This is a genomic window from Clostridium sp. YIM B02506 (genome assembly GCF_022324845.1).
In the GTDB taxonomy this organism is placed as follows: Bacteria; Bacillota; Clostridia; order Clostridiales; family Clostridiaceae; genus Clostridium_T; species Clostridium_T intestinale.
Genome location: NZ_JAKGTG010000002.1, coordinates 346,029 through 390,621, shown reverse-complemented (window position 1 = coordinate 390,621; position 44,593 = coordinate 346,029). Strand labels below are relative to the sequence as shown.

Here is a 44,593-nt window from a genome sequence, read left to right as displayed (position 1 = left end):
AAGAAAAGAAGTGCAGAGGGTATCTTATATTCCGGTAGATATCCTCTGCATAAATTATCAAATATGTTCAATGCCTAACTTAATGACATTGATATATTTCAGCAGTCTCTTTTTTTAGAAAAAAAGAATACTATTGTTAACTAAATACTTTACAAACATAAATACTTAGGTATACAATGTACTTAGGTAACCTAGGTATATAGATATCCTAAGTAAGGAAGTGATATATTGGCAGATTTCGAGAATCAACTTAAAAAAGGAGTTCTCTCTATGTTAGTTTTAAAATTACTCAAAGAGAAAGATATGTACGGATATGAAATAATTCAAAAACTTGAGGAATTAAGTGAAGGCTATCACAGTTTAAAGGAGGGAACACTTTACCCAATGTTATATAAATTTGAAGATAAGGGATGGGTGGAGAGTTATAAGGTTTCCTTTGATGAGGAGAGAAAAATTCCGAGAAAATATTATAAAATAACGGAACATGGAAAAATAGAAGCATTTAACCAAGATATGGCGTGGCATATTTTAAATGAAAGAACAAATAAGGTTTTAAAGTATATTGATAATAAGGGTGGTGGAAATTTATGAATAAAGAATTTGATAATTATATAAATAAAATAGTTAGCAACATTGGCTTAACTGGGAAAAAAGCTAGAAATATAAGAGAAGATTTATATTCATCACTAATAGAAAAACAGCAGATAACAGGAGAAACTAATCCATATATTTTATTGGGAGATCCTGAAGATGTTGCAGAAGAGTTTAGAGAGAATATAGGAATTGAAAGAAGATATTTTCATGATTATTATTGGTATGAATATAAATCCAAGGTTACTGTTTTAGGAATACCACTAGTTCATATAAACTGTAAGCCTATGGGAGTAGCAAAAGGAATAATATCAATAGGAAGTATTGCAATTGGAGTTTTAGCTTTTGGGGGAGTTTCTATTGGAGCTTTAAGTTTTGGAGCTATAGCAATGGGCATTTTAGCTGCAATAGGTGGAATTAGCTTAGCTGGATTACTTTCTATAGGTGGAATTGCAATGGCTTTTGGAGTAAGCGTAGGAGGTGTAGCAATTAGCAAACTTATGGCTTGTGGTGGGTATGCAAGTTCTAATATAGCAATAGGGGGAATATCAAAGGGCGTAATTTCTATATTTAAACAAAGCGGAGAAGGAACATATCTATTTGATAATTCTTCAAATCTAAAAGAAATTATAAATACAATAAAAGAAGTGTATCCCAACATTAGTGAAAAAATTATCAATTTTATGGAGAAGTTTATTAGCCTATTCTTAATGTCTTAAAGGTAAATACCATATATATTACATGAATGTATATGGTATTTTTAAATTTATTTGCAAAATGTAAATAGATTGTGATATAATTAGCAATATTTTAGACAGTTAGTAAATTAGATAAGAAATGCTAAAAATCAAAATCGTAAATTTAATGATATTTTTTTAACTAAGATTAAGTTCATATTTAATTTATTTTTAAAATAACATCTGTAAACGATTGAAGAATGATAAATGTTATAATTATGTATTAAATTCAGAATAGTCTAAATTTAGAGAAAGCTAGTGTTCTAAAAAATCTATGATAAAATTAATAACTGATTACAGGAAAGTAATATTTTATTTACTTGGAGGAGACTATGAATAAAGTAGTTATTAATGAAAAAATCGTAGAATTTAATGAAGCTACTACTATTTTAAAATTAGCAGGAGAAAATGGAATAGATATTTCAACTCTTTGCTTTTTAGATGATTGTAATGAAATCGGTAATTGTGGTGTATGTGTTGTAGAAATAGAAGGTAGAGATGAACTTGCAACATCTTGTACAACTTATGTGGAAGATGGAATGGTTATAAATACTAACAGTGAAAAAGTTCAAAATGCTGTTAAAGATAGAATATCAACATTATTAGATAAACATGAATTTAAATGTGGCCCATGTAAAAGAAAAGAAAATTGTGAGTTTTTAAAACTAGTTATTAAACATAAAGCAAGAGCTAGTAAGCCATTTGTAGTTGCAGACAAAACTCAATATATTGATGATAGAAGTAAGTCAATAGTTATTGATAGAACTAAATGTGTACTTTGTGGAAGATGTGAAGCAGCTTGTGAAAAGAAAACAGGAACTGGTTCTATAAAGTTAGTTGATAATGGAGATGGACTAAAGGTAACAACAACAGATAATAAATGTTTTGATGATACAAACTGTATACTTTGTGGACAATGTGTAGCAGCTTGCCCAGTTGATGCACTATCAGAAAAGTCACATATGGAGAGAGTTAAAGAAGCACTAGCAGATCCAGAAAAACATGTAATAGTAGCTATGGCGCCATCAGTAAGAACTGCTATGGGAGAACTTTTTAAAATGGGTTATGGGGTTGATGTTACTGGAAGACTATATACTTCTATGAGAAAGTTAGGTTTTGATAAAATCTTTGATATAAACTTTGGTGCAGATATGACAATAATGGAAGAGGCTACGGAACTTGCTCAAAGATTAGAGAATAATGGACCATTCCCTATGTTTACATCTTGTTGTCCTGCTTGGGTTAGACAGGTAGAAAATTATTATCCAGAGTTTTTAGATAATATTTCAACTGCAAAGTCCCCTCAACAAATTTTTGGGACGGCAAGTAAAACTTATTATCCGACTTTAGAAGGATTAGACCCTAAAAATGTGTTTACTGTAACTATAATGCCTTGTACAGCTAAGAAGTTTGAAGCTGATAGACCAGAAAATGAATATGAAGGATTAAGAAATATAGATGCAGTTATAACAACAAGAGAATTTGCAAAGATGATAAAAGATGCAAAAATAGATTTTGCTAATTTAGAAGATAGTACAGCTGACCCAGCTATGGGAGAATACTCAGGAGCAGGAGCTATATTCGGAGCTACTGGTGGAGTTATGGAAGCTGCTTTAAGAAGTGCTAAAGACTTCATAGAAAAGAAGGAACTTAAAGAAATTGAGTATGAAGTAGTAAGAGGACTTAATGGAATAAAAGAGGCCACTGTAAACATAGCAGGAAAAGATATAAATATTGCTGTTATAAATGGAGCTGTGAATGTTTTTGAATTTATAAAAGCGGGCAGGCTTGAAGGTAAAGAATATCATTTTATTGAAGTTATGGCTTGTTCAGGTGGATGTGTAAATGGGGGAGGACAACCTCATGTAAATTCTATAGATAGAGCAAAAATGGATATTAGAGCAGTTAGAGCATCTGTTCTTTACAATCAAGATAAAAATTTACCTAAGAGAAAATCTCATGAAAATAGTGCTATAATAAAAATGTACGAAAATTACATGGGAAAACCAGGACATGGTTTAGCTCATGAATTACTTCATATGAAATATAATAAGAAATAATATATTAAATCACTTCTATGAAAAACATGGAAGTGATTTTTTTATGCGAATATTATTGAAATAATAAAGAAAAATATACGCAAAAGTATTGCATTTTTATATTAATTGGTATAGACTCTCCTATTGGGGAGAACTTTATCCCAAGAATATTAAATAATATTCGTATAAAGAATTTTGCATACAGGGGAAGGATATATCTCATTAAACTATGCGAAATAAAGCGGAGGATAATACTATGTATGATGTGATTATTGTAGGAGCAGGTCCAGCTGGAATTTTTACGGCTTTAGAGCTTGTAAAACAAGAAAGTAAAAAGAAGATTTTGATTTTAGAGATGGGTAAAAGTATTGATAAAAGACATTGCCCTAAAGATAAGACTAAAGTATGTGTATCTTGTAAGCCATATTGTCATATAACTACTGGTTTTTCAGGAGCTGGTGCTTTTTCAGATGGTAAGCTATCTTTAAGTTATGAAGTTGGTGGAGAGTTACCAGATTTAGTAGGCAGTTCTAATGCACAAGAATATATTGATTATACAGATAAAATATACCTAGAATTTGGTGCAGACTCAAAAATTGAAGGAGTAGGCAACGAAAAAGAAGTTAAAGAAATAAGAAAAAAAGCAATTGAAGGTGGACTTAAATTAGTAGATTGTCCTATAAGACATTTAGGAACAGAAAAAGCCCAAGACATCTATCTAAAAATTCAAAATAAATTAATAGAGTTAGGTGTAGAAATAAGATTTGATACCTTAGTTAAGGATTTAATTATAGAAGATAATAAAATAAAAGGTGTACTAGCTACAGATTCTCTGAGAAAAGAAAAAAATGATATTATATATGGAGAAACCATAGTAGTGGCTGCAGGAAGAAAAGGGGCAGATTGGCTAAAGGATATGTGTGTAGATCACAATATTAGTCATAAAGCTGGTACTGTAGATGTTGGAGTTCGTGTTGAAATAAGAAATGAAGTTATGGATGAAGTTAATAGAGTTTTATATGAATCTAAACTTATTGGATACCCAAAACCTTTTAAAGATAAAGTAAGAACTTTCTGCCAAAATCCAGGTGGTTTTGTAAGTCAAGAAAACTATGATAATAACTTAGCTATAGTTAATGGGCATTCTTATAAGGATAAGAAGTCAGAAAACACTAACTTAGCTATACTTAGCTCTCATAACTTTAAAGAGCCTTTTGACAAACCGATAGAATATGGACAAAAGGTTGGAGAACTAGTTAACATGCTTGGTAATGGTAAGATATTAGTTCAAAGATATGGAGATATATTAGAAGGAAAAAGAACTTGGCAACATGAACTTGATAGAACTAATGTGAAGTATACACTTCCAGATGCTGTTGCAGGTGATTTAACTGCTGCTATACCTTATAGAACTATGACTAATATTTTAAATTTCATAGATGCTATGAACACTGTTGTACCTGGTTTTGCATCAAGTGAAACTCTTTTATATGGACCTGAGATAAAGTTCTACAGTAATAAAATAAATATAGATGAGAACTTTAAAAGTAATATAGAAGGATTATATTGTTTAGGCGATTCTAGCGGATGGACAAGAGGTCTTATGATGGCATCACTTATGGGTGTAATGATGGCTAGAGTCCTTGAAAAAGGAAGCTGGAAAAACTAAGATTTAAATTAAAAGCAATAGTTAAAAGTACTGATAATATACTTTTAACTATTGCTTTATTTTTAAAGTTCTCTTAAAGATTCCTCAACCTCATCCTTGTTTAGACCACCATTTTCAAGTTCATTATCATCTAATATTAAAAGAAATTCATAATATTCTTGAAGGTGATTTTGATAAGAAGAGTCTAACTCTATTAATTCATATAAACAATCTTCCCCTTTAGCATACTCACCCATGTATTTATAGTGATTAAAAATTTGATAATATAGAGTAGATGGAAGTTCAAAATCGCGTAAGCTTTCTAAAATCTTTAAGAATACAATTTTAAACGTACTTTCTTTTGTATCTAATCCTTTTTCTATAGAAGTATTAAATATATTGTAGGATTTCATCATTCTAAAATAATCCTCTAGTTTAATACCTTCTAAAAATATTAAGGTAGCAACAATAAGTAATCTAGTATAATCTTCTATTCTAGATGGTTTTAATAAATTAACTATCTCTTCATAAGGAAGGTTTTCTATAACTAAGTAATTATAACCTGTGTATTTCTTGTATAATTCAGTAATATCTTTATTGAAGCTTTCTATATCTAATTCTTCTAATTTAGGGATTATCATTAAAAATTCGGAAACTACATTATCATTAAAGTCATTTTTTATCATAACTTTTCCTCCTTGATAAAATTACTTAACTGTCCCTATTATATCATTTTAATTAATTGAGAAGAATATTTATAATATAATTTATTCTATAGATAATAATTATTAGCAGGAGGAAAAGATAGCGAATATTATTTCGTGTAATATTAAAGGTACTGAATTTTTAAATGGTGTTTTTGGTTTGGAGCATTGCTCTATAACTATTGAATTATAGGGCTGAAATATATGTTTCCTTAGATACCATTAAGTACCATAAGCATAAGGTTACTTAAAAACGAATATGTAAAATGAAGATGATTTCATTTTAATAGATTATTAAAAAATAAACTTAAAATAAATACAAATAATTATTTTGAAAAAAAATATTGATTTTTAATCTCTGAGAGTGTAACATACAAATATAAGATGTATTAATGCGAATGTTCGTATTAACAAAGAGGTTATTATTCATTTCGTATATGTTTGATGATATGGTTCAAACGTTTCTACCAGGATGCCGTAAACTGCCTGACTACGAATGTATAATGGTTATTGTCTGTGTTTTTTTGGCAATATTTATTATGCATTCCTGAGCAGTATAGTTGCTCAGGATTTTTTTGTTTTAAAGAAACCTTAAACAAAACAATAAAAATAATATTTTCGGGGGGAAAAATCATGAAAAAATTCCTTAAAGTAATGTTAAGCGCTACAATAGCAGCAGCACTAGTATTAACAGGATGTAGCAGCTCAGGTACAGAGGGTAAAAAGGATGACAAGAAAGATTTAACAGTAGGTTTTATTTATGTAGGACCAATAGGTGATGGTGGTTACAGTTATGCTCACAATGAAGGAAGACTTTATCTTGAAAAAGAAACTGGCGTAAAAACAATTTACAAAGAATCAGTTGCAGAAGATAAAGCTGAAGTAGAAAAAGTTGTAGATGATATGGTAGACCAAGGTGCTACTGTAATAGTAGGAACAAGTTTTGGTTTCCAAGATGGTTTATTAGCAGCAGCTAAAAAGTATCCAGATGTTAAGTTCTTACACTGTTCAGGATATGAATTAGCAGACAATATGGGACAATTCTTTGGTAAAATTCATGAAATGATGTACTTAAATGGTGTTGTAGCAGGAATGAAGACAAAATCAAATACATTAGGTTTTGTAGGAGCTTTCCCAATACCAGAAGTAATTAGAAATATAAATGCATTTACATTAGGCGCTCAATCAGTAAATCCAAACGTTAAAGTTAAAGTTAACTGGACTAATACTTGGTATGATCCAGCTAAAGAAAAAGATGCAGCTTTAGGATTAATTGATGCAGGTGCAGATGTTATAGCACAACATCAAGATACAGCAGGTCCACAACAAGCTGCTGAATCTAAAGGAGTATTTTCACTAGGATATAATACAGATATGAGCACTACTGCTCCAAAAGCTAACATGACATCAGCTGTTTGGAACTGGGGTCCATACTATGTAAGTCAAATAAAAGCTATTCAAGCTGGTACTTGGAAATCAGAAAAATATTGGGGCGGATACGCAGATAACATAGTTTCTCTTGCACCATTAACTTCAGTAGCACCAGAAGGAGCTAAAGCAGCAGTTGAAAAAGCAGAAGCTAAGATAAAAGAAGGAAACAACGTAATATTCCAAGGTCCAATAAAAGATCAAAGCGGTGCAGTTAAAGTTAAAGAAGGTCAAACATTAACAGACGATGAAGTTTGGAACATAAACTGGTTTGTTCAAGGAGTAGACGGAACTATTCCAAGCAACTAATCTAAGGATTAAAAATAATAGAACTGAAGAGAGTAAAATTTCTTCAGTTTTAATTTTATGGAGGCGTAAATGAGTAATAATACACCAGTAATAGCGTTGAAAAACATATCAAAAGGATTTGGAAAAGTAATTGCTAATAATAACGTAAATCTTAGACTTTATAAAGGAGAAATTCATGCACTACTTGGGGAAAATGGTGCAGGAAAAAGTACATTAATAAGTATTATATCTGGAGTTTACTCGCCAGATGGAGGAACTATAGAACTAGATGGAAAAGAAGTGCACTTTACTTCTCCTAAAGAAGCTATGGATGCAGGAGTTGGTACTATTTATCAACACTTTAAACTAGTAGAAGCTATGACTGCTAGAGAAAACATACTATTAGGTATGAAAAAAGGGCTATTTAGTAAAGTTAAAAAAGCAGATGCAGATATTATAGATATATGCAAAAAATATGATTTAGATATAGATTTAGATAAGTATGTATCAGATATGTCTGTGGGAGAAAAGCAAAACCTTGAGATTCTAAAAGTTCTTTATAGAGGAGCTAAGATACTTATATTAGATGAACCTACTACTGTTTTTACGCCTCAAGAAACTGAAAAACTGTTCAAAATCATGAGAAGAATGAAAGAGATGGACTGTGCTGTAGTATTCATATCCCATAAGATGGATGAAGTTATGGAAATATGTGATAAAATTACAGTCTTAAGAAAAGGTGAAAGTATAAAAACTCTTCACAAAGATGCAACTACGCCTAAAGAGTTAACTGAACTTATGGTTGGAAGAGCAGTAGACTTATTTATAGAAAATGTTGAAGTAAAAGAAGGACAAGAACTCCTAAAGGTTGAAAACTTAACCGTTTTAAGTGAAGAAGGAATAGAAGCAATTAAAAACATATCCTTTAATATTAAAGCGGGAGAAGTACTTGGTGTAGCTGGTATAGCTGGAGCTGGACAAAAAGAACTTTGTGAAGCTATAGCTGGAGTTACTAAAGTTAAAAATGGAGCTATTGTATTTGATGGAGAAAATTTAGCTGGGAAAAATCCTAGAGAATTTGTTAAAAAAGGAATAAGCATGAGTTTTATACCAGAAGATAGATTAGGTATGGGCTTAGTTGGTTCTATGGATATGGTAGATAATCTTTTGTTAAAGTCTTATTATTCTCAAAAAGGATTATTAATAGATAGAAAACCTATAGAGAAAAAAGCGCATGAACTTAAAGATCAACTAGAAATAAAAACACCGTCAATTCATTATCCTATTAAAAACTTATCTGGCGGTAATATTCAAAAAATATTATTAGGAAGAGAACTAAGTGTTAATCCTAAACTTTTAGTTATGGCCTATCCAGTAAGAGGATTAGATATTAATACTTGCTTTACTATTTATAGTTTAATTAACGATGCTAAAAAGAAGGGGACTGCTGTTCTTTTCATTGGGGAAGATTTAGATGTTCTAATGCAATTGTGCGATAGAATAATGGTTATATGTAATGGAAATGTAAGTGGAACTATAAAGAGCAAAGAAGCAACTAGAGAAAAATTAGGACTCATGATGGTAGGAGCCAAAGCCTAGAGGAGGATAAAACTTTGAGATTAGTTAAAAGAGAAGATATAAATAAATCTGTAAGTATTAGAATAAGAGTTATGGCTATAGTTATAGCTATAGTTATTGCAGGATTGTTCTTAGTTACCCTAGGACATAATCCTATTGAAGTATTTTCTGGAATGATTAAAGGAGCATTTGGTACTGGAAATAGAATAAGACAAACTATAATAACAGCTATACCCCTACTTATAGCGGCTATAGGTGTAGGCGTAGCCTTTAAGATGCTTTTTTGGAACATTGGTGGAGAAGGACAGATATTTATGGGAGCTTTTGGAGCAACTATAGTTGCTTTAAACTTAACTTCACTTCCAAAACCTGTACTTCTATTAGTTATGTGTTTAGCAGCTATAATCTGCGGAGGGTTATGGGCGGCTTTAGCTGGAGTATTGAAAGTTTATTTTAATACAAATGAAACAATAATAACATTGATGCTTAACTATGTTGCACTAAAATTTATAACTTTACTTCAGTTTGATTTATTAAAAGACAAAAATGCTATGGGTTTTCCTAAAATAGCTAACTTTCAGGATAATGCTATATTACCTAGAGTTTTTGGAGTACATATAGGGTGGATAATTGCACTTATAATTGTAGTAGTTTTTTATATATTTATGAAGCATAGTAAAATGGGGTATGAAATAGCTGTTTTAGGTGATAGTACTAATACTGCAAAGTATGCAGGAATAAATATCAATAAAACCATATTAAAAGCAGTGTTTATAAGTGGAGCTTTATGTGGTCTTGTTGGATTTATACAAGCTTCTGCTGTAAGTCAAACTTTATCTACAGAAATTACAAATGGAGCAGGAAATACTGCCATAATAATAGCTTGGTTATCTAATCTAAATTCTATATTTGCAGTAATAGTTTCTATATTATTTGCAGGACTTACTCAAGGTGGAGCTTATATACAAACTGCGTTTGGAATTCCTAATGCAGCGGCTTCAGTTATTCAAGCTCTTATACTATTTTGTGTTTTAGCTAGTGAAATGTTTGTTAGATATAGAATAGACTTTAGGAGGGTGAAATAATGAATGTTCAATCATTTTTACATGCAGCGATAATTGCAGGAACACCTCTTTTATTAGCTACCTTGGGAGAAATTTTATGTGAAAAAGTTGGTAACTTAAATCTTGGGGTAGAAGGTATGATGCTTTTAGGAGCTATATCTGGATTTTTAATAGGATATAAAACAGGAAATCCTATCTTTGCTCTTTTTGCAGCAGCAGGAGCAGGGGCGCTTGGTGGTTTAATTTATGCGGTTTTAACTGTTTCATTTAGAACTAACCAAGTTGTTACAGGTTTAACTTTAACTATATTTGGAACAGGGGTATCTTCATTACTTGGACAAAAGGCTGTAGGCCAGGTTGTGCCTGACAGTGTTAAAAGCTTTTTTGCTGAAACAAAGATACCTGTATTAGGAGATATACCTTTTTTAGGGAATATATTATTTAATCATGATACCTTTATCTATATATCTTATGTATTAACTATAATGGTTGGAATTTATTTATACAAAACTAGAGTAGGTTTAAACTTAAGAGCAGTTGGAGAAAATCCAGGAGCAGCAGATGCTGTAAGTATAAATGTAAGTTTATATAAGTATGTTAACATACTTCTTGGAGGAGCTTTAGCTGGTCTTGGTGGAGCGTACCTTTCATTAGTATATGTTCCAGTATGGGCAGACAATATAACAGCAGGTAGAGGATGGATAGCTGTAGCCTTAGTTATATTTGCTGCATGGAATCCATATAAGGCTCTACTTGGAGCATACTTATTTGGAGGACTTGATATAGTAGGATTTAGAATAGCTAATCCTATAGTATCTTCATATGTTTTAAGTATGTTACCTTATGTGGTTACTATAGTAGTTCTAGTTATAATCTCAAGTAAAAAATCCAAAAAGAACTCACCACCTAAGTCTCTAAGTTTACCTTACTTTAGGGAAGAGAGATAATTAAAAGTTTAAGGCTATCACAAATTTGTGATAGCCTTTTTTGTTGACAAATTACTAGAGTTAGCTGAAAATGGATAATTAAGAATGGGGGTAATATTTTTGAATAAAAAAAGTAGTTTTAAATTAATAGGGGCTATGCTAATTTGGGGAAGTTTGGGCATATTCGTAAAAAATATACCTCTTAGCTCTACTGAGATTGCATTTTCAAGAGCTGTAGTTGGAAGTTTGTTTATTTTTATGATAAATAAATTTTATTTTAAAAAACCTATTATAGAGTCATTAAAAAACAGTGATAAAAAATCAATTTTTATATTAATTATGTTAGGTTTACTTTTAGGACTAAACTGGGTATTTTTATTTCAGTCATATAAGTATACAACAGTTGGGAATGGAACTTTGATTTATTACTTGGCACCTGCATTTACTATTTTGCTTTCGCCTATAGTAACTAAAGAAAAAATTAAACTTAAAAGTTTGATTTCAGTATTTGTAGCTATATCAGGATTAGCATTAATACTAATAGCAAATGGAGGAACTTCAGGTGAATATAATCATATGAAGGGAATGTTTTTTGCCTTAGCTGCTGCTGTAGTATATGCTTTAATAGTTTTAATGAACAAGAAACTTAATAACATAGATGATATTATTAGAACACTAATACAAATGACCTTAAGTATAGTTATTTTGCTTCCACTAGTAATAACTAGAGGAAACTTTAGAGTTGAGAATGAGTTTACCTTAGTTATGCTGCTTTTTGTAGGAGTTGTACATACTGGAATTGCGTACATGCTGTACTTTTCTAGTTTTAAGGATGTAGCTACAGATAAAATAGCAGTATTAAGTTACATTGATCCTGTTTCTTCGGTGATTTTTGGAGCAGTTTTCTTAAGTGAAAGAATAAGCATAAACACTGTAATAGGAGGAATACTAATTCTAGGTAGTAGCTTTATAAGTAATTATCCTAAAAGGAGTGGTGAAGTTGAAGCATAAGGTGTATGAAGGCAGCAATAGTGAAGGCGTTAAATGGGTAAGAGTAGGTAATTTTACAAAAAATGCAGTGGAAGAATTTGAAAAAGAGTTAGTAGCAAATAAAAATAAGAAATAGGAAAAAGCTTGAGTTTTGTTAACCACAATAAAACTCAAGCTTTTTCTATAATACAGTAATAAATTGCTATTTAAAAAATATTGATTTTAAGGTAATCATAACATATAATAGGAAGGTAAACTTAACAAAGGCAGTTCGGAAGCCTCCTGCCTTAAAACAAAACTACGGCATTAATACATTAAGTTGTACATGTAGTAGGAGATTTATCTCTCCTATTTATTTTTGTTGACTTAAAGCCGTAGAAGTATATCTATATTTCTACGGCTTTTTATTAATTACCAGGCTTTCAAAATAATTTTTTTGGAGGAAAGTATGAAAACAAGAAGAATAGTATTTTCAGCACTTATAGCAGCACTATACGCAGCACTAACTTATTTTTTAGCACCAATTAGTTATGGACCTATACAATTTAGAGTATCGGAAATTATGGTGTTACTAGTTTTATTGGATCCATTTTATATAGGAGGGTTAACTTTAGGGTGTTTTTTAGCTAATCTTTTAGGACCATATGGGATGATGGATATAGTAGTTGGAACCTTAGCAACCTTTATATCTTTAGTACTTATGAGTTATACAATGAGATTCATAAGAAAACCAACCTTAGCTACAGTTATTGCATCTTTATGGCCGACTATCATTAATGGTGTTATGATAGGATACATGTTGTACTATGTTGTGCAAGCCCCACTTGCATTAACAATGTTCCAAGTAGGTTTAGGTGAGTTTGTAGTTGTAACTTTAGTAGGAGTTCCTCTATTTTCTTATCTTAAAAAATCAGGAATACTTAAGGGAATTACAAGTAACTATAAAGTAAGTTAATAACTATAAGATAAAAGTGGACAGTTGACAGATGAGAAATTTCAGATGTTAATTGTCTATTTTTAGTTCTCATTTAATTCTCAAATTTCAACTTTCAGTTCTCAACTAAAAAAGTCAGGACAAATAAAAAAAATGGTGTTATAATAACAAAAGATTAGAACCGTTATAAAAATAAAGAGGTGAAAAACTTGAGTAAAACAGCAGGAGAAGGTTGTGAAATATTAGTACCTTTTAATGAAAGAAAACCACTAGACGAAATAGAAAGAAGTTTAATTAAGAAATATAGAAAAAAGATTTGGACTAAGTTTATAAAGGCGGTAAAGGATTATAAACTTGTTGAAGAGGGAGATAAGATAGCGGTAGCCATATCAGGAGGCAAGGATTCGATGCTTATGGCAAAGCTTTTTCAAGAACTTAAGAAACATGGGCAAGTTAATTTTGAACTTGAGTTTATAGCTATGGACCCAGGGTACCATGAAAATATAAAAGAACTTTTAATAGATAACTGTAAACATCTAAACATACCTGTACAGATATATGAATCAGGAATTTTTGATGTTGTAGATAAGATAGCACAAGAATATCCATGTTATATGTGCGCTAGGATGAGAAGAGGATCTTTGTATTCAAAAGCACAGGAACTTGGTTGCAATAAGCTTGCTTTAGGTCATCATTTTAATGATGTTATAGAAACAACTATGCTAAATGTTTTATATGCAGGTAATTTTAAAACTATGTTACCTAAACTTAAGGCTAAAAACTTCGAAGGAATAGAACTTATTAGACCCATGTATTACATAGAAGAACAGTCTATACAAAGCTTTACTCAAAGTTCAGGAATATGGCCTCTTAACTGCGCTTGTATGGTTGCAGCTAAAAAGACAGGTAATAAGAGATATGAAATAAAAGAACTTATAGAAAACTTAAAGAAGAATTTTGAAAATGTTGATAAATCAATATTTAAAGCAGCAGAAAATGTAGCTATGGACTCCATATTAGGATGGGAAAAAGGTGGAGTTAAACATAGTTTTCTAGATGCTTTTGAAGAGGAATAAATATTTATTTAAGAAAATTTAAAATTTTTCTTTTAATATTTAGATATTACGGTTAAAATGAAAAGAGTACCATTTTTATATAAGGAGGTGACTTCTCATACTTACTAGTATATAGCTAGTTAAGGTGAGGAATTAATATGACAGATAAAGAATTAAATAATGGCTGTGAATGCGGCTGCGAAGGTGAAGAAAAAGAAAGCTGTGGATGTGGACACGACCACGAACACCATCATCATGATCACGACCATGAATGTGGATGCGGACATGACCATGATCATGAAGAAGGAGAAACTCTAGTAGTTGATTTTGAAGATGAAAATGGAAATATAGTATCATTTGATGTTGTAGATAGCTTTGAATATACAGGTAGTGAAGAGTCTTTAAAGAATAATGTGTATGCATTAATTCAAGATCCAAATGATGATTCAGTTTTCTTAATGAAAGCAGATACAGATGAGTCTCTAATCCCTGTAGAAGATGAAAATGAATTCGAGATAGTATCAAAATTCTATCAAGATGAATTAGCTTAAGATTTTTTAGGTGCATAATACATATAATTTGTATTGTGCACCTTTTATTTTAACAATTAAGAGCTATAATATATCTAAAACTAATATTTAGGAGTTGATACACATGCCTTGTTTACATGAATATTTTATAGAAAATAATTTGAAGAAATTATCAAAAGATTTTGAAGAACCAAAAGGAACTATAATATATGAAGTTTTAAGAGTAATTGATGGAGTTCCTCTTTTTTTAGAAAATCATTTAGAAAGAATGAATAACTCATTTAAAATAATAGATAGGGTAAATCCATATAAGGATGAGGAGATAAAAAACTCTATAATAGAACTTTCAAAAACTAATAAAGTTAAAGATGGAAATGTAAAAATAACAATAGAGGTTACAGAAGATAACAAACTTAAGATATTTTTTATACCTCATAGTTATCCTACAGAAGACCAATATTTAAAAGGTGTTAAAACTATATTGTATTTTGGAGAAAGAACAAATCCTAATGCAAAAATAGTTAATGATAGCTTTAGGGATTTAGTTAATAAAGAAATAAAAGAAAACAATGCTTATGAAGCTATATTAGTGGATAGAAACGGAGATATAACTGAAGGAAGCAGATCTAACATCTTTATGGTAAAAAACAATACTATTATAACATCACCTCTTGAAGCTGTACTTCCGGGAGTTACTAGAGGAGAAATCATAGAGCTATGCCTCGAAAACAATATAGATTTTAAAGAAGAAAAAGTTAATTATAAAGACTTAGATAGATTAGATGGACTATTTATAACAGGTACATCTCCTAAAATTTTACCAATTACTTCAGTTAATGATAGAATATTTAATTCAAATGTTAATGAGATTATAAAGGTTTTGATAAAAACATACGATGATAAGATAAATACTTATGTTAATGCAAATAAAAGTAATTTATAAATTTAGCTAATTATGGTATACTTGTCTTGTTGAAAGGGGTATGTTTATGGAGAGAATTGTAATAAAAAGTGATACTTTGGAAAATGCTTTAAAGGAAGCTTGCGACGAATTAAATTTACCTATAGAACGATTAAGTTATAGAATACTTAATGAAAAAAAAGGTTTGTTTAAAAAGAGTATAGAACTTGAAGTAACACCAAAGGAAATCATAGATGATAAAGGATATGTTTCTATTATTGACGGAAAGTTTTTAATAGAGAATCCTAAAAATGAAAAAAAACCAGCACTAATAAACATACCAGAAACCATAGAATTTTTTGTAGATGAGGAAAGAGTTTTTAATAAAATAAAAGTTTTAGAAGAAAACAACTTAGACTATCATATAGAAAAAAAAGAAGCTAAAAGAAATTTAAATATAGAAACCTCAGATGATAATATGAAAGCTAATTTATGGATTACTTATGAACCAGAAATTAATTACTCTATTAAAGATTGTGAAAGAACTTATAACATAGATATTGAAATAGTTGAAAAAGAAAAAAACTACCCACCTAAATTTACTAAAGAAGAAATAAAAGACGCTTTAAAAAGTAATGGAATAACCTTTGGTATAAAAGAGGATGTAATAGAAGAGCTTACAAAGAAAGAAATAGTAGAAGGAATAACAGTAGCAGAAGGATTAAAGCCTATTGATGATGTGGGAGATAGGATTAATATATTTTTTGCTGAAGAGACTAAGTCAAAAGAGCATGGAGATTTAGATAAAGTTGATTACAGAAATTTTTATGATATAGCAAATATTGAAGCTAATCAACCCTTAGGAGAGATAATACAGGGATCTGAAGGGAAAGATGGTATTGATATCTTTGGGAAAGCAAAAAAAAGAAAAACATTTAATAAAATTAACTTAAAAGCTGGAGAAGGCTGCTACATTAAAGATAATAAAGTATATTCATCTACTGATGGAAGACCTTGCGTTAAAGGGGGAGTCTTTTACGTTTATAAAGTTTTTAATCAAGATGTTGATGTAGATGTAAAAAGTGGCAATATACATTTTATTGGTGATGTTCATGTAAGGGGCAACATTAAGGATGGAATGACAGTTAGTGCAGGAAATTCATTAATAGTTGAAAAAAATGTTGAAGGAGCCTTTTTAACCTCAAAGGGAGAGATGACCCTAAAAGGAACTGTAATAAGAGGACGAGTCATTGCAGGAGGAGATAACACTCTCGCAATGAATGAAGTGTACTTATTTAAGGGGATTAGAGAGGATTTATCTGAATTAATAGATGTTATAACACAAATAAAGGAAAGAAATTTAAATGTTGGAAGCGTTAGAGATGGTGAACTAATACTTACACTGCTTGAAAGCAAATTTAAAACATTATCTAGTAAGGTACGAATACTATTAGTAAACCAAAGTGTAAATGGAGAAGAAAATGAAAAAATAAAACTCCTATTAAAAACTAAGCTTTTTTCTCTAGGCGTTAGCGAAATAAAAAGTTATAATGAATTATATGAAATTATAGAGTTATTAGATAATAGAATTAAAAGCTTAAGTTCAGAACTAAAGCTTCCTGTAAACTTATATATAAACTACACTCAAGATTCTAATATAGAATCTTCTGGGGATATAATATTTACAGGGAAAGGCGCTTATCTATCTAATATATCCGCTCAAGGCAGTATATATTTTAAAAATAACAATTCTGTTATAAGGGGAGGGTCATTAAAAGCGCAGAATGAAATAAAATGCAAGATAGTTGGCTCAGAAGGCGGAGGAAAAACAACATTAATAACCAGCAAAACTGGGCATATATATGCTGATGTTGTATACATGGGAACAAAATTTATAATTGGTAAAAGAGAATATGTTATTGATGCGCCGTGTAAAAATGTACACGGATATTTAGATCAATATGGAGATGTAAATATTGATAAGTTTGTATTATAGGAGGAATTGCTATGTCATCTACTGAGATGAAAGTTTTAATTTTTAGTTTAAATAATGAGTTTTATGGAATTAACATAATGGATGTTGAAAGAATATTAGGTTTCGAAAAACCAACCTTGATACCAGATGTTCCTCATTTTATGGAAGGGGTTATAAATTACGAAACTGGTATTCTTCCAATAATTAATTTGAAAAAGAAATTCTCTTTAAATCCTCAGTCTAGTAATGATCAGGATTCTAAGATAGTAGTAACAAAGGAACAAACAAATAAATTTGGAATATTAGTTGATAATGTATATGAAGTTAAGGATATTAATACATCGTCCATTGAAATGTCTAAAGCAATTACATCAGCTATCTCTGGAAGATATATAGAAGGATTAATAAAATTAGAAGATAATAAGATTGTTATTCTATTAAATCTTTCTAAAGTTTTAACTGAAGAGGAAAATCAGATAATTTTTTAGGAGGCGTAAAATGCAGAGCAATGAGATAAAGGTTGGAATTGCAGATTTAAATATTGTTAATCCACCAGGAAAAATTATGACTATAGGATTAGGCTCTTGTATAGGTATTGCTCTATATGACAATATAAAAAAAATAGCTGGACTCGCGCACATAATGCTTCCTGATAGTAAAAGTTTTAAAAATGTAACTAATCCATATAAGTTTGCAGATTTAGCAATCCCAATACTTATGGAAAAGATGCAAAAAGAAGGCTGCTCTATAAGACACTTGAAGGCAAAAATTGTCGGAGGAGCTTCCATGTTTAACTTTTCAGATAAAACTATGATAAATGATATAGGAAAAAGAAACGCTGAAGCTGTAATAAAATCATTAGGGGAACTTAAGATTCCAATATTAGCTTCAGATGTAGGCGGAAATAAAGGAAGAACTATGATTGTAGATCCTCAAAATGGAGTAGTCATAGTAAGAACCATAGGACAAGAAACTAAAGAAATATAATGGAGTTGGTTGAATTGCATAAAATTAAAGTTTTAGTAGTTGATGATTCAGCTCTTATGAGAAAAATAATATCAGATATTATTAATGAGCAGGATGATTTAGAAGTTATTACTACTGCCAGAAATGGAGAAGACTTATTAGAAAAATTACATAAATTCACACCTGATGTTATTACCTTAGATGTAGAAATGCCTAAAATGGATGGAGTAACAACTCTTAAAGAATTAAAAGGCAGAAAAGTATCTACACCAGTAATAATGTTGAGTAGCTTAACAGTTAATGGTTCAAGATTGACCATGGATTGTTTAAGACTGGGAGCTTATGATTTTGTAGCAAAACCATCAGGATCTATATCTTTAGATATTACTAAAGTTGGAGAAGATTTAATACAAAAGATAAGAAGTACAAAGTCTGTAAACAAGAAGATAAGTACTATAAAACATAAAGTTGAACCAGTACATATAGAAAGAGTAACAAGTTCTAAAAAAAGAGTGGAGGCACTTTTAATAGGAGCTTCAACAGGAGGCCCTAGGGCTTTATATAGTGTTCTTCCCCTACTTCCAAAAGATTTAAATGTTCCGGTTTTTGTTGTTCAACACATGCCTAAAGGATTTACTAAAGCCTTTGCAGATAGATTAAATGAAAATTCTAATATGCAGGTAATAGAAGCAGAGGATGGCATGATAGTTGAGAGAAATAAGATATATATAGCAAAAGCAGGATATCACATGGAAGTTGGTGTAGATAAGAGAATCCATTTAAATGAAGAGCCTACTGTATGGGGAGTAAGACCGGCAGTAGACAATTTATTGTTTTCAGCGGTTAAAGTGTATGGAGGAAACGTTGTCTCTGTTATTTTAACTGGAATGGGCAGGGATGGTTCAAAAGGTACTGTTGCAGTAAAAGATGCAGGTGGAATAACTATATCAGAACATGAAAGTACTTGTACCATATATGGAATGCCAAAAGCAGCCTACGATACTGGAAAAGTAGATATGGTGTTACCTTTAAGTCAAATAAAAGACAGTATAATAAAAATAGTCAGTAAAAATTAGGAGGCGCCATGGATTTCTTAGAATTTGAAAAGTGGGTTCATAGATATATAGGAATAAACCTATCGGCTTATAAACCTAACCAGCTGCATAGAAGAATAGAAAGTTTAATGAATAGAGTTGGAGTTAGAAATCTTGAGGAATATAAAGAATTAATATCTAAAGATCCTAATCAAAAACAAAGATTTTTAGATTTTATTACGATTAACGTAACAGAATTTTTTAGAAATCCTGAGATGTTTAAACAACTAGAAGATATACTTAAAAAAGACTTTGCTAAAAGCTCATCCTTAAAAATATGGAGTGCAGCTTGCTCTATAGGATGTGAACCTTATTCTCTTGCAATGATTGCAGAAAATATAAATTATAAAGGGAATTTAACTCTTTTAGCAACAGACATAGATACTACTATTTTAGGTAAAGCTAATAAGGGTGAATACACTGATAATGAAATGAAAAATGTAAGTCCTTCAGATTTAAATAAATATTTTAAGAAAGTTAACGATAAATACTATATAGATGATTCTATAAAAAAGAAAGTAACTTTTAAAAAACATGATTTAATACTTGGGACTTATGAGAAAAACTTTGACTTAATTGTTTGCAGAAATGTTGTCATTTATTTTAATAATGATACTAAAGAAGCTATTTATAGTAAGTTTGCAGAGTCTCTTAAAAAGGGAGGACTACTTTTTGTAGGAGCTACAGAAACTATTTACGATTATAAAAAATATGGTTTTGAAAAAGCGTCTACTTTTATATATAGAAAACTATAAGGAGGATAACATGGATACATCGCAATATTTATCAATGTTTTTAGAAGAATCCTTTGACAATTTACAAATGTTAAATGAATCTTTACTAGAGCTTGAACAAAATCCAGGAGATATGGATAAATTAAATGAAATATTTAGAGTTGCTCATACCATAAAAGGAATGGCAGCTACTATGGGATTTACCAATGTAGCAGAGTTAACTCATAAAATGGAAGATGTACTTTCTAAGTTTAGAGAGGGAGAGTTAAAAGTAACTCAGAACGTAGTAACAGTTCTTTTTGCTTGTCTAGATACACTTGAAAAGATGATAAACAACATCCAAGATGGTGTAGATGAGCAGATAGATATTAGTTCTATAATACAAGATTTAGAGTCTATAGGAACTAAACAAGAAGTAGTAGAAGATGTAGTAGAGGAAGTAGTAGAAGAAACTGTTGAAGTGTTTAAAGAAGAATTAGAACTAAATCAGTACGACTTATCGGTAATTAAGCAAGCTAAGGAAAAGAACTTTAATGCAATTAGTTTAGTTATAACTTTAAGTGAGTCAACTCTGTTAAAGTCTGCGAGAGCGTTTTTAGTTGTTAAAGACTTAGAGGAACATGGTGAGATTATTAAATCTTTCCCAAGTACAGAAGATATAGAGTCAGAAAACTTTGACTTTGTATTAAAGTTTATATTACTAACTCATTCAACTAAAGAAGAAGTTTATGACTTAGTTATGGGAATTTCTGAAATTGTGAGTGTAAAAGCTAACTATGTAAATATGGATGAGAGTAAAATAGAACAAACTTCTGAAGTTAGTAGTGTTGAAGCAGCTTATACAAAGTTAGACGTACCAGTTAAAGAGATAGCAAAAGCTACTCAGGAAGTTAAACAAGTTGAAAGAAAACAAGTTGAAACTAGTAAAAACAATGCTAAAGATAACAAGAAAACTCATCAGTCAGTAAGAGTTGACTTAGATCGTATAGATAAACTTATGAACATGGTTTCTGAACTTGTAATTAATAGAACTAGACTTGAACAAATAAGTTTAAAGTACAAGTCACAAGAACTTAATGAAACTTTAGAACAAGTAGCAAGAACTACAACAGATCTTCAAGACTTAGTAATGAAGATAAGAATGTTACCATTAGATGTTGTATTTAATAGATTCCCAAGAATGATAAGGGACGTTTCAGTAGAACTTGACAAAGAAATAAACTTCGTAATAGAGGGTGCTGAAACTGAGTTAGATAGAACAGTAATAGATGAAATAGGAGAACCTCTAATTCATCTACTTAGAAATGCTGCTGACCATGGAGTTGAAAGTAAAGAAGAAAGAATTGCAAGTGGTAAAAATCCTATAGGAACAGTTAAACTTGTAGCTTATCAAGAAGGTACAAAGGCTGTTATAAAGGTTGAAGATGATGGAGCTGGCATAAATGTAGCTAAAGTAAAAGCTAAAGCTGAAAAAGTTGGTATAAATACCGATGGAATGAGTGATGAAGATATTAGAAATCTTATATTTGCTCAAGGTTTCTCAACTAATGAAGTAGTTACTGATATATCTGGAAGAGGAGTAGGTATGGATGTTGTTAAAACAAAGATATCTGCACTTGGAGGAACTGTTGAAGTAGTTTCTGAAGTTGGTAAAGGTTCAGCTTTCATAATTAAACTTCCACTAACTTTACAAATAATACAAGCTCTTCTAGTTAAGGTAGGAGGCGAGACTTTTGCCATATCTTTAGGCTTTATTGATAGAGTTATTGATTATAAAGAACAAAATATTAAAAAGACTAATGGAAAAGAAGTTATAATCTACAGAGATCAAGTTATTCAACTTGTAAGAGTAAATGAAAAACTTAATATTCAAAGTAGAGAAGAAGGTAAGAAATTTGTTATTATAGTAAAAGTTGGAGGAAAAACCGTTGGCTTACTAGTAGACTCTTTAGCAGGGCAACAAGAAATTGTAATTAAGCCACTTGGTAAGAGTTTAGAATCACTAGAAGAGTACATAGGAGCAACTATCCTAGGTGATGGACTTGTAACTTTAATACTTGATGTAGCCGCTTTATTATAATAGAGTGGTAGGAGGTATAAGATGGAACATGGTAAATTAAGCCCTTTACAGTTGGATGCAATTAGAGAAGTTTCCAACATAGGAGCTGGAAATGCTGCAACTGCGCTTTCTCAATTAGTGAATAAAAAAATAGATATGACTGTTCCTTTTGTTAATATAATTAATTTTGAAGATATTTTTACTAATATTACAGAAGAAAAAGAAGTTTTGGGCATACTAATAAGAGTTTTAGGAGATTGCCCGGGAAATATTCTGTTTATTTTTGAAAAAGAATCTGCAAAAGAAATTGTTGAAGCTTTACTTGGTTCAGAAGATTTGTTATTATCAGAAATGGGAATTTCCGCTCTTTGTGAAGTTGGGAATATAATATCAGGAGCTTACATGAATGCTATAAGTAAATTTACAAATCTATCAATTATGGCATCTGTACCAGCAATGGCTCATGATATGCTAAGTGCGATTCTATCATCTACATTGATTGAGGCTGCACAATATAGTGAAAACATACTAGAAATAGAAACAAAATTTTTAACAGGAAAAAACAATGAGGCTGGAGGGTATTTTTACTTCTTACCAATGCCTGGTTCATTAGAAAAAATATTAGGTGCAATAGGTGTAATCTAATTACGGAGGTAATGTAAATGTCAAAAGTATTAATAGTTGATGATGCTGCTTTTATGAGAATGATGATTAAGGATATTTTAGAAAAGAACGGTTTTGAAGTTGTTGGAGAAGCTAACAATGGATTAAAAGCTGTCGAACTTTATAAGAAAGAAAGTCCAGATGTTGTTACAATGGATATAACTATGCCAGATATGGATGGAATAGAAGCTGTAAAACAAATAAAGGCTTTCGATCCTGCAGCTAAAGTTATCATGTGTTCAGCAATGGGTCAACAAAGCATGGTTATGGATGCTATAAGAGCTGGAGCAAAAGATTTTATAGTTAAGCCTTTCCAAGCAGAGAGAGTGCTAGAAGCGATTAAAAAGGCTATTGGTTAGCTTTTAGGAGGGGATACCTATGCAAATTGTTGTCTTCAAATTAGGTGAAGAGTTTTTTGGTGTTGAAACACTAAATGTTCAAAATATAAGTGAAATGATGGAGATAACTAAAATTCCTAATGCTCCATCATACATAAAAGGATTAATAAACTTAAGAGGTAACATAATATCTTTATTAGATTTAAATTTACTTCTTGAAAATAATCATTTAACAAGTGAACAGTCTAATGTGATTATATTAGACATTGAAAGTGAACAAATAGGAATAACCGTTGACTTTGTTCAAGAAGTTATTGAACTTGAAGAGACTACTATGCAAAAGCTAGATTCTTCAAAAGGTCAAGGCTATATAAAAGGAATATTAAATCTAGAGGATAAAATAGTAACAATAATTGATATAAATAAATTATTGAATCCATAATAAAGTGAGGGAAAAGCATGGCAGAGGTTTTATCTCAAAGTGAAATAGATGCCTTGTTATCTGCACTTTCTACAGGAGAACTTGAACCTGAGGAGCTACAAAGGGATGAAGAGAAACAAAAAGTTAAACTTTATGACTTTAAAAGCCCTCAGAAGTTTTCTAAAGAGCACATTAGAACTCTAGAACTTATTCATGAAAACTATTCTAGAATAATTGCAAACTATCTAGGTGCTCAGTTAAGAAGAAACGTTAAAGTCACTTTAGAAACTGTAGAACAAGTGCCCTATGAAGAATTTATACATTCGATATCTAATCCTACATTGCTAACTATCTTCACTTTGCCACCACTAAGCGGAAACATTTTATTTGAAACCAATCCACAGTTTGTTTATCAAGTTATTGATATACTTTTAGGTGGTAATGGTGAGAGAAAATATTATTCAACTAAAGAGTTTTCGGATATAGATAAAAACATAATAAAACAAGTTAATACTGGATTAATTTCTAACTTAAAACTTGCTTGGGAAGATATATTAGAAGTTGAACCTAAAGTGGAGGGACTAGAAACTAATCCAGCTTTAAATCAAACTTTGGCACCTGCTGAACCGGTGGCATTAATATCTTTTTCAGTAGAACTTGGCAAAAATAGTTCTTTTATTAATTTGTGTATACCATATATGAGTTTAGAGAAAATCTCTGACAAACTAGTAGTACAATATTGGTTTAAAAATGAATCAGAAGAAGATTCAGATGATATACAAGAAAAGATAAAAGAAAGATTAAATATTGTGGATGTTGAAGTGTCAGCTGAACTTGGAAAAACCCATTTAAATATAGATGATTTTTTAAGGTTAGTTAAAGGCGATATTATAAAACTAGACAATAGATTTACTGAACCTGTCAAAGTGTTTGTAGAAAATGAAGCAAGTTATTATGCAAAGCCTGGTATAGTAGGAAAAAATATAGGTGTATCTATTCTAGATATTTTAGATAAGGATGTGGAAGACGATGAGTAATGGGTTTCTTTCTCAAGAAGAAATAGATTCGCTATTAAATGGAAGTGGCGGCGATCCTTCACCTGATCTAGGAAGTAGTGATGAAGAGATCATAAAAGATATAGAAAAAGACTTGTTGGGGGAAATAGGAAATATTTCAATGGGATCAGCCTCAACAGCTCTATCACAAATAATAAATCAACAAGTAAATATTACTACTCCTGTAGTAACTATAAATACAGTAAATGAAATTAAAAATGGTTTTGAAACTCCTAACATAATATTAGAAGTAGAGTATACATCAGGTATAGTAGGAAGAAACATACTTATTATGAAAACTTCTGATGCATCTGTTATAGCTAATCTTATGATGGGTGGAGATGGAACAGTTACTCAGGAAGTTTTATCAGAAATAGAGATATCAGCTGTTCAAGAAGCTATGAATCAAATGATAGGCTCAGCTGCAACATCTATGGCAACTATGTTTGCTAGAGAAGTTAATATATCACCACCAACATCTAAAACTTGGGAAAATCCAAAAGATAAACTTTCTGAAGGGATGAATGATGATGAATCTGTAGTTAAAGTTTCTTTTAGACTTACTATAGGGGATTTAGTAGATTCAAGTATAATGCAAATCTTACCTATACAAACTGCTAAAAAAATAGTAGCTATAATGATGGGTGAAGAGGATAAACCACAGGAAGTTAAACAAGAAGTTTTAGAAAAAACTCCACCTAAAAACATACAGGTTGAGGAACTACATTATACATACGAAGAACCAGTTACATACAGAGAGCCTACACCACAAATGCCACCTGTAGAAGTTCATCAAGCACATTTTGAGCCTTTAAGAAATGAAGCAACAGGAGTACCTCATAAGAATATTGATTTAATATTAGATGTACCTCTAGAAATATCCGTTGTACTTGGAAGAACAAAGAAAAGTATAAAGGATATACTAAGTCTTTCAAATGGATCTTTAATCGAGTTAGATAAACTTGCAGAAGAACCAGTTGAAATTTTAGTTAACGGCAAGAAAATAGCTTATGGTGAAGTTGTGGTAGTAGATGAAAATTTTGGTGTAAGAATAACTAGTATTGTATCAGGTCAAGAAAGAATAAAATCACTAAAATAGGGGAAACTCCTTTTTATTACTGAAATAATTCAGATAATAATAGGAGTTTTTAACTTTTAGTTTTTTAATAAGGAAATAATGCAACTCACTAGGTAATTTTTGCATTATAAAGTTTTTTTCTAAATAAATTTATATTAAGTCCGATAATATAAATAGAATAATTATTAAGAGCTTGGAGGTTTTGTTATGAATATTAAGGGTGTATCTCAAACTAATATTAATGCTTATCATAATGTAAGTAGAAAAAAAATAGAAAACAAACAAATAGAGGGTGTTAAAGATAAAGTAGAGATATCAGAAGCAGCTAAAACACTTCAAAGCTATGGTATAGAAGAACTAAAGGATAACACTAAGAGAATAGAAGAGATAAAAAAACAATTAGCTAATGGTACTTATAAACCTACTGCAAAGGCTATTTCTAGAGCTATGTATAATGTTATGAAAGGTAAAGACTTTTAATGGTTGAAAACTTAAAAGATATATTAAGTAAAGAAAAGGAAAGTCTAGAAAAACTTTTGCATAGCCTAGAGAGGCAACATGAGTATATACTAAAGAAAGATATATTTAAAATGGAGTCTGTAGTAGAAGAAATTCAGGGCTCCAATAAAGAAGTTGCTGAGTGGGAAGTTAAAAGAAGAAGAGCAGTAGGAAATGTAGATTTTCAAAAGTTTATATGGGACTCCGAAGATGAAGAATTAGAAAATTTATATAGAGAAATAAAGAAATTATTAGAAATACTAAAGTTACAGAAGGAAACAAACGATTTATTAATTAAGCAAAGTTTAGTATTTACTAATAAATTATTAAACCTTATTAATCCAAGAAGAGATATGGACACCTATAACTCTTATGGGAAGATAAATAGGTAGGAGGTAATTATGTCAGGATTATTCTCAACATTTAATATAGCTAAAAGAGGAATGACTGTAGCCCAGAAAACAATAGATGTAACATCTCATAATATATCTAACTCAGGTACAGCTGGATATTCAAGACAAGTAGCTAAAGTTGAAACAACAAGACCAGCAAGTACTATAACAGCAGGTCAAATGGGAACAGGGGCTCAGGTTTCTGCCATACAAAGAATTAGAGACAGTTTTTTAGACTACCAAGTAAGAAATGAAAATAGTACATTGGGGAAATATGATATAAAAAACAGTTTTTTAAAAGAAGTAGAAAGTATATTTAATGAACCTTCAGATACAGGAATATCTACTTTAATGACAAAGTTCTTTTCTTCTTGGCAGGAGCTATCTAAACAACCACAAAGTTCAAATGCAAGAACAGTTGTGGCTCAACAAACACAAGCGCTTACAGATGCATTAAATCATACCTACACTAAACTTACAGATCTTCAAACAAATGCTCAAAATTTAATAAAAAATAGTGTTACAGATGTAAATAGTATACTAAATCAGCTAGATCAACTTAATAAAGAAATAATGAGCGTTGAAGTATCAGGTAACACACCTAACGATTTAATGGATAAAAGAGATTTACTTTTAGATCAACTAAGCAGTAAGTTTAATATAACAGTAGATAGAAAACAATTTGAAGGCGTAGATGTTAAACCAGTAGATAAAGGTGATATGAAGTATGGACAACTAGTTTCAGCTGATCAAAACTCAGATGTTTCTAGATTTTCTTATATAAGTGACATACAAAAAGATGGGACAGATGTAACTGGACAAACTTATGTGATAACTTATTATAAACTTGGAGACACTTCATCAGAGCTAAACAAAGGAACACTTAAAGTTACTGGATTAACTGAGGACAAGTTAAACGAACTCAAAGCAAACAGAGTACTATGGAGTAACTCAGAAGGAGTTCCAGTTAAAGGGGACGGTTATCCAACAAACTCAAGAGAAGTTATACATGTTGGAGAGCTTATGGATTTTAAACCAACCTCAGGTGAACTTTCAGGAATAATGTCTGTACAAAAAGATATTAATGAGTACATAGATCAACTTAATAAAGTTGCAAAGTCTATAGCACTTTCTGTAAATGCTATACATTCAGGACTTCCAAAGAGCAGTAACAATGGTGGATATCCTGATAAAGATTACTCACCATTTTTTGTTAATAAAGATGCTGCAAAATATAAAGCTAATGGAGAACTTAATAACTTAGATGTTACTCTAGAAGCAGAACAGGAAATAAATGCTGGAAATATAACTATAAATGCAGAACTTTTAAAAGATGTTATGAAAATAAAAGCTAAACTCAATGATAACTCATATGCATTCGCTGGTGACAACACTGTAGATGGAGAAGGTAATGGTGATAGAGCTTTAGCTATAGCACAGTTACAAAATACTTTACTTAGAGTGCAAGACTTCGGAGAAAACATTAACTCAAGAGAGGACATGTTTAACCCAGCTAAAGGTGGAGCAACTCTAACTAACAATGGTATGAAAATATCAAGTGATACCTCAGGTATGAAGTTAGATGCTTTCTTTAAAGATATGATAGATAAACTTGGAGTACAGTCTCAAGAAGCAGAAAGAATGGTAACAAACCAAGATAGTTTATTATCTTCTTTAGAACAAAGTAGAGACTCTGTATCAGGAGTTTCACTAGATGAAGAGTTTGCAAACTTGATTCAATTCCAACATTCCTATAATGCAAATGCAAAAATAATATCTACTGTAGATGAACTTCTGGATGTAGTTATTAATGGATTAAAAAGATAAGAGGTGAGAATACTAAATGAGAGTAACTAACAGAATGTTATCTAACAATTATTTAAGAGATATGCGTACTAATTTATATAATATGTCAAAGGTTCAAACCCAATTAACAACGGGGAAAGAAATAAGTAAACCATCAGACAATCCCTTTAAAGTTGCAAGATCAATGCAGTTATATACAGATATTGCTTCAAACAAGCAATATAACGAAAATATAAAAGATACCTTAAACTGGCTTGATTCTACAGATACAGCTTTAGGACAGGTAAATGATTCTCTTCAAAGAGTTAGAGAACTTATGATATCAGCAGGAAATGCTGCCTATGGTTCAGATGAAAAAAAAGCTATAAAAGATGAAATAAATGAAAAGGTTAGTGAGATATCTCAGATACTTAATACTAACTTTGATGGAAGATACTTATTTGGAGGAAATAAAACAACTTCTAAACCAGTAACTGTTACAGAAGATCCAACTACAGGGAATAATGTATTGAATTTTTCAGGAAAAGATGGAGAACTTCTTCCTTTAAATAGTGGAAATAGTAATATAGAAGCTCAAATAGATATGATAAAAGGAAAAATGTCCACAGAAATATCTCAAGGTGTTAGCATGGAATATAATGTTTCAGCATCAGATGTATTAATGTTTAAAAGTGATAAGGGCAAAAATATAAATGTTATGGAGCTTTTAAGTGATATAACGAAAAATTTAGAATCTTCAGATGCTACAGAATCAAGTAAAATAACTGGAGAAAATTTAGCTGATTTAACAGCTACTATGGGTAACCTTTCAAAGATAATGGCTGAAGTAGGAGCTAAACAAAACAGAATGGAGTCTGCTAAATCTAAAAATGAAGATGAAAACTTTAATATGACAGAACTTTTATCAAAAACAGAGGATATAGACATAACGGAAAAGCTTATGCAATATTCAATGATGCAGACAGTTTATATGGCGTCACTACAAACTTCATCTAAAGTAATACAACCTTCTTTAATTGATTTCCTAAAATAATAGGAGGAAGATAAAATGGAACTAATAACAAAACAGCATGGAACTTTCACTTATAATGAAGAGGAAGTAATAACCTTCAAAAAAGGTATAATGGGGTTAGAAAATTTAAAGAAGTTTATAATAGCTGATATTAAAGAAAACCCTGTATTTAAAATTCTTCAATCAATAGAAGATGAGGATGTAGGACTGGTTATAATTTCACCTTTTGAGGTTAAAAATAACTATGAGATAGAACTTAAAGAAAATTTGACAGAAAATTTAAGTATATCGTCTCAAAAAGAAGTTATCCTGTACAATACAGTTACTGTAAACTCAGATGTACATAAAATCACAGTAAATCTAAAAGCTCCTATAGTTATAAATATGGATAAAAAATTAGGAGAGCAGATAATAATAGATAAGGAAGAATATAAAATAAAGCATCCTTTGATTGAGAGGTGATTTAGATGCTGGTTATTACAAGAAAAAGGGGCGAAACTTTGCTTATAGGAGAAGATATAGAGATAGAAGTTTCCAAAATACAAGATGGTTCTGTTAAACTAGCTATAAAGGCACCTAGAAATATTACTATTTTAAGGAAAGAGCTTTATGAAGAAGTTGAAAAAGAGAATAAGGAAGCCTTAACATTTAATTTAGATACGCTTAAGAATTTAAAAAAATAAACATAATCGAGGTGTATAATATGGATATTAACTCAGTTAGTCAGGGAGGACAACTAAACCTAGATTATTACTCAGGAAATCAGACTCAGAAGGTTGAAGTTAAAACTCAAACAGAGGATAAAAAAGATTTCACTAAGAAAGATATAGATAAAGCAGTGGAAAAATTAAATAAACTTTTGGAAGATGAAGGAAGTCATGCAGAGTATAGGGTTCATGATAAATTTAAGTACGATGTTATGGTAAAGATAATAGATAATAAGACGAAAGAAGTAATATTAGAAGTACCACCTAAAAAAGTTTTAGATTTAATTGCTAGAATGGTTGAAGCTGCAGAATCCTTATTTGATAAAAAAGCTTAAAATTAAGGTGGTGATTCTATGGAATTTAAATTAAATAAAATAGATACTGACTTAAGATTAAAACTTCAAGAAAAAAGAGATGATCATAAGGTTCATGGAAAAGAAGGAACAACCATAGAAGCATATAACGAGGAAAAAGAAAAATTTAGAGAAGATAAAAAGTTCGCTAAAATTTTAGAAGAAAAGAAAAAAACTAAAAAAGAAAAAAAGATAATTATAGATGGAGTAATGGTAGACAACCTTCAAATAGAAGGAGAAAAGGAAGTATCAGAAAACTCCAAAGGGGTATTTATAGATACAAAAAAATAGGAGGAATAATATGTACCCAAATGCAGTTAATGTGTATAAAAATAATTCAGTTAATTATGCTTCAAAGGAACAGCTTTTATTAATGCTTGTAGATGGAGCTGTAAAGTTTTCTAAACAAGCTAAAGAAGCTATAAATAGAAATGATGTTAAAAATGCTCATGAGTATCTAACTAGAACACAAGATATATTCGTGGAGCTTATGGTGAGCTTAGATAAGAATGCTGGAGAGTGGGCAACAAATTTATTTAATGTATATGAGTTTATAAAAGATGAACTTTTACAAGTGAATATTAAAAAAGATGGAGAAAAATTAGAAAAATTAATACCACTAATAGAGGATGTTAGAGATACTTGGCATGAAGCCTATAAGTTATCAAAAATTAATAAATAAAAAGGAGTGATGATATGGCAAGCGTAACATCATCAACAACTGCTACATCATACAAAAGAATAACAGGACTTGCTACTGGATTAGATACAGATAATCTGGTTAAACAAATGATGCAACCATATAAACTAAAGGTTACTAAAGCACAACAAGAAAGAGATTTACTAGTATTTAAACAAGACATGTATAGAGAGATTATTAAAAATTCAAGAGACTTTTACTCAAAATACATGGATTTAAGTAAACCAGATTCTTTATTACTTTCAAAAAATTATGGAACTTCAAAGTTCACAAGTACAGGATCAAATGTTACCGCAGAAGGATTAGCTGGAGCTAAACTAGGAACATATACTCTTGATGTTAAACAAACGGCTAAGGTAGCTCAATATAGTTTTGGAACTGGAACAAATGAAGTTAATAAATTTAGTGATTTAAAAGGTAAAAATCTAACGCTTAATATATCAGGAAAAAAGGTTGATATTAATCTTAGTGACACATTAACTGATGATGAAGCTGTTCAGTATTTAAATCAAACTTTAGTTACTAATGGAATGAATGCTAAGTTTACTAAAAGTGATCTTACAGGAAATATATATTTAGAAACAACTAAAACTGGAGAAACAGCATACATAGGAATCGAGAGCTTTACAAGCAAAACAGATGTTAAACTTGAAAATATGAGCTATTCTGATTTGAATCAAGCTATTAAAGATGGACAAGATGTTAAATTTTCAATCAATGGTAGTGATGAAGCTATAATTGATTTTAGTGGAATAACAACTACTGATGAGTCAGAAAGAAAAACAGCAATAATTGACAAATTAGCAGCCGCATTTGTTGAAAAGGGTGCATCAGTAAAAGTTGAAAATGATGATATAAGCATAATGAATGGTTCAGGGGATGGAAAATCATTAAAGTTATCTATCGGAGCCACTGTATATGAGTCAATTGGAGAAACTCAAGGCAAAACAAGCCTTTTGAAAGATTCTGATGGTAATTCTGTAAGTTCAATAAAGGGAACTAATGCTATATATGATATAACTGATTCATATGGTAATAAGGTTACAGGAAAAACATCTGACTCAAATGAGTTTGTTGTTGATAATGTTAAATTTAAAGTAACAGGTGTAGGATCTGCTACAATTACAGGTAATCAAGACTCATCAGGATTAATAGAAAAAATAAAAGGTTTTGTAAATGATTATAATAAGCTAATTAGCGATATAAATACAAAGGTTAGTGAAAAGAAGCAATATAAGTATGAGCCTTTAACAGAAGAGCAAAGAGATAGTATGACTGATGATCAAATAGAGAAATGGGATGCTAAAGTTAAAGAAGGTCTTTTAAAAAGAGATAGTGATTTAACAAATATAATGTCTCAGTTAAGGCAAGCGTTTAACACTAAGGTTGAAGGTACAAGCATAAGTTTGAGAAGCATAGGTATTGATTTTACCAACGATATGTCTAAAAGTGGACAAATTGAAATTGATGAAACGAAATTAACAGCAGCATTAGAAACAAGTGCTGACCAAATAGTGAAGCTTTTTACACAAACACCAGCAAGTGGAATAACTGATAAACAGGAAAAATACAATAATTCTGGTATATTCCAAAGAGTTAAAAATGTTTTAAATGATTCTGTTATGAGTTCAAGTTCTAACTTTTTGAAAAAAGTTGGTTATGTTGGGACAGCGACATATACTGATAATGAAATAACGAAAAACTTATTATCAAAAGAAAGAAAAATAGAAGAAATGGAACGTTCATTATCAGATAGAGAAGAAAAATTTTATCAAAAGTTTGCTAATTTAGAAACAATAATGAATAAATACAATGCTCAAATGTCTTCTCTATCATCAATGTTTGGAACTTCAAGCTGATGAATTATAAAGAAGAAGCAATAAAGATAGAATTAAAACTCATAGAGCTATTAAAAGAAGAAAAATTTAAAGAGTTTGAGAGTCATCTGGAAAAGCGAGAAGCATTTTATAAGGAATATAGTGAATATAGTTTTGAAGAAGCAAAGGGATTTTTTAACTCGAAAGAATTTAAAAATTATCAGGATAACTTAAAAGAAATTTATACAAAAAAAAATAGTGAGATAAAAGCTGAACTAAATAGAATAGCCAACCTAAAAAGAGCTAATCAAGGATATCAAAATAGTGTTGTAGCAAACAATATGTTTTTAAATAAAAAAATATAAATTTTAGATATTAAGTAGTTATAACTAACTACGATAATATAAACATACGGGGTAATCCCTAAAACTAAAAAAGACATGGATGTCTAAAAACAAAATTCAAGGAGGAATATATTATGATAATTAACCACAATATGAACGCAATGAATGCACATAGAAATATGAGCATAAACAATGGAAGTGCAGCAAAATCAATGGAAAAATTAAGCTCAGGTTTAAGAATAAACAGAGCTGGAGATGATGCAGCAGGACTATCAATCTCTGAAAAAATGAGAGCACAAATCAAAGGCTTAGATCAAGCTTCAAGAAATGCTCAAGATGGTATATCATTAATCCAAACAGGTGAAGGTGCATTAAACGAAACTCACAACATTCTTCAAAGAATGAGAGAGTTAGCAGTACAAGCATCAAATGATACAAACGTAACAACTGATAGAAATTCTATAAAAGAAGAATTAACAGCTTTAGCTAGTGAAATTGATAAAATTGCTACACAAACTCAATTCAATACTAAAGACTTATTTAGTGCAACTTCAACTACAGTAACTCTACAAGTTGGAGCTAATAAAGATCAAACAATAGCAGTTACATTCTCTCAAATGAGTTCATCAGCTTTATCAGTTGATAGTGTAGCTAATAGTGTAAGTACAAGTGCACTTGCTACATCAGCTATAGATACAATAAACACAGCTATAGAATCAGTATCAAAAGAAAGATCTAAGCTAGGAGCAGTACAAAACAGACTTGAACATACAGTAGCTAACTTAAATAATGCTTCAGAAAACTTACAAGCAGCAGAATCAAGAGTTAGAGACGTTGATATGGCTAAGGAAATGATGAGCTACTCAAAGAACAACATATTACAACAAGCAGCTCAAGCAATGATAGCTCAAGCAAATCAACAACCACAAAATGTTTTACAATTATTAAGATAATAGTCAAAAAGATATATAAAGTATTAATTGATTATTTCGATAATTTAAGAGTAAGTAACAATACTTACTAAACTAAAAAAAGACATGGATGTCTAAAAACAAAATTCAAGGAGGAATATATTATGATAATTAACCACAATATGAACGCTATGAACGCTCATAGAAATATGAGTATAAACAATGGAAGTGCAGCTAAATCAATGGAAAAACTAAGCTCAGGTTTAAGAATAAACAGAGCTGGAGATGATGCAGCAGGACTATCAATTTCTGAAAAAATGAGAGCACAAATCAAAGGATTAGATCAAGCTTCAAGAAATGCTCAAGATGGTATATCATTAATCCAAACAGGTGAAGGTGCATTAAACGAAACTCACAACATTCTTCAAAGAATGAGAGAGTTAGCAGTACAAGCATCAAATGATACAAACGTAACAACTGATAGAAATTCTATAAAAGAAGAATTAACAGCTTTGGCAAGTGAAATTGATAAGATTGCTACACAAACTCAATTCAATACTAAAGATTTATTTAGTGCAGCATCAACTACAGTAACATTACAAGTTGGAGCTAATAAAGATCAAACAATAGCAGTTACATTCTCTCAAATGAGTTCAACAGCTTTAACTGTTAGCAATGTAGCTAATAGTGTTGATACAAGTGCAAATGCAACTGCTGCTATAGACACAATAAACACAGCTATAGAATCAGTATCAAAAGAAAGATCTAAACTTGGAGCAGTACAAAACAGACTTGAACATACAGTAGCTAACTTAAATAATGCTTCAGAAAACTTACAATCAGCAGAATCAAGAGTTAGAGATGTTGATATGGCTAAAGAAATGATGAGCTACTCAAAGAACAATATATTACAACAAGCAGCTCAAGCAATGATAGCTCAAGCAAATCAACAACCACAAAACGTTTTACAATTATTAAGATAGTATTTAAGGTAGGGAATTCCCTACCTTTTTTCTTTTTGAAAATATGTATAGGATATAAAAATATTAGAAAACATATAAAGTATATTAAGAAAGTTACGATAAAATATTTAATAGATAAATAATGATTAAACATAAATTAGAAGCCATAAAGTGGTCTACAATTATTATGGTAATAGAAGTGGTAGAGGTTTCTCTATCACTTTTTTAATAGGAGGAAATAATGAAACTAAGTATAGTTATGATTGTGAAAAATGAGGAAAAGTATCTAGATAAATGCTTAAAGGCATTATTGCCAATAACAAAAAAAATATCATCAGAGATTGTTATACTTGATACAGGTTCAACAGATGCTACCAAGGATATAGCGAAGAAATACTCTGAAAAAATTTATGATTATGTTTGGGAAAATGATTTTTCTAAGGCAAGAAATAAGTCTATAGAATATTCAAAAGGAGAATGGATATTGGTAGTTGATGGGGATGAGGTTTTAGAAAATCCTAATACTATAGTAGAATTTTTTGAAAAAAATATATATACGAAATATAATGCAGCTACAGTGGATATAAAGAGCTTTAATTTTTCAGAAGAAGAAGGGTACGCTATATGCCCTATTCCTAGGTTATTCAAAAAGAAAAAAAGTCTGTATAAAGGAGCTATACATGAGCAACCTCAATATTCGGCCCCTGTAGTTAGACTAACTGCTAGTTTTAAACATTATGGATATTCAACTAAAGATTTAGATTTTATAGAAAAGAAATTTTATAGAAATCAAGAGATATTGAAGAAGGAATTAATAGATACAGATGACAGAAAATATGTTTTATTTCAAATAGCTCAAAACTATAATCTTATTAATGATAGTGAAAGTTCCTTAATTAATATAAAAGAAGCTTACTTAGAATCTAAAAGACTTAAGTCAAATGATTCATATATATATCAACTTTATATAAAGCTTCTTTATGAGTATAGTTTATATGATGATTGTATCAAAATTATTGAAGAAGCCTTGGAGGTTAGAAAGGATCATATAGATTACTACTATTATTTAGGTTTCTGCTATTTCTCAAAACAAGAATACATTAAATCAAAGGAAGCCTTTGAAAAATATTTATTTTATCTAAATAACCTAGAAAATAATAATAGCTATAAGGATATAACCTTAGTTATATATACTAAAGGAAACATAGATAATGTAACATTAACTTTAAGTAGCATAGAGAATAGGATAGGAAATTATAATAAATCTATAGAACTATATGAAAATTGTAAAAATAATAATCTTAAACTTAGTTATTTTTCAATTTATTTGGATTCCTTAATTGAATCTAAGAGTTACGATAAACTATTATTAGAGGCTAAAAATGAAAAAAATAATAAAGACATATTTATTTCAACCTTAGAAAATAGCTTAAAAACAATGTATATGTATGAAAAAGAAAATATACTAAAAACATTAAAAGGTGTTGAAAATGATATAGGCTTATATATTAATATTAAGGATAAATTTATTAAAGAAGATTGGAATGATAACAATATATTAAATAAGATAGCTAAAATATCATATTCTAAGGTTAACTTGATATCAATATATGCATTAAGATACCTAATATATAATAATTCAAATAGTTTATTTGAATTAGAGTCTATCAATAATATAATATCTAAGGATTTATTAAAAGCTGCATGTTCAAATAATCTTTTATTAGTGAATTCACTTAAAAGCTCAATAATAACGAGACAATTTTCATATAAAAAAGAAGAATTAAAAGTAATAGTTGAGATAGAGAAGTTTTTACTAGATATACCTAACTTAACTGATGAAGAATATCTGAACATATTTGAACAGTACTTAAGAGATTATAATAAGTTAGTTCAGTGCATATATGGAGAGAGTTATAGGGATTTAAATATTGATAATTTTGAAATTGAAATTATTAATGAGTTTTTGGACTTGTATAAACTAATATCTACCAATAAGCTTGAATTTGTTAGGAAATTAAACTTCATATTAAGTAAAAATGAACAATATAGAAGAATCATTAAGATATATAAAGAGAAGATAGAGACGTTCGATAAATATGTTAATGTGTTTAAAGAAAAAGATCTATTACTTGGAAATATAGAAAGTCTAGTAAATCAAGGCTCTTTTACAGAAGCTTTGAATATACTAAATGAAACCATAGAATTAATTCCATTTGATAGTGATATTTTAAACGCCTTAGGTGTAGTTGTTTATTATATGAATGATAAAAATAATGCATTAAGATATTTCAATAGAAGTTTATTATTAGATCCTAATAATAAAGATGCATCTATGAATGTGCAGTCATTAAAAGAATAATTATAAGGATGATAAATTTATGATTTCATTATGTATGATAGTAAAAAATGAAGAAAAAAATATAGCTAATTGTTTGAATTCTGTAAAAGATGTCGTTGATGAAATAATAATAGTAGATACTGGGTCAAGTGATAAAACTAAAGAGGTTGCTAGTAATTTTACAGAAAATATATATGATTATAAATGGAGAAATGATTTTGGGAATGCTAGGAATTATTCTATATCCAAAGCTAATAATGATTGGATATTAGTTTTAGATGGAGATGAGAATATAGTAGGTTATGATAAAGAAAGTATTTCAAATTTTGTTAAAGTCTCCTCAACAAGCTCAATCGGTAGAATAAAAAGATTTAATACTTTTGATAGACATGGAGAAGTAAAAACCTATATAGAAAGAGTCAATAGACTCTTCAACAAGAAATATTATAAATATGAAGGCATTATACATGAACAGCTTACTGCTAAAAACAATAATATAGGGGAAATGATTCCTATAGATATCGATATTGAGCACACTGGATATACTACCGAAGTAATAAATAGTACAAATAAAATAGAAAGAAATATAAATCTCTTAAAAGAAATGTTACTAAAAGCCCCTAATGATATATACATACTTTATCAATTAGGAAAGTCTTATTATATGAGTGGAGAATATAAGGAAGCGTATAATTACTTTAAAGAAGCTATAGGGCTTTTAGATGAAGATGTTTTTTTGCTTGAATATATTGAAGATCTCATAGAAAGCTATGGTTACTGCTTAATAAACTTAGAGAAATATGAAGAGGCTTTGTATATAGAAAAGTATGAAAAGTATTATAAGAATGAAGTAGACTTTATATTTTTGAAAGCTCTTATATATATGAATAATAGCAGATTTCAAGAAAGTGCTGAGGTTTTTCTTAAATGTTTGGATATGAAAGAGGGGAAGCTTTTAGGAACAAACTCATATTTAGCTTTATATAACATTGGGGTTATTTTTGAATGTCTTGGATTTATAAAAGAAGCGTGTGAATATTATAGACTTTGTGGAAGTTATGAAGCTGCACTAAAAAGAATAGAAACTATTATGAAAGTTTGAAAGGATTTAATAAATGAAAACAAGTATCGTAATTTTAACTTACAATAACCTAGATTATACAAAACAATGTATAGAAAGTATAAGAGAATATACTAAAAATGAAGAGTATGAATTAATTGTTGTAGATAACTTATCCACTGATGGAACTAGAGAATGGCTTTCTGATCAAGATGACATTATCAAAATATTAAATGAAGAAAATAAGGGCTTCCCAAAGGGGTGTAATCAAGGAATAGAGATTTCAACAGGAGATAATATTCTATTATTAAATAATGATGTTATAGTTACTAAGAATTGGTTGTCCAACCTAATAACTTGTTTATATTCGGATAAGACTATAGGGGCAGTATCCTTAGTAACTAATTCCTGTTCATATTATCAAAATATAGAAACTTCCTATAATTCGCTTAAAGAAATGCATGAGTTTGCTAATGAATTTAATAAAACAAACCCTGAGCTATGGGAAGAAAGACAAAAATTAATTGGGTTTTGTGTACTTATAAAAAAAGAAGCTGTGGATAAAATAGGCTTTTTAGATGAGATTTACACTCCAGGTAATTTTGAAGATGATGATTATTCGATTAGATTAATAAAAGCAGGATATAGATTATTATTGTGCAAAGACACATTTATTCATCACTATGGAGGAACTTCATTCAGTTTAAATAAAAAGTATAGTGAAATACTAGAAAGAAATAAAAACAAATTTTTAGAAAAGTGGGGATTTACCTCTAGCAGTAGTATGAGTATATTTAGAGGAACTGTAGATTATCTAGACGATAAATATGAAAATATACTTGAAATAAATTGTGGAACAGGTGCTAATTTATTAAATATAAAAAATAAGCATCCTAAGTTTAATTTTTATGGAATTGAACAAAATGAGTTTGCGAGAGAGATTGCAGAAAGATATGTAAATATTGTTGATAATTTAGAAAAATACAAAGAGTTTTTTGATGTTATTATTGTAAATTATTCAATTAGTCTAGAAAAATTAAACCTAGACCAATATAAGCACTTATTAAAAGAAAATGGGAAAATAATCTTTATAATAAAAAATCCTATTAACTATAAGGAATTATTAACGCTAAAGGAAAATAGTGTTAACATAGAAAATTATATTAATGAAAATAAAACATTGATTTCTTCTTACATAAAGACTTTTGAAACTGAAAACTTTGAACTTTTAGATATAAAGGGAATAGTCTCTAAGATAAATAGTGAAGATATAGAAATAAAGAAGGATATAGATGTATCTACAGAATATTATTTTTGTGTTTTTTCTCAACAAAAATTTATAAATGTGTTTGATATATTAGAAGAAATAGATAAAGAGATTAACTTAGATAAAAACTTTTTTACCTTAATTAATCTTCTTAAGGAAAGAAAAATAGAAAAAGAAAACTTAGTGATAATGATAAATAATTTAGAAAACAGAAGTGAAATATTAAATACTCTTGGAGTATTATGTTATAAAAATGATATATATGATACAGTCATATATCTATTTAAAAAAGGTTTAGAACAGGATGAATTTAATAAATCTTTATTAAGAAATTATGGAGAACTTTTATTTGATTTAGGTGAATATGAAATGTCATTAGAACAATTAGAGAAGATTAAAGAAAAGGATGGGGATGTTCTAAATATAACAGCTATGGTTAAAGAGAAATATAACTATTGGCTAAGTATTAGGTTTATATTAAGAAGAATTGAATTTGATATAGAAGTAAATGAAAGTACAGAAGCTATAGTAGAAATTTTAAAGAGAGAAGATGTTAGTAAGCTTATTAGTATAATAAATAAGTTTATGATAAAAAAAGTATATATATTAAATTATTTAGCTATAAATTGCTTTGAGAATGGAGTAAGTGACAATATTATACCATTGTTAAGTGAAGCTTTAAAACTGGAGCCAGAAGATGTAGATAGCAATTATAATATGGGATATGTATTATACTATTTTGGAGAAAAGAATCTTGCACGCAGTTATTTTGATAAGATTAAAGGAAAAAGAGAGGAATTAGACCAGTTAATTAATACATTAATTGGTTAGGTTACGGTGATATTATGGAAAAAAAGATTGCTTTCATTTCATGTGTAAATAATGAACAGTTATATGATGAATGTGTTAAATACATAGAAAATTTAATAATACCTTATGGAATAAAAATAGAATTAATACCTATTAGAGGGGCTAAATCTATTATGCAAGGGTATAATATGGGTATGAAAAAAACAGATGCAAAATATAAAGTTTATTTACATCAAGATACCTTTATTATTAATAAGAATTTTATAAACGATATACTTGAAATATTTGAAACAGATAACAATATAGGAATGCTTGGAGTAATAGGAAGTAAAGCAATACCTACTAATGCAATATGGTGGGAGTCATATAATAATTATGGGAAAGTATATAATAATCCTACCGGCAATATGGAATTGTTAGCTTTTCAAGATATTGATGACATATATGAAAAAGTACAAGCGATTGATGGATTAATTATGATTACTCAACATGATATAGAGTGGAGAGAAGATATATTTGATGGATGGGATTTTTATGATCTATCACAATGTGTTGAATTTATAAAAGTTGGATATAATGTGGTCATTCCTAGACAAGAAGAACCATGGTGTTTACATGATTGTGGGATTATAAACATAGGTGAGAATTATGAAAGATTAAGAAATATATTTATTGATGAATATAGTAAACAAATATTTCCTTTGGTGAGTATATTGATACCAACATACAATCAGACTATATTTTTAAAAGAAGCATTAGAAAGTGCTATAAATCAAACATATCCTAATATTGAGATAATAATAGGGGATGATAGTACTAATGATGAAGTATTTGAATTTGTAAAACCGTATCTTCACAAGTACACAAATCTAAGATATTTTAAAAACGAAAAAAGTAAAATGGATTATGGAATATCAAATGGACAAAAGTTATTTCAAATGAGTAGGGGTGCATATATTAATTATCTATTCCATGATGATATTTTTCACAAAGATAAGATATCATTAATGATGAATTATTTTTTCTACATAGAAAATACTTCACTAGTAACTTCACATAGGCAATTAATAAATGAAAAAGGGGAATATTTATCAGACAATAATGCTACTAAAGCTTTATTTGAAAAAACTACTTCGACTAATGGTAAATCGTTATCCTTATATTGCCTAAAGAATATGACAAATTTTATAGGTGAACCTACTACAGTTTTGTTTAAAAAAGCTTTGTTAGTTAAAGGGTTTGGCTATTATAATAATAACTTCTATGAAAACATAATAGATTTAGCTACTTGGTTTTCATTACTAGAAGAAGGTAATGCTATATACATTTCGGATACCTTAAGTTATTGTAGACAACATGCAAATCAAAATTCCAAGAATTTTAATATTTATTTAAAAGGACTTATTGAATGGAAGAGAATTATTGAAGATAGTTACGTAACTGGATTAATAGATAGTGATTTAACATATAAAAGCTTGTTATCTAAATGGTTTAGTATATTTAGTAATTGCGGAAATGATTTAGCATTTAAAGATATAGATTATAATTTGAGAATAAAAATATCAGAATGCTATGCTGATACAATAAATAAGTTAATATTTTCAAATGATGAATATAATCACAAATGTATCATTTGTAATAATAATCTGGATAGGTTTTTACCATGGAGTGGTTATGTATCAGATTATACTAAGAGATTTGATGTTATAGGCAGTGATATAGATAATTTTACATGTCCCCATTGTAACTCACATGATAGAGAGCGACATTTATATATGTTTTTCAGTAAGATGAATATTTGGGAGACAAGTATAATCAATAGAAAAGTTCTACACATAGCGCCAGAGTATCATCTACAAAAAAGGATAGGTGATTTAAATACTATAGAGTATATATGTGGTGATTTATATCCAACAAATAATTCCATAATAAAAATGGATATTACTGCATTGCAATTCAATGATAATTACTTTGATTTTATAATATGTAATCATGTTTTGGAACATATACCAAATGATATACAGGCGATGAAAGAATTGTATAGGGTATTAAAAAATGGAGGATATGCTGTATTACAGACTCCGTACTCTCCTAAATTGTCTATTTCTTTTGAAGATAAAGAAATAGATACAGATGATAAAAGACTAAAATATTATGGGCAGGAAGATCATGTAAGAGTTTATGGATTAGATTTCTTTGAAAGATTGAAGAGCGTAGGATTTAAGCTGAAAATAGTAGAAAGTGATTCTATTTTTACCGAAGATGTTTGTAAAAAATATGGAGTTAACAATAAAGAAAATCTTATATTAGTGAGTAAATAAAATATAAGTAGGAGAAAAGATGATTAATGTAACCAAAACATATCTGCCAGATATGAATAAGTTTAAAAATTATATAGATAAAATATATGAAACTGGTTGGATAACTAATAATGGGAAATGTGTTAATGAATTGGAAAAAAGATTGAAAGATTACCTGGGAGTTAAGAATTTATTATTAGTAAGCAATGGAACAATGGCACTACAAATAGCGTACAAATTATTAAAGCTAAAAGGAGAGGTTATAACTACGCCCTTCTCTTTTGTAGCAACAACTAGTAGTCTTGTTTGGGAAGGATTAAACCCTGTATTTTCAGATATAAATAAAAATACATTTTGCATTGATCCTAATAAAATAACTGATAAAATAACCTCAAATACCTCTGCAATACTTCCAGTTCATACATTTGGAAATGGATGTGAAGTTGAATTAATAGATAGCATAAGTAAAGAATATGGATTAAAGGTAATCTATGATGCAGCTCATGCGTTTAATATCAAATACAAGAATGAAAGTATTTTAAATTATGGCGATATATCTATAGTAAGTTTTCATGCAACTAAAATTTTTCATACCATTGAAGGAGGAGCATTAATAATTAAGGATGATTATTTATATGAGAAGGCGAGAAAAATTATAAACTTTGGTATAACTGGTCCGGATAAAATAGAAGAGTTGGGTATAAATGCTAAAATAAATGAATTTCAAGCTGCTATGGGATTGTGCGTACTTGATGATGTTGATAATGAAATGAATTATAGAAGAGTTGTATATAGAAGATATGAGAGTGCTTTTAAAAATATGAAAAATATAAAGTTACAAGAACATAATAAAAATTGCAATTATAATTATGGATATTTTTCAATAGTTCTAAATGATGAAAAAACTGTATATAAAGTAAAATATGAACTAGAAAGACATAACATATATCCTAGAAGATATTTTTACCCATCTTTAGATAAGCTAAATTACATTAAAAGTGAGTATATGGAATATTCTAATAATATTTCTGAAAGAATATTATGTTTACCACTGTATAGTACTTTGAGTTTACAAGAGCAAGAGTTAATAATAGATATTATAAGGAAGTGTATACAATGAGGATTGGGATAATGCAACCGTACTTTGCGCCATATTTAGGCTATTTTCAGCTCATAAACTATGTTGATAAGTGGGTTGTTTTTGATGATGTTCAATACATATATCATGGGTGGATTAATAGAAATAGGATTTTACATCCTACAAAAGATTGGCAGTATATAACTATTCCTTTAAATAAACATAAAAGAAGTGAAATGATAAAAAATATAGAAATAAACAATAATATAGAATGGAAAAGAAAAATATTAGGGCAACTAAGTATTTATAAAAAGAGAGCTCCTTATTATGAAGAAGTGATAAAAATAGTTGAGAAATGTTTTAATTATAAAAGTTTGAACTTAGTTGACTTTAATGTTAATGTTTTAAAGGAACTTTGTAATTATCTTGGTATTAAGTT

At 29.5% G+C, this 44,593-nt stretch carries 45 protein-coding genes and 1 riboswitch (1 of these 46 running past the window's edge); of the genes, 44 read left to right on the top strand and 1 reads right to left on the bottom strand.

Annotated elements, in window-relative coordinates:
* Window positions 1–270: 270 nt before the first annotated feature.
* The 4 genes from L1S49_RS03840 to L1S49_RS03825 all read left to right on the top strand — a co-directional run bounded on the left by L1S49_RS03840 (window position 271) and on the right by L1S49_RS03825 (window position 5,036).
* The gene (locus L1S49_RS03840; RefSeq protein WP_073018925.1) at window positions 271–591 is read left to right on the top strand and encodes a PadR family transcriptional regulator; all 321 of its coding nucleotides are present in this window, start codon (window positions 271–273) and stop codon (window positions 589–591) included.
* Complete coding sequence (locus tag L1S49_RS03835; protein ID WP_238902613.1) at window positions 588–1,310, top strand: hypothetical protein; 723 nt, start codon at window positions 588–590, stop codon at window positions 1,308–1,310. The genes L1S49_RS03840 and L1S49_RS03835 overlap by 4 nt, the downstream gene beginning before the upstream one ends.
* A gap of 350 nt (window positions 1,311–1,660) precedes the next feature.
* On the top strand, window positions 1,661–3,388 hold the full coding sequence (locus L1S49_RS03830; RefSeq protein ID WP_238902612.1) for a ferredoxin hydrogenase: 1,728 nt from the start codon (window positions 1,661–1,663) through the stop codon (window positions 3,386–3,388).
* A gap of 235 nt (window positions 3,389–3,623) precedes the next feature.
* Complete coding sequence (locus tag L1S49_RS03825; protein ID WP_238902611.1) at window positions 3,624–5,036, top strand: FAD-dependent protein; 1,413 nt, start codon at window positions 3,624–3,626, stop codon at window positions 5,034–5,036.
* Window positions 5,037–5,098: 62 nt separating this feature from the next.
* Here L1S49_RS03825 and L1S49_RS03820 read toward each other — a convergent pair whose 3' ends face one another.
* Entirely contained in the window at window positions 5,099–5,701 is a 603-nt protein-coding gene (locus tag L1S49_RS03820) for a DUF6483 family protein (RefSeq protein WP_021800872.1), read from the bottom strand.
* Between the two features lie 428 nt (window positions 5,702–6,129).
* Window positions 6,130–6,232, top strand: a riboswitch (purine riboswitch).
* A gap of 120 nt (window positions 6,233–6,352) precedes the next feature.
* Between L1S49_RS03820 and L1S49_RS03815 the strand changes: the two genes are divergently transcribed.
* From L1S49_RS03815 to L1S49_RS03625, 40 genes are all read left to right on the top strand, one after another.
* Window positions 6,353–7,456 (top strand): BMP family ABC transporter substrate-binding protein, encoded by a 1,104-nt coding sequence (locus L1S49_RS03815; RefSeq protein WP_073018574.1) that lies wholly within the window; start codon window positions 6,353–6,355, stop codon window positions 7,454–7,456.
* Window positions 7,457–7,525: 69 nt separating this feature from the next.
* A complete protein-coding gene (locus tag L1S49_RS03810; RefSeq protein ID WP_238902610.1) occupies window positions 7,526–9,034 on the top strand; it encodes an ABC transporter ATP-binding protein in 1,509 nt (502 codons plus the stop codon).
* Window positions 9,035–9,105: 71 nt separating this feature from the next.
* Entirely contained in the window at window positions 9,106–10,098 is a 993-nt protein-coding gene (locus L1S49_RS03805; protein ID WP_238902621.1) for an ABC transporter permease, read from the top strand.
* Window positions 10,098–11,024: an ABC transporter permease gene (locus L1S49_RS03800; protein ID WP_073018580.1), complete on the top strand. Its 927-nt coding sequence runs from the start codon at window positions 10,098–10,100 to the stop codon at window positions 11,022–11,024. The genes L1S49_RS03805 and L1S49_RS03800 overlap by 1 nt, the downstream gene beginning before the upstream one ends.
* Before the next feature lie 99 nt (window positions 11,025–11,123).
* A complete protein-coding gene (locus L1S49_RS03795; protein WP_238902609.1) occupies window positions 11,124–12,014 on the top strand; it encodes an EamA family transporter in 891 nt (296 codons plus the stop codon).
* Window positions 12,004–12,129: a hypothetical protein gene (locus tag L1S49_RS23165; protein ID WP_275299511.1), complete on the top strand. Its 126-nt coding sequence runs from the start codon at window positions 12,004–12,006 to the stop codon at window positions 12,127–12,129. Before L1S49_RS03795 ends, L1S49_RS23165 begins: the two co-directional genes overlap by 11 nt.
* Before the next feature lie 312 nt (window positions 12,130–12,441).
* Entirely contained in the window at window positions 12,442–12,948 is a 507-nt protein-coding gene (locus tag L1S49_RS03790) for a QueT transporter family protein (protein WP_238902608.1), read from the top strand.
* A 188-nt stretch (window positions 12,949–13,136) separates the two neighbouring features.
* Complete coding sequence (locus tag L1S49_RS03785) at window positions 13,137–14,003, top strand: ATP-binding protein (protein ID WP_073018586.1); 867 nt, start codon at window positions 13,137–13,139, stop codon at window positions 14,001–14,003.
* Between the two features lie 137 nt (window positions 14,004–14,140).
* A complete protein-coding gene (locus L1S49_RS03780; protein ID WP_021800879.1) occupies window positions 14,141–14,533 on the top strand; it encodes a DUF1292 domain-containing protein in 393 nt (130 codons plus the stop codon).
* A gap of 103 nt (window positions 14,534–14,636) precedes the next feature.
* Window positions 14,637–15,455 carry an aminotransferase class IV gene (locus tag L1S49_RS03775; protein WP_238902607.1) on the top strand — a complete coding sequence of 273 codons (819 nt, stop codon included), beginning with the start codon at window positions 14,637–14,639 and terminating at the stop codon, window positions 15,453–15,455.
* A 46-nt stretch (window positions 15,456–15,501) separates the two neighbouring features.
* Window positions 15,502–17,409 carry a FapA family protein gene (locus tag L1S49_RS03770; RefSeq protein WP_238902606.1) on the top strand — a complete coding sequence of 636 codons (1,908 nt, stop codon included), beginning with the start codon at window positions 15,502–15,504 and terminating at the stop codon, window positions 17,407–17,409.
* A gap of 11 nt (window positions 17,410–17,420) precedes the next feature.
* A complete protein-coding gene (locus L1S49_RS03765; protein WP_021800882.1) occupies window positions 17,421–17,876 on the top strand; it encodes a chemotaxis protein CheW in 456 nt (151 codons plus the stop codon).
* A 10-nt stretch (window positions 17,877–17,886) separates the two neighbouring features.
* The gene (locus L1S49_RS03760) at window positions 17,887–18,375 is read left to right on the top strand and encodes a chemotaxis protein CheD (RefSeq protein ID WP_238902605.1); all 489 of its coding nucleotides are present in this window, start codon (window positions 17,887–17,889) and stop codon (window positions 18,373–18,375) included.
* Between the two features lie 14 nt (window positions 18,376–18,389).
* On the top strand, window positions 18,390–19,430 hold the full coding sequence (locus L1S49_RS03755) for a chemotaxis response regulator protein-glutamate methylesterase (protein ID WP_238902604.1): 1,041 nt from the start codon (window positions 18,390–18,392) through the stop codon (window positions 19,428–19,430).
* 8 nt (window positions 19,431–19,438) lie between these two features.
* On the top strand, window positions 19,439–20,203 hold the full coding sequence (locus tag L1S49_RS03750) for a protein-glutamate O-methyltransferase CheR (protein WP_021800886.1): 765 nt from the start codon (window positions 19,439–19,441) through the stop codon (window positions 20,201–20,203).
* 10 nt (window positions 20,204–20,213) lie between these two features.
* Window positions 20,214–22,262 (top strand): chemotaxis protein CheA, encoded by a 2,049-nt coding sequence (locus tag L1S49_RS03745; protein ID WP_238902603.1) that lies wholly within the window; start codon window positions 20,214–20,216, stop codon window positions 22,260–22,262.
* A 21-nt stretch (window positions 22,263–22,283) separates the two neighbouring features.
* Complete coding sequence (locus L1S49_RS03740) at window positions 22,284–22,886, top strand: chemotaxis protein CheC (protein WP_073018599.1); 603 nt, start codon at window positions 22,284–22,286, stop codon at window positions 22,884–22,886.
* 17 nt (window positions 22,887–22,903) lie between these two features.
* A complete protein-coding gene (locus tag L1S49_RS03735; protein ID WP_073018602.1) occupies window positions 22,904–23,263 on the top strand; it encodes a response regulator in 360 nt (119 codons plus the stop codon).
* Window positions 23,264–23,282: 19 nt separating this feature from the next.
* Complete coding sequence (locus L1S49_RS03730; RefSeq protein WP_073018604.1) at window positions 23,283–23,684, top strand: chemotaxis protein CheW; 402 nt, start codon at window positions 23,283–23,285, stop codon at window positions 23,682–23,684.
* A 17-nt stretch (window positions 23,685–23,701) separates the two neighbouring features.
* Entirely contained in the window at window positions 23,702–24,700 is a 999-nt protein-coding gene (gene fliM, locus L1S49_RS03725; protein ID WP_238902602.1) for a flagellar motor switch protein FliM, read from the top strand.
* Complete coding sequence (gene fliY, locus L1S49_RS03720) at window positions 24,693–25,817, top strand: flagellar motor switch phosphatase FliY (RefSeq protein WP_238902601.1); 1,125 nt, start codon at window positions 24,693–24,695, stop codon at window positions 25,815–25,817. The genes fliM and fliY overlap by 8 nt, the downstream gene beginning before the upstream one ends.
* Window positions 25,818–26,003: 186 nt before the next feature.
* On the top strand, window positions 26,004–26,276 hold the full coding sequence (locus L1S49_RS03715; RefSeq protein ID WP_073018607.1) for a flagellar biosynthesis anti-sigma factor FlgM: 273 nt from the start codon (window positions 26,004–26,006) through the stop codon (window positions 26,274–26,276).
* Window positions 26,276–26,686: a flagellar protein FlgN gene (locus tag L1S49_RS03710; RefSeq protein WP_181601064.1), complete on the top strand. Its 411-nt coding sequence runs from the start codon at window positions 26,276–26,278 to the stop codon at window positions 26,684–26,686. The genes L1S49_RS03715 and L1S49_RS03710 overlap by 1 nt, the downstream gene beginning before the upstream one ends.
* 9 nt (window positions 26,687–26,695) lie before the next feature.
* Entirely contained in the window at window positions 26,696–28,513 is a 1,818-nt protein-coding gene (flgK, locus tag L1S49_RS03705; RefSeq protein WP_238902600.1) for a flagellar hook-associated protein FlgK, read from the top strand.
* A 16-nt stretch (window positions 28,514–28,529) separates the two neighbouring features.
* Window positions 28,530–29,525: a flagellar hook-associated protein FlgL gene (gene flgL, locus L1S49_RS03700; RefSeq protein WP_238902599.1), complete on the top strand. Its 996-nt coding sequence runs from the start codon at window positions 28,530–28,532 to the stop codon at window positions 29,523–29,525.
* 15 nt (window positions 29,526–29,540) lie between these two features.
* Entirely contained in the window at window positions 29,541–29,966 is a 426-nt protein-coding gene (gene fliW, locus L1S49_RS03695) for a flagellar assembly protein FliW (protein WP_238902598.1), read from the top strand.
* Between the two features lie 5 nt (window positions 29,967–29,971).
* Window positions 29,972–30,187 carry a carbon storage regulator CsrA gene (gene csrA / locus L1S49_RS03690; RefSeq protein WP_238902597.1) on the top strand — a complete coding sequence of 72 codons (216 nt, stop codon included), beginning with the start codon at window positions 29,972–29,974 and terminating at the stop codon, window positions 30,185–30,187.
* 20 nt (window positions 30,188–30,207) lie between these two features.
* Window positions 30,208–30,546, top strand: coding sequence for a flagellar protein FlaG (locus tag L1S49_RS03685; RefSeq protein WP_238902596.1), 339 nt, complete (start codon window positions 30,208–30,210; stop codon window positions 30,544–30,546).
* Window positions 30,547–30,564: 18 nt separating this feature from the next.
* Entirely contained in the window at window positions 30,565–30,855 is a 291-nt protein-coding gene (locus tag L1S49_RS03680) for a hypothetical protein (RefSeq protein ID WP_238902595.1), read from the top strand.
* A gap of 10 nt (window positions 30,856–30,865) precedes the next feature.
* The gene (fliS, locus tag L1S49_RS03675) at window positions 30,866–31,246 is read left to right on the top strand and encodes a flagellar export chaperone FliS (RefSeq protein ID WP_238902594.1); all 381 of its coding nucleotides are present in this window, start codon (window positions 30,866–30,868) and stop codon (window positions 31,244–31,246) included.
* A 14-nt stretch (window positions 31,247–31,260) separates the two neighbouring features.
* A complete protein-coding gene (gene fliD, locus L1S49_RS03670) occupies window positions 31,261–33,123 on the top strand; it encodes a flagellar filament capping protein FliD (protein WP_238902593.1) in 1,863 nt (620 codons plus the stop codon).
* On the top strand, window positions 33,123–33,446 hold the full coding sequence (locus tag L1S49_RS03665; protein WP_238902592.1) for a hypothetical protein: 324 nt from the start codon (window positions 33,123–33,125) through the stop codon (window positions 33,444–33,446). The genes fliD and L1S49_RS03665 overlap by 1 nt, the downstream gene beginning before the upstream one ends.
* A gap of 113 nt (window positions 33,447–33,559) precedes the next feature.
* Window positions 33,560–34,378 (top strand): flagellin, encoded by an 819-nt coding sequence (locus L1S49_RS03660; RefSeq protein ID WP_181601054.1) that lies wholly within the window; start codon window positions 33,560–33,562, stop codon window positions 34,376–34,378.
* A 122-nt stretch (window positions 34,379–34,500) separates the two neighbouring features.
* Window positions 34,501–35,319, top strand: a complete 819-nt coding sequence (locus L1S49_RS03655; RefSeq protein WP_238902591.1) for a flagellin — start codon at window positions 34,501–34,503, stop codon at window positions 35,317–35,319.
* A 220-nt stretch (window positions 35,320–35,539) separates the two neighbouring features.
* Entirely contained in the window at window positions 35,540–37,660 is a 2,121-nt protein-coding gene (locus tag L1S49_RS03650) for a glycosyltransferase (RefSeq protein ID WP_238902590.1), read from the top strand.
* Window positions 37,661–37,679: 19 nt separating this feature from the next.
* Window positions 37,680–38,741: a glycosyltransferase gene (locus tag L1S49_RS03645; protein WP_238902589.1), complete on the top strand. Its 1,062-nt coding sequence runs from the start codon at window positions 37,680–37,682 to the stop codon at window positions 38,739–38,741.
* Between the two features lie 13 nt (window positions 38,742–38,754).
* Window positions 38,755–40,797: a glycosyltransferase gene (locus tag L1S49_RS03640; protein ID WP_238902588.1), complete on the top strand. Its 2,043-nt coding sequence runs from the start codon at window positions 38,755–38,757 to the stop codon at window positions 40,795–40,797.
* Window positions 40,798–40,811: 14 nt separating this feature from the next.
* Window positions 40,812–43,097, top strand: coding sequence for a glycosyltransferase (locus L1S49_RS03635; RefSeq protein WP_238902587.1), 2,286 nt, complete (start codon window positions 40,812–40,814; stop codon window positions 43,095–43,097).
* Between the two features lie 19 nt (window positions 43,098–43,116).
* The gene (locus L1S49_RS03630) at window positions 43,117–44,196 is read left to right on the top strand and encodes a DegT/DnrJ/EryC1/StrS family aminotransferase (protein WP_238902586.1); all 1,080 of its coding nucleotides are present in this window, start codon (window positions 43,117–43,119) and stop codon (window positions 44,194–44,196) included.
* On the top strand, window positions 44,193–44,593 hold the 5' portion of the coding sequence (locus L1S49_RS03625) for a WbqC family protein (protein ID WP_238902585.1). It continues 307 nt past the right edge of the window; 401 of the gene's 708 nt are visible here — the first part of the coding sequence; it begins with the start codon at window positions 44,193–44,195; its stop codon lies beyond the right edge, outside the window. The genes L1S49_RS03630 and L1S49_RS03625 overlap by 4 nt, the downstream gene beginning before the upstream one ends.

Bases quoted from the DNA above. Each gene is read 5' to 3' on its own strand.
- L1S49_RS03775 (WP_238902607.1), top strand. From the start codon at position 14,637: ATGCCTTGTTTACATGAATATTTTATAGAAAATAATTTGAAGAAATTA.
- fliY (WP_238902601.1), top strand. From the start codon at position 24,693: ATGAGTAATGGGTTTCTTTCTCAAGAAGAAATAGATTCGCTATTAAAT.
- L1S49_RS03760 (WP_238902605.1), top strand. From the start codon at position 17,887: ATGCAGAGCAATGAGATAAAGGTTGGAATTGCAGATTTAAATATTGTT.
- fliS (WP_238902594.1), top strand. From the start codon at position 30,866: ATGTACCCAAATGCAGTTAATGTGTATAAAAATAATTCAGTTAATTAT.
- L1S49_RS03765 (WP_021800882.1), top strand. From the start codon at position 17,421: ATGTCATCTACTGAGATGAAAGTTTTAATTTTTAGTTTAAATAATGAG.
- csrA (WP_238902597.1), top strand. From the start codon at position 29,972: ATGCTGGTTATTACAAGAAAAAGGGGCGAAACTTTGCTTATAGGAGAA.
- L1S49_RS03810 (WP_238902610.1), top strand. From the start codon at position 7,526: ATGAGTAATAATACACCAGTAATAGCGTTGAAAAACATATCAAAAGGA.
- L1S49_RS03820 (WP_021800872.1), bottom strand. From the start codon at position 5,701: ATGATAAAAAATGACTTTAATGATAATGTAGTTTCCGAATTTTTAATG.
- L1S49_RS03630 (WP_238902586.1), top strand. From the start codon at position 43,117: ATGATTAATGTAACCAAAACATATCTGCCAGATATGAATAAGTTTAAA.
- L1S49_RS03840 (WP_073018925.1), top strand. From the start codon at position 271: ATGTTAGTTTTAAAATTACTCAAAGAGAAAGATATGTACGGATATGAA.
- L1S49_RS03745 (WP_238902603.1), top strand. From the start codon at position 20,214: ATGGATACATCGCAATATTTATCAATGTTTTTAGAAGAATCCTTTGAC.
- L1S49_RS03635 (WP_238902587.1), top strand. From the start codon at position 40,812: ATGGAAAAAAAGATTGCTTTCATTTCATGTGTAAATAATGAACAGTTA.
- fliM (WP_238902602.1), top strand. From the start codon at position 23,702: ATGGCAGAGGTTTTATCTCAAAGTGAAATAGATGCCTTGTTATCTGCA.
- fliD (WP_238902593.1), top strand. From the start codon at position 31,261: ATGGCAAGCGTAACATCATCAACAACTGCTACATCATACAAAAGAATA.
- L1S49_RS03735 (WP_073018602.1), top strand. From the start codon at position 22,904: ATGTCAAAAGTATTAATAGTTGATGATGCTGCTTTTATGAGAATGATG.
- L1S49_RS03685 (WP_238902596.1), top strand. From the start codon at position 30,208: ATGGATATTAACTCAGTTAGTCAGGGAGGACAACTAAACCTAGATTAT.
- L1S49_RS03780 (WP_021800879.1), top strand. From the start codon at position 14,141: ATGACAGATAAAGAATTAAATAATGGCTGTGAATGCGGCTGCGAAGGT.
- L1S49_RS03805 (WP_238902621.1), top strand. From the start codon at position 9,106: ATGGCTATAGTTATAGCTATAGTTATTGCAGGATTGTTCTTAGTTACC.
- L1S49_RS03715 (WP_073018607.1), top strand. From the start codon at position 26,004: ATGAATATTAAGGGTGTATCTCAAACTAATATTAATGCTTATCATAAT.
- L1S49_RS03730 (WP_073018604.1), top strand. From the start codon at position 23,283: ATGCAAATTGTTGTCTTCAAATTAGGTGAAGAGTTTTTTGGTGTTGAA.
- L1S49_RS03800 (WP_073018580.1), top strand. From the start codon at position 10,098: ATGAATGTTCAATCATTTTTACATGCAGCGATAATTGCAGGAACACCT.
- L1S49_RS03770 (WP_238902606.1), top strand. From the start codon at position 15,502: ATGGAGAGAATTGTAATAAAAAGTGATACTTTGGAAAATGCTTTAAAG.
- L1S49_RS03830 (WP_238902612.1), top strand. From the start codon at position 1,661: ATGAATAAAGTAGTTATTAATGAAAAAATCGTAGAATTTAATGAAGCT.
- flgL (WP_238902599.1), top strand. From the start codon at position 28,530: ATGAGAGTAACTAACAGAATGTTATCTAACAATTATTTAAGAGATATG.
- flgK (WP_238902600.1), top strand. From the start codon at position 26,696: ATGTCAGGATTATTCTCAACATTTAATATAGCTAAAAGAGGAATGACT.
- L1S49_RS03710 (WP_181601064.1), top strand. From the start codon at position 26,276: ATGGTTGAAAACTTAAAAGATATATTAAGTAAAGAAAAGGAAAGTCTA.
- L1S49_RS03825 (WP_238902611.1), top strand. From the start codon at position 3,624: ATGTATGATGTGATTATTGTAGGAGCAGGTCCAGCTGGAATTTTTACG.
- L1S49_RS03815 (WP_073018574.1), top strand. From the start codon at position 6,353: ATGAAAAAATTCCTTAAAGTAATGTTAAGCGCTACAATAGCAGCAGCA.
- L1S49_RS03650 (WP_238902590.1), top strand. From the start codon at position 35,540: ATGAAACTAAGTATAGTTATGATTGTGAAAAATGAGGAAAAGTATCTA.
- L1S49_RS03750 (WP_021800886.1), top strand. From the start codon at position 19,439: ATGGATTTCTTAGAATTTGAAAAGTGGGTTCATAGATATATAGGAATA.
- L1S49_RS03640 (WP_238902588.1), top strand. From the start codon at position 38,755: ATGAAAACAAGTATCGTAATTTTAACTTACAATAACCTAGATTATACA.
- L1S49_RS03835 (WP_238902613.1), top strand. From the start codon at position 588: ATGAATAAAGAATTTGATAATTATATAAATAAAATAGTTAGCAACATT.
- L1S49_RS03655 (WP_238902591.1), top strand. From the start codon at position 34,501: ATGATAATTAACCACAATATGAACGCTATGAACGCTCATAGAAATATG.
- L1S49_RS03645 (WP_238902589.1), top strand. From the start codon at position 37,680: ATGATTTCATTATGTATGATAGTAAAAAATGAAGAAAAAAATATAGCT.
- L1S49_RS03660 (WP_181601054.1), top strand. From the start codon at position 33,560: ATGATAATTAACCACAATATGAACGCAATGAATGCACATAGAAATATG.
- L1S49_RS03790 (WP_238902608.1), top strand. From the start codon at position 12,442: ATGAAAACAAGAAGAATAGTATTTTCAGCACTTATAGCAGCACTATAC.
- L1S49_RS03680 (WP_238902595.1), top strand. From the start codon at position 30,565: ATGGAATTTAAATTAAATAAAATAGATACTGACTTAAGATTAAAACTT.
- L1S49_RS03665 (WP_238902592.1), top strand. From the start codon at position 33,123: ATGAATTATAAAGAAGAAGCAATAAAGATAGAATTAAAACTCATAGAG.
- L1S49_RS03740 (WP_073018599.1), top strand. From the start codon at position 22,284: ATGGAACATGGTAAATTAAGCCCTTTACAGTTGGATGCAATTAGAGAA.
- fliW (WP_238902598.1), top strand. From the start codon at position 29,541: ATGGAACTAATAACAAAACAGCATGGAACTTTCACTTATAATGAAGAG.